Here is a 53004-nt window from a genome sequence, read left to right on the forward strand (position 1 = left end):
GTCCTCGAACGCCGTGAACTCCGACGAATCCGAACCCTCCGACAGCACCTTCGTGATCGCCGCCGTCAACGTGGTCTTGCCATGGTCGATGTGACCCATCGTGCCGATGTTGGCGTGCGGCTTGTTCCGCTCGAACTTGGCCTTGGACATCGCGAGTTGCTCCTTGAACCTGTCTGCTGTGGGTGCTGAAGAGTGGTGGCGGCGGTCGGACTCGAACCGACGACCCCTCGATTATGAGCCGAGTGCTCTTACCGACTGAGCTACGCCGCCCGGGTGGGGCGCTTGCGTGGACCGGGGTCCGGTCCACGTCCTGCGAGCCCCCTGCCAGAATCGAACTGGCGACACCAGCCTTACCATGGCTGTGCTCTACCGACTGAGCTAAGGGGGCGTCGCCCCCAGCCGGGGCCGGAGGACAGCGGACCAGCCTACCCGCATCGGCCACGCTCCCTCCAACCCGGTTCGGCGGGGGACCGGGCGGGACGTGCCGGAGCGGAGCGCAGGCGCAACACAAGCGAACCCGATGCCGGAGGCGTGCCGACGAAGGGCGACGTGCCGGAGCGGAGCGCAGGCGCAACACGGGCGAACCCGATGCCGGAGGCGTGCCGACGAAGGAGGCACATGGCAAAGGGTCGTACGGCATGGGCCGTACGACCCAGAATCGGTCCTAACGTCCGGGCGGATCGCTGCCGATGCGGAAGTGTGCACTACGAGCGACTGGTGATCGAGGCCGGCGACAACACCTTCACGCTCGACCTGCATCCCCGCCTGACCGTGGTCGCCGGGGTGGGCCGACTCGAGCGCGAGGGGCTCGTCAGCGAGCTCGTCGGCGCCCTCAGCAGCAGCCGGCCCGGCGTGCACCTCGAGCTCGAGGAGGACTCCGGACGCCATCTGGCGGTGTTCCGCCCGCACGGCGGCCGGCACCGCGTGGTCGACGTCGAGCAGGGACTCGACATCTCGAGTCACTTCGCCACCGCGGACGGCTCCATCGACCTGCTCACCCGCGCCGGGCTCGACCCCCGGTCGGCCAAGCGCTACCTGCGCATGAACGCGTCGGACCTCACCACGAGCAGCCAGAGCGACCAGCTCATCCGGGACCTCGCCGCCGTCGACCAGGCCGCGCTCTGGGCCGCGGCCGACCACGTCACCATCTGCGACGACCAGCTCCAGGCCGAGGCGGCGGCGACCGGCTCCACCCCCGAGGACGCCGCGGTCGTCGAGGAGATCGAGTCCCGCCACGCCGCGTTCCTGCGGGCCCAGGAGGACCACGACCGGGTCCGGCGGCTCTCGTTCTTCACCGCCGCGTTCGCCACCCTGGGCGCCATCCCCCTCTCCATCCTCGAGGGCCCGGAGACGGCGCTGCCCTTCGTGCTCTTCGCCGCCGTGGCGACCGGGATCTCGATGCTCTACTGGCGCCGGATGGAGAACGCCCGGGCCAAGGAGAACGACGTGCTCGAGCAGGCGGGCGCCAGCTCCTACCTCGGCTTCCACCTCCAGCGGGTGAACGGGCTGCTCGCGACCGACCAGAACCGCCGGCGCCTCATGGAGGCCGCCGAGGCCTACCGCGAGGCGCTCGCGGGCTGGGAGCAGGTCGCCGGCCCGGTGCAGGTGCAGTTCGCCATCGACCACCACGAGGAGATCATGGCCGCGGCCCGCATGCGGCGAGAGGTGGGCTCGACCGCGTTGGCCGCGCCCGCCATCGACAACGACCTCACCTCGGGCATGGCCCACGCGCTCATCGGGCGCCTCGCGCAGCTGCGCTCGGTGGGTCCCCGCCACGAGAGCTTCCCGCTCATCCTCGACGACCCGTTCATCGAGCTCGACTCGTCGGTGAAGCCCTCGCTGCTCGAACTGCTCGGACGCGCCGCCGGCCACCAGCAGATCGTGTTCCTCACCGAGGACGACGACGTCGCCTCCTGGGCCAAGATCGAGGCGCTCACGGGCGACCTCGCCATCCTCGAGCCCTCGGCCGTCGAGCCGCCGCCGCTGCCCAGTCGGCGCTCCCGCGCGACCCACTGACCGGGACGCAGGGTCGCCACCCCGCAGGTGCCCACCGCCGGCGCGCCCCGGTAGCGTCGCCGCCGTGAGCTTCGTGGTGCGGTCGGCGACGGTGGCGGATGCCGAGGCCATTCGCGCCATCTACAACGTCGAGGTCACCACCTCGACGGTCACCTTCGACCTGGTCCCGCGCACCCTCGAGGAGCAGCAGGCGTGGCTGGTGGACCGCAACGGCGCCCACGCCGTGCTGGTGGCGGAGGGCGACGACGGCCACGTGTGGGGCTTCGCGTCGCTCTCGCCGTTCCGCGAACGGCCGGCCTACAGCACCACGGTCGAGGACTCGGTGTACGTGCACCGCGACCACCAAGGGGCGGGCGTGGGCAAGGCCCTGCTGGCCGCGCTCGTCGACACGGCCACCAACCACGGCTTCCACACCGTGATCGCCCGCATCGTCGGGGGCCATGACGCGTCCATCGCCCTGCACGGCGCGGTCGGCTTCGAGCACGTCGGCGTCGAGCGCGAGGTCGGCCGTAAGCACCGCAAGTGGCTCGACGTCGTCATCATGCAGCGCATGCTCGACACCGGCCCGTAGGGCAACGCTGCGCCGCTCGGGCCGCGCAGCCCGAGCGATCGCGAGCGGCTCAAACGCAGTCGCGGCAGCGCCCCACGAGGTCGAGGCGGTGGTGCTCGGCCCGGAAGCCCGTAGCCCCGGCCACGCCCTCGAAAGCGGCCTCGAGGGTGGCCTCCACCTCGGCCGACACGGTGAAGTCGGCCACGGTGCCGCACGACGAGCAGATCAGGTGGTGGTGGTGGCCGGCGAGGTCCTCCGCCAGCTCGTAGCGGGCGAAGTCGTCCGAGCTGTGCACCCGGTGCACGACGCCGGTCTCCTCGAGCACGGCGAGGTTGCGGTACAGCGAGCTCTGGGCGAGCCCCGACCGGTGCCCGAGGATCTCGGGGATGGTGAGGGGGCGGTCGCTCTCGTCGAGCACCTCGACCACGGCGCGCCGGTTGGCGGTGTAGCGCTGGTCGCTGCCGGCGAGTCGGTCCGCAACGGTGCTGTGCAGGTCCACGGCCCGAGGGTACCTCGTGAAGTGGGAATCAGTGAGAATCGGAGTCCGGCGGTGGGGCACCGCGGGACGTCACCCTGGAGGGGGTCGACGCTGCTCGTCGGCTCGGTGCTCGTGGCGGCCGTGATCGACCTCGTCGGCGGGGTCGGCCTCGTGATGGTGGTGGGCGCCGTCGTCCACCATGATCGAGCCGTCGGCCAGACGCAGCACCGCGCCCCGGTAGGCGGCGGCCAGGTGCTCCGCGGTGAGGACCTCCTCGGGCGTGCCGGCCGCCACCAGGCGACCGGCCAGCAGCACCAGGTGGTCGGCGGTGGCCGCCTCCCCCAGGTCGTGGGTGCTCGTCACCACCGTGACGCCCCGGTCGCGTTCTTGCGCGACGACGTCCAGGATGGCCTTCTGCGACGCCAGGTCGAGGCCGGCGAGGGGCTCGTCGAGGAGCAGCACCGACGCGTGTTGCACCAGTCCCTGCGCCACGAAGACCCGCTGGCGCTGCCCGCCGGAGAGCTCGTTGAGGTGGCGCTTGGCCAGCGGCAGCAGGTCGAGGCGGTCGAGGGCCTCGTCGACGAGACGACGGTCGTCCGCAGAGAAGCGGCGCAGGGGGCCGAGATGGGCGTAGCGGCCCATCGCCACCGCTTCCCGGGCCGTCACCGGGAGGTGGGCACCGGTTGTGGTCGCCTGCAGCACGTAGGCGATGTCGGCCCGGACCGCCTCGGGCCGCTCGCCCAGCACCTTCACCGACCCACGATCGGGCCGGTGCAGGCCCGCCAGCGCGTTGAGCAGGGTGGACTTCCCTGAGCCGTTGGGGCCGATCAGGCTGGTCGCCTGACCGGCGTGCAGCGACAGGTTCACGCCCTCGAGCGCGACGCGTCCGCCGTAGCGGACGACGAGGTCCTCGACGTTGACGGTCTGGGCGGGTGTGTTGCGCGGGGGCGTGGTCATCCGTAGGGTGCTCTATGTAAGAGTAGTTCTCATTCTAGTGGGGAAGATCCGCATGCTCCGCCGCCACCTTCGCACCTCCGCCCTCATCGCCGCCGCGTCCGCGCTCGCACTGGTCGCTGCGGCTTGCGGCTCCGACACGTCCGAGGACGCGTCCAGCGACTCGCCCACCGTCGTCGTCACCACGAGCATCCTCGGCGACGTGGTCGCCAACGTGGTCGGCGACGAGGCCACCGTCGAGGTGCTGATGCCGGCCGGCGTCGATCCCCACGAGTTCGAGCTGTCCGCGGCCGAGGCCGCGCAGCTCCAGGACGCCGACGTCATCGTGGCCAACGGGCTCGGGTTCGAAGCGGGCATGACCGACGCCCTCGACGCCGCAGAGGAGGCCGGCGTCCCGGTCATCGAGGTCGCTCCCGGCCTCGACCCGCTGCCCCTCGCCGAGGGCGCCCACGACCACGCGCACGAGGAGGAGGGCGCGCACGACGAGGAAGCCGCCCACAGCGAAGAGGAAGCCGCCCACAGCGAAGAAGAGGCCGCCCACGACGAGGAAGCCGCCCACAGCGAAGAAGAGGGCGAGGCCCTCGACCCCCACGTGTTCACCGATCCCGCTCGCATGGCCGACGGGGTCGAGCAGCTCGCCACGTCGCTCGGCGAGGAGGTCCCCGCCCTCGCCGGCGACGTGGTGGCCGAGCAGGCCGCCACCTACGCCGACGAGGTGCGCGCCGCCGACCAGGCCATCGAAGAGGAGCTGAGCGCCATCCCCGCCGACCAGCGCGTGCTCGTGACCAACCACGAGGTCTTCGCCTACTTCGCCGACCGGTACGATTTCGAGGTGATCGGCACCGTCATCCCGGGTGGGACCACGCTCGCCGAGACCAGCTCGCAAGAGCTCACCGACCTGGCCGCGGTCATCGAGGAGAACGAGGTGCCCGCGATCTTCGCCGACGCCTCCTCCCCCACCGAGCTCGCCGATGCGCTGGCCGAGGAGGGCGGCCTCGACGTCGAGGTGGTCGCGCTGTACAGCGAGTCGCTCGGCGAGCCCGGCTCGGACGCCGAGACCTACCTGGACATGATCACGAGCAACAGCGCGGCCATCACCGCCGCGCTGTCCGGGACGTCGTGATGGCGGGGTCGCCGTGATCGCCTGGTTCGTCGACCCCTTCCAGTACGAATTCATGCAGCGGTCCCTGCTCGGCGGGGCGCTGGCCGCCACCATCTGCGCCGTGGTCGGCACCTGGGTGGTGCTGCGGGGGCTGGCCTTCATGGGCGACGCCCTCGCCCATGGTGTGCTGCCCGGCATCGCCCTCGCGTTCCTCTGGGGCCTCGACCTCACCGTCGGGGCACTGGTGAGCGCGGCGGTGATGGTCGCCGGCATCAACCTGGTGAACCGGCGGGGCAACCTCCGCGAGGACACCGGGATCGGCCTGCTCTTCGTCGGGATGTTGGCGCTCGGCGTGATCATCATCTCGCGCGCCAGCACGTTCACCACCGACCTCACCGGCTTCCTGTTCGGCAACGTGCTCGGCGTGACATCAGCCGATCTGCGCACCCAGGCCGTCGCCGCTGTGCTCACCATCGCCGCCTGCACCCTCCTCTACCGGCCCTTCCTGGCCCTCGCCTTCAACCAGGACAAGGCCGCGCTGCTCGGCCTGCGGCCACGCCTGGCCAACGTGGTGCTGCTCGGCCTCATCGCCATCGCGGTGGTGTCGTCGTTCCGGGCGGTGGGCACCCTCCTCGTCTTCGGGTTGCTGATCGCCCCGCCCGCCACGGCCTCGCTGCTCGTGCGCCGCGTCCCGACGATGATGATCACGGCGGCGGCCATCGGCGTGGCCAGCGTCGCGCTCGGCCTGGTCCTCAGCTTCCACTACGACACCGCCGCCGGCGCCACCATGGCGGGCACGGCGGTCCTGGTGTTCTTCCTCGTGCTCGCCGGCACCGAGCTCGCTCGGACGCTCCGTCGCCCCACCGCCGTCGCGTGAGCCGGCGGTCGCCCACCCGTACCCGATCGCGGGTCATCGGCACCGCCGAGGTGCTGGGTGGGGCCCTCGTCCTTCTGGCGCTGCTGCAACGGCCGCTGGCGCCCTTGTTCGACAACCCGCGCTTCCAGACCTGGTCGACCATCTTCGTGTCGATCACCGTCCAGGCCCTTCCCTTCCTGGTCCTCGGCGTGCTCATCAGCGCGGCGATCGCGGCCTGGGTGTCCCCTGCCGCACTGCGCCGCGCCCTGCCCCGCCAGCAGGTCCTGGCCGTGCCGGTCGCCGGGCTGGCCGGGGCCGCGCTCCCCGGCTGCGAGTGCGGGTCGGTCCCGGTGGCCGGACGCCTGGTCGCCCGCGACGTCCCGCCGGCGGCGGCGGTCACCTTCCTGCTCGCCGCGCCGGCCATCAACCCGGTCGTCATCATCTCGACGCTGGTGGCGTTCCCCGGCGCGCCCGAGATGGCGCTGGCCCGGTTCGTGGCGTCGCTGCTCGCCGCCGTGGTCGTCGGATGGATCTGGATCCGCCAGGGCAACGACGACTGGACCGAGAAGGCCCGCCGCACCGTCGGCCACGACGACGACCCACCCCTCGAGCGCTTCCGGGCCACCGCGGTGCACGACCTCCTCCACGCCGGCGGCTACCTGGTGGTGGGCGCCTTCGTGGCGGCCACCCTGCAGGTCACCGTCGGCCGTTCGGCCCTCGACACCATCGCCGACCACGGCCTCCTGGCGGTGCTGTCCCTGGCCCTCCTCGCCGTCGTGCTGTGCATGTGCTCCGAGGCCGATGCCTTCGTGGCCGCCAGCCTCAACGAGTTCTCCCTGACGGCCCGCCTCGCCTTCCTCGTGGTGGGGCCGATGGTCGACCTGAAGCTGATCGCCCTCCAGGTCGGCTTCTTCGGGCGACCTTTCGCCGTCCGCTTCGCCCCCCTCACCTTCACGGTGGCGGTCCTGGCGTCGATCCTCGTGGGCGAGGTGCTGCTGTGAACCGCAAGACCCAGGGCGTCCTGTTGCTCGTGGCCGGGCTCGTGGCGCTCCGCCTCGTGGTCACCCGCACCTTCGACAGCTACGTCAAGCTCTCGATGTACTGGCCCCTCCTGCTCGCCGGCGGCGTGCTGGTCGCGCTGGGCTTCGCCACCTCGTTCCGGGGGGCAACCGAGGAGGACCTCGCCGCGAGCGATGCGCACGACAGCGACGCCGGCCACCTCGGCGATCACGAGGGTCCCGGGGCCGATGCCGGCCAGGAAGGTCAGGACGAGCACGCCGACCACCACCACAGCCGAGGCCCGACCATCGGCTGGCTGCTGGTGCTGCCCCTCGTGGTGCTGCTCCTGGTGGCGCCCGCGCCCCTCGGCGCCGACGCCGCCCGCCGTCAGGAGGCGCGCGCACCCGTGTACCTCGGCACGGAGTTCCCCCCGCTGCCTGCCACCGCCGACGGTGTCGCCGAACTGCGCATCACCGAGACGATCGACCGCGCCCTGTGGGACTCGGCCGACTCGCTGGACGACACCCCGGTGCGCCTCGAGGGCCTCGTCGTGCACAGCGACGAGGTCCCCGACGGGTTCCTGCTGACCCGCTTCGTCCTGTCGTGCTGCGCGGCCGACGCCATCCCGGTGCAGGTCGGGGTCGTCGGCGGTGGGCGCCCCGCCGAGGACGCCTGGGTCGAGGTGGAGGGGACGGTCGTCCCGGCGCCGGCCGTGGCGCCCGACACCGTCGACCTGCCCCGGGTCGACCTGGAGGCCACCTCGGTCCGCGAGGTGCCCCGCCCCGGCGACACGTACGAGTAGACGGCCCGGTCCTCCGGGGCGCGTCGGCGGTGCGGCGAGCGGGGAATAGCCTGGCGAGGTGCTGGACACGCCCGGCGTCGGGGCAGAGGTCGACGTCGATGACGCCGACGAGCAGCGGGCCACCCGCATCGGCCTCGCCGGCCTCGTGTGGGCCTACATCCCCGTGGTGCTCATCGCCCGGGGGTCGTTCGGCTACCTCTTCGAGGGCCAGGCCCTGCGCAACTGGTCCACGATCTTCGTCTCCCTGACCCTCCAGGCCATCCCCTTCCTGGTGCTCGGCACGGTCATCAGCGCCGCCATCTCGGCGCTCGTGCCCTCGAGCTGGATCGCCAACGCCGTCCCCAAGCGCACCGTCCTCGCCGTCCCCGCGGCGGGCGCCGCCGGCGCGTTGCTTCCGGGCTGTGAGTGCAGCTCGGTCCCCGTGGCCGGGCGCCTGGTGTCCCGCGGCATCCCCGAGGGCGCCGCGCTCACGTTCCTCTTGGCGGCGCCGGCCATCAACCCGATCGTGATGGTGTCCACCGCGGTGGCCTTCCCGGGACGGCCCGAGATGGTGGCCGCCCGCTTCCTCGCGTCGCTGGTCACGGCACTGATCGTGGGCTTCTTCTGGTCGGGCCTGGCCCGACCGGACTGGCTCACCTCGAAGATGAAGGTGCACGACCACGGCAACCGCTTCGACAACTTCGTGTCGACCGCCGCCGGCGACTTCCTCCAGGCCGGCGGCTTCCTCGTGGCCGGCGCCGGCCTGGTCGCGGCCATGCAGACCCTGGTGCCCCCCAGCGTGTTCGACCGCATCGGCGGGTCCGGGGTGGTGGCCATCCTGGTGATGGCCGGCCTCGCCATCTTGTTGTCCGTGTGCTCCGAGGCCGACGCCTTCGTGGCCGCGGGGATGACGCAGTTCTCCCTCACCTCCCGGCTCGTCTTCCTCACCGTCGGGCCCATGGTCGACCTCAAGCTGATCGCCCTCCAGGCGGGCGCCTTCGGGAAGGGCTTCTCGCTGCGCTTCACCCCGCTGGTGCTGACCGTGGCCATCCTGACCGCCTCGATCGTGGGGTCGGTGCTGCTGTGAGGCGCACCGACGCCGGGGCCATGGTGACCCTCATCGGCGGCTTCTCCCTCTGGATGGGCCTCACCCCCACCCACCTCCTGTACATCAAGCCCTCGATGACCCGGTGGCTGGTGCTCTCGGGCGCCATCCTCGTCGCGGTCGGCCTCGCCGTGGTCGTGCTGGGCCGGCGCGAGGCAGGGGCGGGGGCGGAGGCGGACGCCCAAGGCGGCGGGCACCGCGGCCACCACCACGCCACGCGGGTCGGGTGGCTGCTCGCCCTGCCGCTGTGCGTCGCCGTCGCGGTCGGCTCGAACCCGCTCGGCTCCTACGCCGCCGGCCGGCAGAACTCGCAGCGCGTCCTCCCGCCGGGCGAGTTCGACCTGGCGCAGTACCTCAACGCCAACTCCTTCGGTGGTCAGGCACCGGCGCTGCGCAACATCGACTTCGTGCGGGCCACCCAGGACGCCGATCAACGCCAGTTGCTGGCCGAGCAGCCCGTCACCCTGACCGGCTTCGTGGTCGCCGACCCCGACGGCGGCGGGCGCAGCTTCCTGCTCACCCGCTTCATGATCGGGTGCTGCGCCGCCGACGCCCTCGCGGTGCAGGTGAAGGTACCCGTCGAACCCGGTGACCTCCCCGACGAGGAGTCGTGGGTGCACGTCGAGGGCACCCTGGACCTCGACCGGTCGCCTCCCCCCGGCGAGTCCCTCGACCCGCCCGTCCTGGCCGATGTCACCATCCGCGCCGCGGACGAGCCCGACGAGATCTACGAATACCCGTGACCCGTCCCGGGAACCACTGGGCCCGCCCGGACGACCAACAGACCGAGGTCCCCCTGTGCCCTCCCCCTCCCCGATGACCCCCGCTCCCCCCGCCGACCGATGAGCACCGACGCCGTCGCGCTCCTGCTCGCGCTCTTGACCGTGGCCAGTTGGGTGGCCTCCGTGGTGCTGATCGCCGCCCACGTGTCCCCCGGCCTGCGCGCCCGCACCCACGACGCGCTCGCCGGGCAGATCCTCCCCCTCGCCCTCCTCGTCGCCGCCGTGTCCATGGCAGGAAGCCTCTATCTCTCCGAGGTGGCCGACTTCATCCCCTGCAACCTCTGCTGGTACCAGCGCATCGCCATGTACCCCCAGGTGCTGCTGCTCGCCATCGCCTGGTACCGACGCGACGAGGGCATCCGCACCTATGTGCTGCCCATGGCGGTGATCGGCGCATGCATCAGCACCTTCCACGTGCTCGTCGAGCGCTTCCCCTGGATCGAGGGCTCCGGCGGCGTGTGCGACCCCGCCAACCCGTGCACCATCAAGTGGATCGAGGAGCTGGGGTTCATCACCATCCCCACCATGGCCCTCAGCGCCTTCGTGCTGATCGCGCTCCTGATGACCCATCTGTCCCCTGACGCCGAGCAGCAGGACGAGCACGCCGAGCCCGACGCCACCCTTCCCGAACCATCTCCTCCCGAACCATCTCCGTCCGACCCCACCCCGAGCGAGGCATCGTGAGCAACCGTCCCAATCCGAAGGCCAAGGCCCCCGCCCGCGCCGTCCAGCAGGCGCAGGGAAAGAGCAAGCGCCCGTCGCTCGCCCTCTGGGTGCTCGTCGGCATCCTCGGCCTCGGCATCGTCGCGGTCGTGGTGGCCGCCCTGTCCCAGGACGACGAGGCCACCGCCGGCCAGGAGGCACCGGTCACCGTGGAGGGCACCGCCCTCGCCGAGTTCCCCGAGGGCGGCGAGGACCCCGCCGTCGGCGCCACCGCCCCCACGCTCGAGGGTTCGACCTTCGCCGGTGAGCCGATCACCATCGGCGGCCCGAGCGACCAGCCCACGCTCGTCGTGTTCGTCGCCCACTGGTGCCCCCACTGCCAGGCCGAGGTGCCCCGCCTCGTCGAGTGGAAGGCCGACGGCACCATCCCCGAGGACATCCGACTGGTCGCCGTGGCCACGAGCACCGAGGCCGCCCAGCCCAACTACCCGCCGCAGGACTGGTTGGAGGGCGAGGACTGGCCCGGCGACGTGATGGCCGACTCCGAGGACGACACCGCCGCCGGCGCCTACGGCGTGAGCGGCTTCCCGTTCTTCGTGGCGCTGAACGCCGACGGCACCGTGGCCGAGCGGGGTTCCGGCGAGCTCGACCAGGCCGGCATCGAGTCGCTGGTCGCCAGCCTCGAGCAGCCCTCCTAGCCCCTGCGAGCCCGGGGGGCGGACCGACTCAGCGACCCCGGACGTCCACGGTGTCCTGGGCGGTCGCCTCGGTGAACTCGTCCACCAGCGCCTGCACGTCGATGGTCCACTCACCCGGCAGGGGGATCTCGACGTCGTAGGCCGAGAAGTGCCCTGGCCCGGCCCGCTCGAGGGGAACCTCGAGCGGGCCGATGTCGCGTGACGGGAGGCTGAGCGAGAGCGTGAGCTCCTCGACCTCGGCCACGGCTCCGGTCGTGGTCAGGGTGTACACGTGGATCTCCGTCGGCCCGGCCTTGGCCGGATCGATGGTGAGATCGATGAGGAGATCGTCGGCCACGAGCTCAGCGGCGTAGGCCTGGGCCAGCGCGGAGCGCGCCGGCTGGGCGTTCACCAGCAGCGCGGTGACCGCGAGGACGGCGACGCCGAGGACGGTCTCGACCCGGATGGAGCGGCGATAGCCGGCCACGACCGTGGCCTCGTCGATGACGCTGTCTCCCTGGTCCCCTGCGTCCTCTCCGGCGGCTGCCCGGTACCCCCGCTGGACCCAGCGGCGGCCGAGGTAGCCGAACCCCACCATGACCATGAAGAGGGCCAGCTTGACCAGCAGGAGCGTGCCGTAGGTCGTGTCGGTGAGGGCCTCGAGGCTGCCCACCTGGCGCCAGGACTGGATCACGCCGGTCACGACGAGCGCCGCCACCGAGGCGAAGGCGATGCTGGAGAAGCGGGGCACCACGCGCCGGAGCTCGTCCACGCGATGTCGGGGCAGCGCCACCGCGAGGACCACCACCAGGCCTCCGAGCCACAGGCCCGCCGCACCCACGTGCACGAGGTCGGTGGCGAGCGCCAACGGCACGAGGTTCCCGGCGGCGGCATGGCCGCTCAGCCCGAGGGTGAGCAACAGGCCGACGCCGAGCACCCCGAGGGCGACACGGACACCCACGGACGGGCCCTCACCGGTCTCGTGCGAGTGGTCCGCCCCCTCGGCGTCCTCCCGCGCCGGTCGCAGCGATGAGGCCACGAGCGCGAGACCGGCAACGACGAGCAGCACCACCCGGCCGAGGGCGACCCTCCCGTACCGGCTGTCGAACACGGAGGACACCACGTCGACGTCGACCACGTCGCCCAACGGCAGGGCGCCCACATAGGCACCTTGGGTGCCGACGCTCACCACGGTGGCGGCCAACGCCACCCCCCACGCCCACCAGAGCAGGTGGCGGACCCGGTCGAGGCCCAGTCCCTCGGGCCAGGCCAGCAGGCAGAACGCGGCGGCACCGACGAGCAGCACCACCGCGGCGAAGACGAGGAAGCGCACGACCGCGAACAGCACGCCCACGGCCTCGCTCCCCCCGTCGGCGGCGAGGAGGCGACGGGCGAGCGCGTCGGTGTCGCCCGTGGCGACATCGCCCACCTGGAAGGTGAAGGCGCCGTGGATGGGGTGACCGTCGGCGGACACCACCCGCCAGGTGACGACGTACGAGCCGTCGGCGAGACTGCTCAGCGGTTGCACCACGGTGTCGCCGCCGTCGTGGCGGACCCCGCCCTCGTCGACCCGTTCGGCATTGGAGTCGTAGACCCGGACGGCGCCGAGCGACACCTCGACCGGCTCGCTGTAGGTGAGGGCCACCTGCTCGGGCGCCTCGGCCAGCACCGCACCGGCGCTCGGACTGGTGGACTCGAGGGAGGCGTGGGCCGCGGCCGGCCCCGCCCCGGCCACCAGCGCCCCGAACGCCACCGCCACGATGGCGGCGCCAGCGAGGATCCTCTTCACGAAGGGGCGAGGTTAGGACCAGGGAGGGGTCGACGGTACGCGTGAGCCAGCGCCCAGAGCATCACGAGGCCCACGAGGTGGGTCAGGTGGAGGGTCTCGCCGGTGAAGCTCGCACGGCCCTCGGCGATGTCCACCCCGCTGGTGACCGCGAGGCAGCCCGCGAGGACGGCAACGAGGGGCACCATGCCCCAGGCTCGAGCCGGCCGCCACGCGGCGACCAGGAAGCCCACAGCGAGGGCGACGTCGAACGAGCCCATCTCGCGGGCTGCGTGGACGCCGGCACCCGCCTCCTGGCCGGCCACCAGTGCCGGAACGGCGAGGAGCAGCTCCACGACGCCGAGCGCGACGAGCCCGACCCGCCAGGGCAGCAACGAGTCGTCGCGGGCCTCCTGCTCCTCGGCAGCGAGGTCGGCGGCGAGCGCCGCGAGGATGGCGGACGATCGGTCCGGAACCGGATCGGCGACGTGGAGGTCGAGCCGGTGGGCGAGCGCGACGGCGTCGGCACGCCAGGCCTGGCACGCGAGGCACGTCGCCAGGTGCTCGTCGACCTCCGGACCCTCGTCGTCGTGGCCGTCCAGGCGGGCGGAGATGGCCTCGCGGCAGCGTTCGCAGTCCATGTGAGAAAGGGTCGTTGGTCCTCGACGAAAAGTTCCTCGACGCGCCGTCGGAGCCGTACGGTGGCTCCGATGAACTCGGATGCGCTCACCGAGCTGGCGGTTCGTGCCCAGGCCGGCGACAGGGTCGCGCTCTCCGACTTCGTGCGGGCCACCCAGGACGACGTCTGGCGGGTGTGCGCCCACCTCACCTCGCCGGCCCAGGCCGACGACGTCACCCAAGAGGTGTACCTGCGGGCCCTGCGGGCCCTTCCCCGCTTCCGCGGGGACTCGAGCGCCCGCACCTGGCTGCTGGCGATCGCCCGCCACACCGCCATCGACTCGGTGCGCTCGGCCGTGCGCCGACGACGCCTCCTGGCCCGCACCCCCGTCACCGAGGACACGCCCGACACCGCCGGGGGCACCGACCTCGACGCCCTCGTCGCCACGCTCGACCCCGACCGCCGCACCGCCTTCGTGCTCACCCAGGTGGTCGGCTGCTCCTACGAGGAGGCCGCCGAGATCTGCTCGTGTCCGGTGGGCACCATCCGATCCCGTGTGGCGCGCGCCCGCGCCGACCTCGTCGAGGCGTTGCGCCGGGCGGACGCCACGTGAGGACGCTGCGCCGCGGCCTCGCGGCGCTGTCACTCGCCGGTGCCGTCCTCGTCGCCGGTGCCGCGCCGGCCGCCGCCCACAACGTCTCCGGGGTCAGCTCCACCAACTACCTCACGACCCTCGAGGGGCTCTCCCCCGAGACGCCCGGCATCGAGGTCGAGGTGGTGGAGAAGGGCAGCCGCATCGCCGTCACCAACACCAACGAGGACGACGTGATCGTCCTCGGCTACGAGGACGAGCCCTACCTGCGCATCGGGCCCGACGGCGTGTTCGAGAACCAGCGCTCGCCGGCCACCTACCTCAACCGTGACCGCACCGGCTCCGATGCCGGCGGCGAGAACGCCGACGCCGACGCCGAGCCCGAGTGGGAGCAGATCTCGTCCGGGCAGACGGCCCGCTGGCACGACCACCGGATCCACTGGATGGGCTCCGACGTCGACCGCCCCGACGAGCGCTTCGTGGTCGAGGACCGATGGGTCATCCCGCTTCGGTACCAGGGTGACGAGCTCGAGATCTCCGGGCAGCTGCTCTGGATCCCCGGGCCCAGCCCGCTGCCCTGGTACCTGCTGACCGCCGGCCTCATCGGCCTGGGAGCGTTCGTGGGGCTCCGGACATGGTGGGGCCGGGGCATCGCCGCCCTCCTCGGCGCGTTGATCCTCACCGACGTGTTCCACCTCGTGGGCATCCTCGGGGCGCGCGCCGGCGGTCCCGACCTGGCCAGCCTCGGCTCCAACCTCCTGTACTCGGTCGTGGCCTGGTCGGTCGGCATCGCGGGCATCACCATGCTCCTCAAGGCCAAGCGGGACGGACTCTTCGCTGCGATCTTCTCCGGCGTGCTGCTCGCCGTGTTCGGTGGCCTCCAGGACCTCGGCGTGCTCAGCCACTCCCAGGTGCCCTTCGCGTGGGGGGAGGCCAGCGCCAGGGTGTTCGTCACCCTGAGCATCGGCCTGGGCGTGGGGGTGACCGTCGGGTCGGTCCTGGCCCTCTGGAAGCTGGGGGCCTTCGCCGGCCTCACCGGCTCGGGTCGCACCTCCCCCGCCGACCCCACCGCATAGGGGCGCGCCACACCGCCGGCGGGGGCGCCGGTAGCCTCCCGCCCCATGAGGCTGCTCCGTCGCGGCAGGCACCGCGGGCCCGTCGTGGCGGCCCTCCTGGGCGCGCTGGTCGCCGCCGGCGCGCCTTTCGCCACCCTCGCGTCCGCGGGAGCGTCACTCGCCCATGGTGGCGGCGGTCAGATCACCTTGCTTCGGGCCGAGTCCACCGGGCCCGACACGGTCGCGGTCGAGGTGTGCGTGACCTTCGTGCTCGACCGGGACCAGGCCGACACCGCCCGCGTGACCCTCGGCGCCACCGGGCCCGGGGACCTGGAGGTCCGGCCCGTCACCATGGCCGTGGGCGACCAGCCCGGGCTGCGCACCGGTGAGCTGACGTTCCCCGAGGATGGCTCGTGGACGATGCAGGTGACCTCGACCTTCCCCCCGGCGCAGCTCGCCGTCCCCGTGACGGTGGACGGCGACCGCGCCGCGGCCGGGTCGACCCCCGGCCCGGTGGGTGGGGCCGTCGCCGCGACCTGCGAGGCCGAGGGTGGCCCCGGGCTGCCTGCGTGGCTCGTCGCCGGCCTGGGCACCGCGGCGGCGGTGGCGGTGTTCGGCGGGCTGCTCCTGCTCCTGCGCCGGGCGACCGCCGGCGACGAGGCCGGGGAGCCCGAGCCGACGGCGGACGCGGCGTCGCTCCGCCCCCACGGAGAGGGGCCTCCGCCCCGGCCCCAGGGGGAACGAGCGCCGCCCCGCTGAGCGGCCGCGGCCTCAGGGCTGCGCGCGCCTCGCCCGCACGAGCATGACGCCGCCGAAGCCGATGGCGGCGAGCACCAGGACGACGAGGGCGATGCCCACCGACTCGTCGTCCTCGGTCCCGGCGGGCGACTCGGCCGACGTCGGCTCGAGCGCCGGGTCGTCCCCACCGTCGGCGGCCGCGGCATCCGTGTGGTGATCGTCGTCGCCCTCGTCGGCGGCCCCGTCCGTGTGGTGCCCGTCCTCGTCCTCGTCGGCCGCGCCGTCGGTGTGGTGGCCATCGTCGTCCGCCGTGGCGCCGTCCGAGTCGCCGTGATCACCGTCGTCGACGACGGCGCCGTCGCCCGAGTGGTCGCCCGAGTGGTCGTCGGAGCCGTCCTCCGGGTCCTGCCCGCCGCCGTGATCGTCCTCACCCGGGTCGGCGCCGGCGGGGAGCACGGTGAGGGTCGGGGCGGGATGCTCGGGCTCCTCCCCCTCACCGTCCCACACCTCGATCCACCGGAGCGTGCCCGTCTCGCAGGTCTGCACGGTCTTCAGCGGGAGCGTCCGGCCCTCGGTCCCCGGGTCAGGCGTGACCAGGAGCTCGAAGACCCCCGTCTCGTCGGCGGGGAGCTCGTTGCCCGGCTGCGCGGACCACGTGACCACGCCGGCGGTGTTGTCGAGCGACCAACCCGACCTGACCATGGCCGCCGCGTCGAGCCCATCGGGCAGGCGGACCTTCACCTCCGTGGTGGGCGAGTCGTCGCATCCGTGCTCGACGGCGAGGCCCACCTCCGTGTCCTCGCCCTCGGGGACCTCGGCGGGGTCGGGGTGGAGATGAGCCGAGGCGGGCAGGGCCGTCAGGAGCAGGAAGAGTGCGGCGGCGCCGACCGCCACGAGGGGGCGTCGGAGGGTGAGCGGTGACATGGGGGCTCCTTGCGATCTCGTCGGATGGTCGCATGCGCGGCGCGCTTGGTGCAGAGGTCGTCCGGCCGGCTGCGTTGGTTCCCGGGGATCGCCGAGCGGGCGTGCGTCCGGGGCCGGAGGAGAGGACGTTCGGCCCTCAGCAGCACGACCGCCCACCGGTACCCTCAGAGCATGGAGACGAGCGCCGCCGAACCGGCGGTCGACGAGCCCACGGACCCCTCCGAAGGCGAGGCCAACGGCGCGGACGAGGGCGGGGACGGCCCCCGACGGGGGCTCTCCACCGCCAAGGTCGTGATCCTCGTGCTCGCCTGCGCCTTCCTGGCCGGCGCCGCCGGCTACCTGATCGGCGACCGCACGTCCGGCCCGCCCGACAGCGCGGTCGACACCGGCTTCCTGCACGACATGCTCGACCACCACGAGCAGGCCGTGACCATGGCCAGCGTCACGACGGCGAGCGCCTCCGACCCCGTCGTGCGCGACTTCGCCCGCGAGGTCCTGATCGAGCAGCGCTACGAGATCGGGCTGATGGACGCCTACCTCCAGGCGCGCGACGAGCAGCGGGGCGACCCCGACCGCGACGCCATGGCGTGGATGGGCCTGGGGATGCCGGTGGCCGAGATGCCGGGGTACGCCTCGGAGGAGGAGCTCGCGGCCCTCCAGTCGGCCGACCCTGACGAGCAGAACGAGCTCTTCCTCGAGCTGATGATCGCCCACCACCGCGGCGGCGTGGCCATGGCCGAGTACGCCGCCCGCCACGCCGAGGACCCCCGGGTGCGCCGTCTCGCCGAGGTGATGGCCGACGTGCAGGCCAAGGAGATCATCGAGTACGAGCTGAAGCTGTCGGAGCTGCAGGGCGCCTGAGCCTCAGCCGCAACCCGACGCGACGAGGTCCCTCCTGCGGGGCGTCGCAACGCCTCGGAGGAGGGACCTCGTGGTGGGCCGGGGAGGATTTGAACCTCCGTAGGCTATGCCGACGGGTTTACAGCCCGTTCCCTTTGGCCACTCGGGCACCGACCCTTGGAGCCATGCAGACTACCGCCTGTAGGGTCGCGTCATGCCAACGTTCGACGTCGTCTCCGAGGTGGACGCACAAGAGGTGCGCAACGCGGTCGACCAGGCCAGCCGCGAGCTGGGCCAGCGGTACGACTTCAAGGGCACCAACTCGTCCATCGAGCTGGGTGACAACGAGATCACCCTGCACACCGCCAGCGAGGACCGCCTCACCGCCCTCAAGCAGCTCCTCGAGGAGAAGCTGGTCAAGCGCAAGGTCAGCCTGAAGGCCCTCGACTACGGCAAGGTCGAGGAGGCGTCCGGCAGCACGGTCCGCCAGGTCGTCACCCTCGCCGCCGGCATCTCGTCCGACAAGGCCCGCGAGCTCAACAAGTTCATCAAGGGTCTCGGCCTCAAGGGCGTCCAGTCCCAGACCCAGGCCGACCAGCTGCGGGTGAGCGGCAAGAAGCGCGACGACCTCCAGGCCGTCATCGCCGCCCTGCGGGAAGAGGACTTCGGCATCCCCCTGTCCTTCAGCAACTTCCGCGACTAGCTGTACTCGGCCGGGACCAGCACGTCCGGCCGCGCATGTTGATCAGCGGGCGAACAGCTCGGCGACGTCGAGGGTGAGGCCCGGGAGGAGCGGCGTCGACAGCGCTTCGCCGGGGGCCACCTCGATGGTGACGTCGAAGCTGGGCGACTCCGGCTGCGACCGCCGGTGGACGATGACCCGGTCCCGTGCGGTGTCGACCAGCCAGAGCTCGGGGAGGCCAGCGGCCTCGTAGCCGTCCTTCTTCGTCCCGATGTCGAAGCGCCACGTGCTGGGCGAGCGGATCTCGACGGCCAGGTCGGGCATGCCGTCGAACCTCAGCGGCCCGGGCACGCGCTCGGGCGTCGACCACCAGAGGTCCGGGAGGTACACGTTGAACTCGCCCACGGGCACGTCCATCTCCAGGCCGGGCTCACCGAGTCCAGGGTGCGCTCGGCGGAAGGTCTCGAGCTCGTACGCCAGCCAGAGGAGGATCCGCTGGTGCCTCATGCTGGGTGCGTTCACCACGATCTCCCCGTCGATCAGTTGCGTGTGCCTCTGTTCGCCAGGGAGGGCGAAGAACTCATCCACCGTGAGGCGCGGGTGCGGCTGCGCGGTCACGGCCATGAGGCGACCGTACCGACGCCGGTCACCACTGACAAGGGGTGGTGCACCCAGGGTCGCCTGGTAAGGGTCCCAGAGCGTCCAGCAATGGGTACTCAGGGGATGGCGACGACGTCGCAGGACAGGGTGACGTCGAAGCCGTCGCTGCGGCACTCGTCGAAGCCGGGGCCGCCGACGAAGTCGTCCGTGCCGCGTCCGCCGGTCAGCAGGTCGTCCCCGGGACCGCCGGAGAGGCGGTCGGGGCCGGCGCCGCCGCTGAGCGCGACGACGTGGTCGCCGCCGCGCAGGTCGTCGGCGTGGGGCCCGCCGGAGAGGCGATCCCGACCCGCGCCCCCGACCGCGAGGTCACGGCCGGCACCGCCACGGAAGGTGTCGGCCCCACCGACGCCGCAGAAGGTGTCGTCCCCGCCGAGGCCACGTGGACCCACCACCGACGTCTAGCGTTGCCGACGATCGAACGCATGCCTGTCTACCCGCGAGCCGGTCCGGGGGCTGGACGAAGGGACACGCGCCAGCCCGGGCGGACGGTCAAGGGATGCCGATCCTCGTCTCGCAGCGGACGCCGGTGTCGGCGCCGGCCTGACCGTGACAGGTGTCGCCACCCTTCCCCCCGTCCAAGGCATCGTTGCCGTCGCCGCCCTTCACGACGTCGGAGCCGGCGCTACCGAGGAGCACGTCGGCGCCGGCGTCACCCTTGAGCAGGTCGGCGTGCTCGCCGCCGACGAGGTCGTCACGCCCGAGGCCGCCGAGCAGGGTGTCCCGTCCGGGACCTCCCCGGGCCCGGTCACGACCCGCGCCGCCGTCGAAGGCGTCGTCGCCGTCGAACCCGCAGAACAGGTCATCGCCGCCGAGGCCCTCGACGTCGTCGTCACCGGGCGTGCCCGCGATCACGTCGTCCCCCTCGGTGGGTGACTGGCCCTGCCCGAGGTCGACGGTGACATCCTGGCCGTTGCACTGGGTGACGGGTGCGGTGTAGGTGATCTCCACCCGCCCGTCGCCGGCCCGGTCCGCGGCGATCAGGCCTCCTCCGCCGGCCGATCCGCCGCCACCACCGCCGCCGCCGCCAAGACTCGGGGCACTCCCGCCCCCGCCACCGCCGAAGAGGCCGCCCCCACCGCCACCGCCGCTCTGGCAGCTCACGAAGGTCGTGGGTGCCGTGGTGCCTCCGGATCCGATGCCACCGTCGCCGTAGCCGCCGCCGTTGTTCGGTTGGCTTCCCGCACCGCCGCCGAACTGTGTCCCGCCGGCGCCACCGTTGCCCTCACCGGCGCCGCCCTCGAACGACCCACCGGTGCCGCCGTCGAACGCCGCGACGGCGGAGTTCGGGGCCCCGATCGCGGCCGACACCGCGCTGCCGCCTGCCCCGCCGCCGCCAGGGGCGACGACGACTCGCTCATCGAGGGTCGAGCCCGCTTGGCGGACGTCCGAGGCACCACCGCCGCCACCGCCGCCGGCCCCGCAGTTCCGGTCGGCCTCGAACACGTCCAACTGGGAGGGCGCTCCGTTCGCTCCACCGTTGAAGCCACCGCTTCCTGCGGTGGCCGAGGGGGAATTGGTGGCCGAGCCGTCCCCCCCCTGACCACCGACGTAGACCTCGAGCACCTCGCCGGGGTTGACGGCGACATCCCCTCGGACGTGGGCACCGAGTCCGCCGGCGGAGGTCCCGTTGACCAGGCCGGCTACCGCGGCACCATCGCCACCCTGGGCGCCGTAGGCGTCGATGGACACGAGCGCGACCCCGTCGGGCACGGTGAAGGTCTGCGCGACGCCCGTGAACTCGAAGACCGACGTGGCCTCACGAGGGCCGGCGCTCTCGGGGGTGGCGACCCGGGCCGCTACCGGCGTCGTCCCCGCCAAGACCAGGAACACTGCCCCGGCCGTCGCTACGAACACCCATCCTCGAGTCATGATCCGCTCCGTTCGACGACTCCCCGGATCGTAGACCGCGCGGTCGGCGAGGCCGGAGCGTCAGCGGGCGAGGGGACTCGTGGGGAGGATCCGCTGGTGCCCCACCTCGCTACGAGTCGTAGTAGCCGGAGTGGATGTAGACGCAGGGGATGTCGTTGGCGTGGAACATGTCGACGTTGCGCCGGTCGTCCTCGAAGGCGAGGCGGAGGTCGAAGCCGTAGTCGCGCAGTTCGGCGACGGTGCGGTCCTTGAAATGGCGGGACGCCATGTAGTCGGCGTGCTCGCGCATGATGAGGAGATCCCAGCGCAGCCCGTAGCGGTCGAGCCACCCCAGGGTCTGGGGCTGCACCCGGATGGGGCGGGCCGTGAGCAGGATCACCGAGAGGTCCTGGTCGAGCAGGGAGAGGAGACGCGCCACCTCGTCGATGAGGGGGTCGTCACCGCAGGCCCGGAAGAACGACTCCCAGTCGCGCCGTGGGTATTCGAGGTAGTGCTGGCGACCGGCGGCGTCGGAGAGCACCCCATCCATGTCGAACACGACCGCGGGGCCGGGTTCGACCCGACCTTCACGCCAGTACCAGTTGTACCAATCGCCCGCGACGGCACCCGGCACCCGGGCTCAGTCCTCCTGGGGCGAGTCGGCCGCCCGGTTCCGGATCTCGTCCACCACTGACGGGTCGGCCAGGGTGGTGGTGTCGCCCAGGACGTGACCATCGGCCACGTCCCGCAGCAAGCGCCGCATGATCTTGCCGCTGCGGGTCTTGGGCAGGTCGGGGACGAAGATCACCGTCTTGGGGCGGGCCGTGGGGCCGATCTTCTTGGCCACGTGGCCGCGCAGCTCCTCGCCCAGCTCGGGGCTGGCGGTCTGGTCGCCCTTCAAGATGACGTAGGCCATGATGGCCTGACCGGTGGTCGGGTCGTTGGCCCCGACGACGGCGGACTCGGCCACCGACGGGTGGTCGACCAGGGCGGACTCGACCTCAGTGGTGGACACCCGGTGGCCCGAGACGTTCATCACGTCGTCCACCCGACCCAGCAGCCACAGGTAGCCGTCGTCGTCGATCTTGGCACCGTCACCGGCGAAGTACCGGCCCGGGTACCTGCTCCAGTAGGTGTCGTGGTAGCGCTCGGGGTCGCCGTAGATGCCGCGCAGCATCCCTGGCCAGGGGCGGGTGAGGGTGAGGTAGCCGCCGCCGCGCTCGATGGGGTTCCCGGCGTCGTCCACCACCTCGACGCCGATGCCGGGCAGCGGGAAGGTGGCCGAGCCGGGCTTGGTGGTCGTCACGCCCGGCAGCGGGGTGATCATGTGGCCGCCGGTCTCGGTCTGCCACCAGGTGTCCACGATCGGGCAGCGCTCGCCGCCGATGTGCTCGTGGTACCACATCCACGCCTCGGGGTTGATGGGCTCGCCCACCGTCCCGAGCACCCGCAGGCTCGACAGGTCGTGCTTCTGGGGCTCCTGCGTGCCCCACTTCATGAAGGTGCGGATGGCCGTCGGCGCCGTGTACAGCTGGGTGACGCCGTAGGTCTCGACGATCTGCCAGAGGCGGTCCTTGCCCGGCGTGTCGGGCGTGCCCTCGTAGATGACCGAGGTGGCCCCGTTGGTGAGGGGCCCGTAGACGATGTAGCTGTGGCCCGTCACCCAGCCGATGTCGGCCGCACACCAGTAGGTGTCCTCGTCGGGCTTGAGGTCGAAGACGTACTTGTGGCTGAAGGCGACGTGGGTGAGGTAACCGCCGGTGGTGTGCATGATGCCCTTGGGCTTGGCGGTGGTGCCCGAGGTGTAGAGCAGGAAGAGCAGGTCCTCGGAGCCCATGGGCTCGGCCGGGCAGTCCGTGGAGGCCGTCTCCATGAGCTCGTGGTACCAGTGATCTCGGCCCTCGGCCATCTCGACGTCCTGGCCGGTCCGTTCGACCACGACGACCGAGCGCACCGACGGGGTCGAGCCCACGGCGGCATCCACGTTGACCTTCAGGCCCGAGGCCGCGCCCCGGCGGTACCCGCCGTCGGCGGTGATGACCACCCCGCACTCGGCGTCGTTGATGCGGTCGATGAGCGAGTCGGGCGAGAACCCCCCGAACACGACCGAGTGGGCGGCGCCGATGCGGGCGCAGGCCAACATGGCCACCGGCAGCTCGGGGATCATCGGCATGTAGATCGCCACCCGGTCGCCCTTGGCCACCCCGAGTCCCTTCAGGACGTTGGCGAACCTCCGGACCTCGTCGTAGAGGTCCGAGTAGGTGATGGTGCGGGTGTCCCCCGGCTCGCCCTCCCAGTGGTAGGCGACCTTGTCCCCTCGGCCGGCCTCGACGTGGCGGTCGAGGCAGTTGTACGAGACGTTGAGCTCACCGCCGAGGAACCACTTCGCGTCCGGGAGGTCCCACTCGAGCACCGTGTCGAAGTCACGGCTCCAGCTGACCAGCTCGCGGGCCTGGCGGGCCCAGAAGGCCTCGAAATCGGCGTCGGCCTCGTCGTAGAGCGACCGGTCGTTGGCGAGCGCGCTCGCGGCGAACTCGGCCGGCGGCGGGAAGGTGCGGTCCTCGCTGAAGTAGTTCTCGATCGTCGGTTCGGACATCGGTGGATCTCCTGGCTGGCCGGGTCGGGGCCCCCGTCGGGCCGCGGGCTGCTCGAACCGATCCTACTGACGCGCCGAGAACACGGGGTCCGCCGGATCGAGGTGCCTTCGACTGCCAGGAGCTGGTGGTCGGCCTCTGACGCGTGCCGCTCCCACCACCCACCGAGGTCAGCGCAGCGGTCTGCAGCACGCCGGGGCCCGGCGCCGATCAGTGCGACCGATTGCGGTCTCGGCGCCTGAACCGCCGGTACGTGCCCGAATGAGGGATCCCCTCCCCTCGGCCGCAAGGGGGCCACCTAATGTGAACCCCGAACCCATGGCCACCGACGGACCGCTCGACCCCTGGGCCATCGCCCGGACCAAGCTGCGGCGTCCCGCGCCCAGCCGCCGCGTGGTGGGACGAGACCGCATCACCGAGCACCTCGACGGCCTCGTCGTCGACCACGCGTTCACGCTGATCTCGGCGCCGGCGGGCTGGGGCAAGACGACCGCCGCAGCGGCATGGTTCGCCGACGCCGATGCCACCGGCGCGAGTGACGGGATCGGTGCCTGGCTCACCCTCGACGCCGGTGACGACGACGTCGATGCGTTCTGGGCGGCGGTCGCCGCCGCCCTCGTCGAGGCCGGCTTCTCCCCGTCGACGTTGCTCACCGCCCTGCGGACGGTCCGGAGCCCCACCACCGAGTGGCGTCGGTTCGCGGCGGCACTCGTCAACGACCTGGCCGAGGTCGGGGGCGACGTGGTCCTGGTGCTCGACGACCTCCAGACCGTTTCCGACGAGGTGACCCTGCAGTCGCTGGCCGCCTTCGTCGACGTGCTGCCCGCTCGGGCGCGGATCGTCGCCACTACCCGGAACGACCCCGACCTGCCGCTCGCGCTGTTGCGCGTCCGGGGGCGCCTCGGCGAGCTCCGGGCCGACATCCTGCGCTTCGAGCCGGACGAGGTCGACCGCCTGCTCAACGACGTCCACCATCTGGGTCTCGACCCCGAGTCGTTGCGCCGTCTGACCGAACGTACGGAGGGATGGCCCGCGGTGCTCGTGCTGGCTGGGTCCTCGCTGGAGGGTCTGCCACCTGAGCGGGACCGCGACGCCGCCGTCCGCGATGCGGTGGCCACCCGGGACATCCACCAGTTCCTCTCGGCCGAACTGCTCGACACCTGCCCCGAGGCCGAGCGTCAGTTCCTGCTCAAGACCTCCATCCTGCCCCTGATCGATGCCGGTCGAGCCCGGGCGATAACCGGCGTGGACAACGCATCCACGATCCTCGAGCACTTCGTCGACATCAACCTCGCGGGACGGCTCGATGCCGGCTCGGGCCCGCCGGTGTACCGCTACAACAAGCTGTTCGCCGAGTTCCTGCGGGCCGAGTTGGCTCGCACCAGCAGCGACGACCTGGTCGTCGACCTGCACGGCCGGGCCGCAGCGGCCGCGGGCACCGATGAGGAGGCGATCGGGTACCTGTTGGCGGCCCGGCGCTGGGACGAGGCTGCCGATCGAATCGAGGCGGTGGGCCGCGCGCAACAGGTGCTCACGCTGGTCCGCCTGCCGTCACCGCTGCTCGACGCGCTCCCGGCCGAGACCCAGGCGGCACGGCCCTGGATACGCCTGCTGCGGTCAGCGATCGATGTGCGCCACGGCGACATGGTCGAGGCCCACCGGGTGCTGGCCGGAGTGGTCGACGAGTTGCGGGACACGGGCGACGACGGTCTCTCCCGTGCGCTCAGTGCCTTCAGCGAAGCGGCGGCCGCGGTCGGCGACTGGGAGGGCGCGGGCGGCGCTGCAGCCGAGCTGTTGGAGCTGCCCCTCCAACCGAGCCAGCGCGTGCCGGCCCTGGCCACCGCGGTGTGGCTCAGCTACTACGACGGTGACACCGAAGGCGTGGTCGCGGGCATCGAGGAGGTCATCGATCTCGATCCCTCCGACCCCCAGGTGTGCGAGGGGTGGCTGCTGGCCCTCGACTTCAAGTTGCTGGGTGCGCCCATCGATCCGGCCGTCGTCGAGGCCCATTGCCTTCGCCTGCAGCGGCGGGCCCCCGAGAGCGCGGTGCTCGACGCCACCGCGTCGGGGCTCCGAGCGGGACTGGCCTTTCTCCGAGGCGATGTCACCGCGGCGCTGGCATTGGTCGACAGCGGGCGCCTGGCCGGCGATCGGGCCGGGGGCCTGGGGTGGCTGGCGCACGAGTTCGACCTGGTGGAGCTCATGGCCGCGCTCGCCCGGTCACGCCACGAGGAGGTCGAGCGGCTAGCCGTGCCACGGTTGCGCGACGACGACCCGATCGCCCTGCTCAACCGGCCGCAGAACGCCCACGCCCTGGCGCGGTCGCGGTGGATCCGGGGCGACCGCCCGGGCCTCGAGTCCGTGTACGCCGACCACCTCGAGCACGCCCGCCCCGAGGACGGCTACGAGATGGCCCTGGCCCAGGCCAGCGTCGCTCACATGATCGAGCGGTCGGCCGGCAACCACCAGCTCGCCGCCGACCGCCTGGCGGCCACCCTCGAGGCGGTCCCGAGCGCCGCCGCCTTCGCCATCAGCCAGGGCCATCTGGCCCTCGACCTGGCCGCGGCGCTGCTCGCCACCGGCGCCGAGCACGAGGCGCTCAACCGAGCGCGGGGTCCGCTGGGTGACCTCGAGGCTCGGGGACTCGCGGGCATCGTCGCCCAGCTCGGTGAACCCGTCGTCCCCCTGCTGCACGCGGCCCGCGATCGTGGCGTCCACGCCGAGTTCGTCGGGCGGGCGCTGGCGATGATGACCATCGCACCCGCCACCGGCTTCGACGTCCCGACCACGGGCGAGCACCTCAGCCCGCGTGAGCTCGAGGTGCTGCGCCTGGTGGCGGCCGGCGCCGGAAACCGCGACATCGCCGATCAGCTCTTCATCGCCGAACGCACCGTGAAGTCCCACATGACCGCAATCCTGCGGAAGCTCGGGGTGACCTCGCGCACCCAGGCGGCCGGTGAGGCCCGGCGCCTGGGCCTGGTCTGACCCCGCCGGGCTCTTCTGCTCACACCCGACCCGGCTCGCACCCACCCCGCCTGGTACCCATCGGGTCGTACCCCTCGGAATGCCCATTCGTACCTTGGGCCGATTCCCGGACACCCCCGGTTCGCGCATCGTGTCCCTCAGCCCACCCGACCGCAAGCTCCTGCGGGACCGGCGGCGCCATTCCCGGCGGTGGGCCCATCACCACGGAGGAACACCATGGAACGGACCATCCACAACCCCTGGACCTGGCAGGAGCAGTTCGGCTTCGTGCAGGGCAACGAGGTGCGAGACACGTCCCGCACGCTCTACTGCTCGGGCCAGACCGCGGTCGACGCCGACGGCGCCCCCCAGTTCGAGGACGACATGGCCGAGCAGATCACCCTGGCCATCGACAACCTCGAGGCCGTTCTCGGCTCGGCAGGGATGGCGCTCGCCGACGTCGTGCAGCTCAACATCTACGTGACCGACATGGACGCCTTCTTCGAGCACTACGGCGTGAGCGCCGAGCGTCTCGCCATCGGCGGTTGCCGCTACGCCGGCTCGCTGTTCGAGGTGTCCCGCCTGGCCATGCCCGGTGTCATGATCGAGCTCGACGCGATCGCGGCGTCATGAGTTCCGACACAGCAGGCCACGGCCCAGAAAGCCTGGCGAAGAACGCGCCACGAGCAACAAGCACGAGCGCTGACACCCCCGCGGGCGAGAACCCACCGACCGTCGCCGCATGGCGGCGCCTCGCCACCCTCGGGCTGTTCGCGCTTCCCGTCGTCTTCGTTCTGAGCCAGGTGGTAAACGAGGTCGTGATCCCCCCGCTGATCGTCTTCTCGGTCCTGGCCGTCGGCCTGGGGGCTGCGCTCGTGGCCGGCAAGGGGCGCCGGGTGCTCTACGCGGCCGTGGCGCTCGGCGTCATCTCGGTCCTCGCCAGCGCCCCGTTCCTGGTGGCCGACCTGTCCCACCCCGAGACCGGTGCCGGCTTCCTGGTCGCCTACGCAGCCCTCGTCCTGGGCCTCGGCACCGCCGGCGCGGCCCTGGCCGCGACCCGGGCCAACCCGCCGGACCGCGCCAGGGTGACCGGCCTCGCCCTCGGTGGCGTCCTGGTGCTCGGGGCGGTCGGTTCGCTGGTCGCCACGGCAAGCGTCGAAGACGACCAGCGCCAGGATGGTGACATCGTCGTGGTCGCACGCGACACCGCTTTCCCCGCGACACTGGAGGCGCCGGCCGGGACGGTGGGCTTCTTCGTCCAGAACGAAGACCTCTACCGCCATACGCTGCTCATCGAGGGCACCGACGTGAAGGTCGAGCTCCCGGGATCGACCGATCGCCGCTTCGAGGCCGACCTCGACGCCGGGGAGTACCGCTACTTCTGCGACGTCCCCGGCCACGAGTCGATGGAGGCCACCCTGGTCGTCCGCTGACGCTCCGCCCGCCCGGCGCCGCTGCCCTAGTACCTCCATCGGTGCGGGGGGCAGCGGCGTCGGACACGTAGACGTCGACCGCTTCGTCGGCCCAGTAGGGTCGCTCCGACTCGACGAGGGCCGGAGCGTGGGACATGGGAGAACGGTGGACGAGGCGGACCACTGCGACGGTCGCCGCCCTTGCGGCGACCCTGACGTTGGCCAGCGCCTGCTCGGACGCCGGCAGTAGCGACGAGACAGCGACGGACGACCTGACAACGACGTCCGCGACGGCCCAGCCCACGACGGCCGCGAGCGGGCCCGAGGACGACTTCGCCGAGCAGGCCGATGCCGCGTGCACCGAACTGAACGACCAGCTCGCTGGCGGGGTCGAGGCGGCGCTGCTGTCCACCCGCGACCTGGCCAACTCGGTCCAGACCACGGATCCGGCGGCACTCGAGCCCGTCTTCTCCTCCATCGAGGCGAGCTTCGGCGACGCCGCCGACCTCGTCGCCGGGCTCCAGGCCGACTTCGCCGCGATCGATGGGCCGAGCGAGGCCGAGGCGCCGCTGGCCGACGCCGACGAGGCGCTGACCGACGTCGAGCAGCGGCTGCGCTCGGTCGAGCAGGCCGGTGCCGACCAGGATCTCGCCGGTGTGGGGCAGGCCCTCGATGCCGTCAACAGCTATGACGCGGCGCCGTTGACCGGTGCGCTCGACGCCCTTGCGGCGCTCGGGGCGACCGCCTGCCAGACCGTCGACTGACCGGCACCGGCGGGCGACCGCCGGCGAGGATCAGCCGACCATCCACTCGAGCACCCGGAAGGCGCCGAGGCCGGCGGGGTCAGTGAGCGCGTCAGCCTCGGTGGCGCGGCTCCGGGCCCGGATGGCGGCGAGGTCGCCGAGGTGGGCCCGCTCCTCCCAGAGGCGTCGGCCCTCGTCGACGAGCTCGTCGAGCCCGTGGGCGGCGAGGAACTCGGCCTGCGAACGGTCGTGGTCGGGTGGGCGCACGGCGGCCAGTTGGTCGACGGCGACCTCGACGGTGATGTCCTGGCTGCCCGGCGAGTCGAGGGGGTCGCCGCCCCGCCCGTGCGAACGGTACGTGCGCAGCCACTCCTGGTGCGGCCGGGCGGCCATCGACGGGGTGCTGTCGGCGTAGTCGACGACGACGACCCTGCCCCGCTCGACGAGCGCCAGGGCCTCGCGCAGCCACGTGGCCGCCTGCTCCTGCACCGGGATCCGCGCGCCCATCGGGACCTCGTCGTGGGCGGTCGCCCCCTCGGGCACGTCGACATCGTCGAGGCGCACGAGCGCCTCGACGCCACCTTCCACCCAGATCTCGGCCCACCCGTCGGCGGTGCGCTCGAGGAGGCGGAAGGGCAGGTTGTCGAGCAGCTCGTTGGCCAGCATCACGCCGGTGACCGGACCGTCGGGCAGCTCGGGTAGCGCCTCGATCCCACCAGGATGCTGGGCCCGTTGCGCCGCCGAGCGCTCGACGGTCACGTAGTGCAGCGCCGCCGCGCACTCGGGGGCGGCGAGGGCGACCGTGCGGGCGAGGGTGCCGGGGCCGGCGCCGGCCTCCACCACGGTGAAGGGGTCGGGATCACCCAGTTCGTGCCACCAGGTGTCGAGTGCCCGGGCCAGCACCGCGCCGAACAGCGGCCCGACCTCCGGGCTGGTCAGGAAGTCGCCCCGGCGCCCGGCCTGGCCCCCGGCGGCGTAGAAGCCGCGCACTGGGTGGTAGAGCGCCCGTTCCACATAGCCGTCGAACCGCTCAGCGCTCATCTCGACGCAATGACTATCGGGTTCCGACAGCTATTGCGTCGAGTTCGTGGGTGTGTGCTGTCAGCCGCCGGCGAGGTGGACGGCCTCGCCGAAGTGGGTGAGGGCGCCGGGCACGACGCCCCAGACGACGGTGGCGACCACGGTGATGGCGATGGCCGCCACCAGCGAGACCGGCACCTTGATGGGCGACCGGTCGTCGCCGGGCACGGGCTGCATCCACATCTCCCGGGCGACGTTGGCGTAGTAGTAGAGCGCGATCACCGAGTTCACGGCGATGAACACCGCCAGCACGATGCCGAGGGTGGTGGTGCCCTCGAGCACGGCCCGGAAGATCAGGAACTTGCCCACCCAGCCCGCGAGGGGCGGGATGCCGGCGAGGGAGAACAGGAACACCGTCATGGTGACGGCCAGGCCCGGGGCGTACTCGAACAGGCCGGCGAACGAGGAGATCTCGGCCGAGCGGGTCTTGCGGGCCACGGCGATGACCACCGCGAACGCCCCGAGGTTCATGGCCGCGTAGATGACCAGATAGACGACGATCGAGGTGAGGGCGGCGACCGGGTCGCCCGTCCTGGCCAGCGGGGCGAGCATGTAGCCCGCCTGGGCGATGCCCGAGTAGGCCAGCATGCGCACGGCGTTGGTCTGGCGCAGGGCGATCAGGTTGCCCACCGTCATGGTGAGGATGGACAGGGCGGCGAAGAACCACTGGGTGACGTCGTCACGCCCGCCGAAGCCGACGAAGACCAGGATCATCAGGGCGACGAACCCGGCCGCCTTCGAGGCCACGGCCAGGAAGCCGGTGATGGGGGTGGGTGCGCCCTCGTAGGTGTCGGGCGCCCACGTGTGGAAGGGCACGGCCGACACCTTGAACGCGAACCCGATCAGGGTGAGCACGATGGCCAGGGTGACGATGGGGGCGCTGCTGGCCGCCTCGCCGATCTGGCCACCGATCTCCGCGATCATCGTGGTGCCGGTGAGGCCGTACAGCAGCGACATGCCGTAGAGCATCACCGCCGAGGCGAACACGCCCATCAGGTAGTACTTGATGCTGGCCTCGTTGCCCTTGAGGTCGCGCTTGCGCCAACCCGCCAGCAGGTAGGCCGGGATGGAGAGCAGCTCGAGGGCCACGAACATGGTGATGAGGTCACGGGCCGAGGCCATGACCACCATGCCGATCAGCGACGACAGCAGCAGGAAGTAGTACTCGCCCTCGTGGTAGTCGCCTTCGGCCACGTAGTTGGTGGACAGCAACACGACGAGGTAGCCGCTCACCGCGAAGAGGGCGGTGAAGACCAGGGCGAAGTCGTCGACCACGTAGGCACCGCCGAACATGGCGCGGTCCTGGCCGTCGACGGCGAGGGTGATGACCGGGACGAGCGTGGCCAGCAGGCCGATGCCGGTGAGCGACGCCAGGGCCCACTTGCCGTCCTCCTCGGTGAAGAGGTCGACCAGCAGCACCACCACCAGCGTCCCCGTCAGCACGAGGACGGGCGCGAGCGCGTGGTAGTCGAGGTGCGGCGTGGTGAACCCGGTCACCTGGGCGAGCACGGCGGGAGCCACGGTGTCAGCCACCCGCCCCGAAGGCGCTCAGGGCTCGGCCGACGGCCCCGTCGGTCACCTCGAACACGAGGTTGGGGTACACACCGAGCACGATCATGAGGATGATCATCGGGGTCCAGGCCACGAGCTCGTAGGCGTTGGCGTCGGGGATGTCGTGGCCCTCCCACTCGGCCTTCGGCGTGCCGAAGGCGACCCGCTGGTAGAGCCAGAGCAGGTAGCCGGCGGCGAGCACCGTGCCGATGGCGGCGATGACCATGTAGACCCGGAAGACGGTGACGTCCATGCCGGCGCCCGGCTGGTACGCCGAGAGGATGGCGGGGAACTCACCCCAGAACCCGGCCAGGCCGGGCAGGCCCAGCGAGGCCATGACGCTGAGGCCCAGGATCCAGGCCATGTGGGGTGCCTGGGTGAGCAGGCCGCCGAGGCGCTTGATCTCGAGGGTGTGGAAGCGGTCCTTGGTCGAGCCGGCGATGAAGAAGAGCATGCCGGTGATGAGGCCGTGGGCGACCATGCCGAAGATGGCGGCGTTGAAGCCGAAGTCGGTCAGGGTGGCGATGCCCAGCATCACGAAGCCCATGTGGGCCACTGAGGAGAAGGCGATGAGGCGCTTCATGTCGGTCTGGGCGAGACAGCACAGGGCGCCGTAGATGATGCCGATGACCGCCAGCAGGGCGATCCAGGGGGCCCACTCGGAGGCTGCGTCGGGCAGCACCGGGATGGCGATGCGGATGAAGCCGTAGGTGCCGAGCTTCAGGAGCACCGCGGCCAGGATGACCGAGCCGACGGTGGGGGCCTCGGTGTGGGCGTCGGGCAGCCAGGTGTGGAACGGGAACATCGGGACCTTGATGCCGAAGCCCAGGAACATGCCGCCGAAGATCAACAGGCCGGTGGTGCGGGCCATGCCGGCGCCGCCCATCTCGGCCAGGACGGGGATCTGGAAGGTGCCCTGGAGGAAGTACAGGGCCAGGAACGACACCAGCATCAGGGCCGAGCCGAACAGGGTGAAGAGGAAGAACTTGATGGAGGCGTACTGGCGGTTCGGGCCACCCCAGACGCCGATCATGAAGTACATCGGGAGCAGGACGACCTCGAAGAAGACGAAGAAGAGGATGAGGTCCTGGGCGAGGAAGGTGCCCACCATGCCCGTCTCCAGGATCATGATGAGGATGAGGAAGGCCTTCGGGTTGTGCGGCTCCGGGAAGTGCTTCCAGGAGTAGATGATGCACAGGGGCACGACCAGCAGGGTCAGGGCCAGCAGCGGCAGGGAGATGCCGTCGAGGGCCACGTGGTACCGGGCGTCGATGAGCGGGATCCAGCTCTCGTCCACCTGGTACTGGAGGACCGCGCTGTTGTCGTAGTCGAAGTTCGCCAGCAGCAACACGCCGACCGCCGCGGTGGCCAGGGACGCGACCAGGGCGATCAGCTTGTGCGTCTCCTCCTGCGCCCGCGGCACGAGCAGCATCAGGGCTGCACCCACCAGGGGCAGGAAGATGGCGAGGCTCAGGCCCCAGCTATCGAGGAAGTCGGTCATGAGTCGAATGCTCCTAGACGATGATCACGAAGATGCCGGCGATCAGGACCACGCCCCCGAAGAGCAGAGCGGCGTAGTTGGAGATCTTCCCGGTCTGGATGCCACGGAGCAGCTGCCCCGACCCCTCGGCCGCATGGCCCGAGGCGTTGACGGTGCCGTCGATGGCGCCCTGGTCGACGAAGCGGTACAGGAACCGCGCGGTGCCCCGGGCACCGGTGGCGACGCCGTTGACGACGGCGTCGAGGACGTGCTGGTTGAACCAGTACATGGCCCGGGCGATGGGGCCCTTGGTGCCGGCCACGATGACGTTCTCGTAGAGCGCGTCCAGGTAGTACTTGTTCTCGAGGAAGGTGTACCCGGCGTGGGCCGCCTTGTTGCGCTCGGTGAGGCCGTGCGGGCCCTTGTTCTTCACGAAGTAGAGGTACGCCAGGCCGATGCCGAGGGAGGCCAGCAGCACGGAGGCGATGGCCACCGGCAGTGAGAACACCGGGTGGATGACCTCGGGGAAGGCGAACGTCGGCTCGATGTAGTGCTCGAACTGGAGCTCGATGCTGTCGGGGGCGATGGCCGCCGGGAGGTTGACGAAGCCGATGAAGGCGGCGAAGCCGGCCAGGATGCGCAGCGGCCAGAGCATGACCGCCGGCGACTCGTGCGGCGTGCCGTGCCCGCGGTACTCGCCGAAGAAGGTGAGCCAGATCACCCGCGTCATGTAGGCCGCGGTGAGCAGGGCCGAGATGGCCCCGAACACCAGGATGAGGGTGTAGCCCTGCTCCTGGCCCTGGGAGGCGCCGGCCAGGATCTCGTCCTTGGACCAGAACCCGGCGAGCGGCGGGATGCCCGCCAGGGCCAGCGACGAGAGGGCGAAGGTCCAGAAGGTGGTGGGCATGTACTTCTTCAGCCCGCCCATCTTCGTCATGTCGAAGGTGTGGTGGGCGGCGTGGCTGACCGAGCCGGCGCCGAGGAAGAGGCAGGCCTTGAAGAAGGCGTGGGTGAAGAGGTGGAAGATGGCGGCGGTCCAGGCGCCGACGCCGAGGGCCGCCACCATGTAGCCCAACTGGCTGATGGTCGAATAGGCCAGCACCTTCTTGATGTCCTTCTGGACGAAGGCGAGGCACGCTCCCATCAGGGCGGTGAAGCCACCGATGAAGGCCATGTAGTTGAGGCCGCTGGTGCCGATCGACAGGCCCTCGTAGAACACCGGGTAGAGGCGGGCGATCATGAAGACGCCGGCCACGACCATGGTGGCGGCGTGGATGAGGGCCGAGACCGGGGTGGGGCCGGCCATGGCGTCGGGCAGCCAGGTGTGGAGGGGGAACTGCCCCGACTTCGAGCTGACCGCGGCCATCAGGCACAGGGCGGCGGCGAGCATCACGCCGTGGCTCATGGTGCCGTCGAGGGCGGCGAGGTTGGTGTCGATGATGCCGAAGGTGCCGGCGCCGAAGAACAAGATGATGACGCCGATGATGAGGCCGACGTCGCCGACGCGGTTGGTGAGGAAGGCCTTGAGGGCGGCGTTGCTGTTGGCCTGCTCCTCCCACCAGTGGCCGATGAGCACGAACGAGCTGACGCCGACGAGCTCCCAGCTGAGCAGCAGCTGGAGGGTGCTCTGACTGATCACCAGCAGCAGCATCGAGGCGCTGAAGAACGAGAGGAAGGCGAAGTAGTGGGTGAAGCGGCGGTCGCCCTTCACGTACTCGGTGGAGTAGATGTGCACGAGCAGCGAGATGCTCGTGACGGTGAACAACATGATGGCGGCGAGGCCGTCGACCATGGTGCCGGCGGTGAAGTCGAGGCCGCCGGACTGCCACCAGGTGAACGAGCGCACCACGGGCTCGACCGAGGAGTGACCCTCGCCCTCGGCGACCATCGCGCCGAGGAAGGCCCCGAGCGCGTGTTCGCCACCCTCGCCGGCCTCGTTGACCCGCTGGATCCACTGGGCGAGGGTGGCCACGGCCAGCAGCCACGCCGCGGAGAGCGCGGCGATGCCGACCCGAGACCCGCCCTTCGGCATGCGCTTGCCGAAGAACAAGATGATGAGGAACGAGGCCAGGGGGACGGCCGGGATGAGCCAGGCGTTCTCGAGGAAGAACCCGGCGTGCGTCTCGTGGGCGGCTTCCGCGGCCAGCGTCAGCGTGGACATCGTCAGCCCTTCATGGCGTCGAGCTCTTCGAGGTCGACGCTCGTGCGGTTGCGGTAGATGAGCAGGATGATGGCGAGGCCGACGCCCACCTCGGCGGCGGCCACGGCGATGACGAACAGGGCGAACACCTGCCCGCTGATGTCACCGTTCATGGCGGCGAACGCCACCAGGTTGATGTTGACCGCGTTGAGGATGAGCTCGATGGACATGAGCACCATCACCGCGTTGCGGCGGGCCAGCACGCCGTACACGCCGATGCAGAAGAGCACCGCGGCCAGCAACAGGAACTGGTTGAGCAACATGGCGCCTAGTCCCTTCTCGCCACGACGATGGCACCGACGAGCGCCGCCAGCAGCAGCACCGAGATCACCTCGAACGGAACCAGGTAGGTGCTGAAGATGGCGTCGCTGACCTGGGCCGTGGTGGTGACCGTGTCGGCGGGCAGCTCGCTGTCCTCGAAGCGGTCGATGAGCGTGTAACCGATCACCGCCAGCAGCAGCACGGAGATGAGCCCGCCGATCCAGCGCTGGTCGTGGTCGAGGTCCGACTCCCCGCCGATGGGGGCGCGGGTGAGCATGATGCCGAACAGGAACAGCACGATGATGGCCCCGATGTAGACGAGGATCTGCGTGGTGCCCACGAACTCGGCGCCGAGGATGAAGTAGAGGCCACCCACGCCGGCGAGCACGAGCACCAGGTAGAGGGCGGCGTGCACCACGTTGTTGGTGGTGACCACCCGCAGGGCGGCCGCGATGATCACCACGGCGATGATGGCGAACGCGATGTTCTGGGCGACGTTGAGGTCGGCCGCGAGGAGCAGGGTCGCGATCATGCTCTCCGCTCCTGGCTCGTTCCTCGCCGGGCCGCTCGGGCCACGTCCTCGTTCCTCGGACTCATCGGGGGATCTTCTTCACTTTCTGCTCCGACCCGGCCTCGTAGGCCTCGTTGTCCGGGACGGTGAGCATCCACTCGCCCAGGCGCTCCTTGTCGTGGAGCAGGTCGGCGAGCCGGAACTCGGAGTACTCGTACTCGGGACTCCAGAACAGGGCGTCGAAGGGGCACACCTCGACGCAGATCCCGCAGTACATGCACAGCGAGAAGTCGATGTCGAAGCGGTCGAGGGCGTTCTTCTGGCGGGGGGCGCCGCCTTCGCGCCGCGGCGGGGCGAGGTACTTGTGGCCCTCGATGTAGATGCACCAGTCGGGGCACTCACGGGCGCAGAGCATGCAGACCGTGCAGTTGTCCTCCTTGAGGGCGATGACGCCGCGGGCCCGGGGGGCGGGCGTCTCCTTCTCGTGGGGGTACTGCACGGTGACCGCGGGCTTCAGCATCGTGCGCAGCGTGACGCCGAGGCCCTTGACCAGACCGGGAAGTTCAGGCATCAGAACGCCACCTTCAAGATGCCGGTCGCCGCGATGTTGAGCAGGGCGAGGGGGATGAGGAACTTCCACGCGAACTTCTGGAGCTGGTCCTCACGGAAGCGGGGATAGGTGAAGCGGAACCAGAAGATGAAGAACGCCACGAGCATCACCTTGGCGAACAGCACCAGGGGGCCGAGGACGTTGAGGAAGTTGCTGTCGAGGTCGAAGCCCGGCAGCCACCAGCCGCCGAGGAAGAGCGTGGCGGCGATGGCGGCGAAGGCGAACGCGGTGCCGAACTCGCCGATGAAGAAGAACAGGAAGCGGAAGCCCGTGTACTCGACCTGGTAGCCGCCGACGATCTCGGACTCGGCCACCGGCATGTCGAACGGGGTCTGGGTGAGCTCGGCCTGCACGGCGATGAGGAAGATGGCGAACCCGATGAACTGGGTGATGATGAACGGGTTGCCGAGGAAGTCGAACCCGAACATCGACCCGTTGGCCTGGGCGGCCACGATGCCCTGGAGGTTGAGGGTGCCGGCCTGGATGACCACGCCGACGACGGCGAGGACCAGGGGCAGCTCGTAGGCGATGAGCTGGCCGGCGGCCCGCAGGCCACCCATGAGGGAGTACTTGTTGGCCGATGCCCAGCCCGCCATCAAGATGCCGACCACCGACAGCGACGAGACCGCCAGGGCGAAGAAGATGCCGGTGTCGAGGCTCTCGACGTAGATGTCGGGGCCGGCGGGCACGACGACGAAGAGCAGGAAGGTGGACAGCACCACCACCAGCGGGGCGATGGCGAAGACGAACCGGTCGGCCTTGTCCGGGAAGATGTCTTCCTTCTGGATGAACTTCACGCCGTCGGCCACGAGCTGCAGGACGCCGTGGGGGCCGGCCTCCATCGGGCCGAGCCGGCTCTGCATGTGGCTCATCATCTTCAGCAGGAACACGTAGCCGAGGATCAGCGCCGAGAGCGGGATGAACGACAGGACGATGATCACCTTGATGGTGGTGACCTGCCAGTAGGCCAGATCGATGGCCAGCAGCGAAGAGCTCATCTGTCGATATCCCCAAGGATGAAGTACAGGCTGGCCAGGATGGTGATGACGTCGGGGACGTAGACGCCCTTCATGACCCAGGGCACGATCGAGATGTTGTTGAACGAGGCCGAGCGGATCTTGACCCGGAAGGGCACCAGGTCGCCCTTCGAGACCACGTAGTAACCCATCTGGCCGAGGGGGTTCTCGGTGGCCACGTAGGCCTCGCCCGCGGGCACCTTGATGATGCGGGGCACCTTGGCCATGATCGGCCCGGCGGGGATGCCGTCGAGGAGCTGGTCCACGATGCGGCTGGCCTCGCGGGTCTCCTGGAGGCGCACCCAGTAGCGGGCGAACGAGTCGCCGTCGGGGTGGGTCCAGACCTTCCAGTCGACCTCGTCCCACGCCAGGCCGACGGGCCGATCGCGGCGCAGGTCCCAGTCGACGCCGCTGGCGCGCAGGTTGGCGCCGGACATGCCGTACGACAGGGCGACATCGGCGGGGATCACGCCGATGCCGCGGGTGCGGGCCTCGAAGATCTCGTTGCCCATGATGAGGTCTTCCATCTCGTCACAGAAGGTGCGGACCTTCTCCATGACGGCCTTGGTGTCCTCGATCCAGCCCTTGGGCAGGTCGTCCTTCAGGCCACCGATGCGGTCGAAGTTGGGGTGGAAGCGCCCGCCGGTGACCGACTCGATCTGGTTGAGGACGTGCTCGCGGTCGCGGAAGGCGAAGAAGACCGGGGTGAGGGCGCCGAGCTGCACGCCCATGTCGCCGAGGAACAGCATCACGTTCGAGATGCGGCTCAGCTCGAACAGCACCGTGCGGATCCACTGGGCGCGGGGCGGAGCCTCGACCTCCATCAGCTTCTCGGCGGCGAGGATGAAGGGGACCTCGTTGGCGAAGCTGCCGAGCCAGTCGATGCGGTTGATGAGCGTGGTGACCTGCGGGTAGCTGCGGACCTCGGTGAGCTTCTCGTAGCCGCGGTGCATGTAGCCCATGATCGGAGCGGCCTCGATGACCTGCTCGCCGTCGAGCTTGGCCACGATGCGCAAGGTGCCGTGGGTGGCCGGGTGCTGCGGGCCCATGTTGAGGGTCATGCCCTCGGTCTCGATCTCGACGTTCACCCGGGCGTCGGCGGCCTGGCCGGCGATGTACGCCAGCTGCTGGCGATCGGTGATGGCCGTCACGATGCGTCCTCCGCGGGTGCGTCCTCGGCGGCGGCGTCCTCGCCCGGCATGGGCTCGACGTCGACGATGCCCGGCCAGGGCTTCACCCGGCGGGCCAGGAGGGGGAAGTCCTTGCGCAGCGGGTGGCCCTCGAAGTCACCGGGCAGGTAGAGCTTGCGCAGGTTGGGGTGGCCCACGAACGAGATGCCGTACATCTCGAAGGCCTCACGCTCGTGCCAGTCGGCGCCGGCGTACACGGGGATCCAGGTGTCGGCGGTGGGAGCGGCGTCGTCGAGGTCGGCCTTGAAGGTGATGCCGTAGCCCTCGGTGGGCGACTCGACCCGGGCGAGCAGCTGGAAGCGGCTGGTGCCCCCGGCCACGCCCCATTCGATGCCAGCGGGATCGGTGGACCCGGTGGCAGTGGGGTCGGCGCCCGCGGTGACGAGGTCTTCCTGGCTGTCCATGTCCCGACCGAACGGCGAGGGCAGCCAGTCGATGGCGGAGAGGAAGTCGAAGTAGGTGCAGCCGAGGTCGTGCTTGGCGACGGCGGCCGCCTCGCGCCACGACGACAGGGCCACGCGGACCCAGAGGTCGTCGCCCGGGGAGAGGTGGGACTCGAGCAGGCCGTCGCCGAGCTCGGCCGCGAGGCGCTCGAGCACGCCTTCACGCAGCGGGTCGGGCTCGGCCGGCGGTGCGGCGTCCTCGGCCGGCGCCTCCGCGGCGGGGGCCGCGTCGGTCGGCTCGGCCGCCGTGGGCTCCTCGGTGGGGGTGTCGCTCATCGCGGTTCACCGCCGCCGACGACGATGGGCTCGCCCCGCCAGCGGGCGGCCATGTCCTCGGTCTTGATGCGCTCCTGGAGCAGCACGACGCCCTCGAGCAGGGCCTCCGGCCGCGGCGGGCAGCCGGGCACGAACACGTCGACGGGGATCATCTGGTCGACGCCCTTGGTGACCGAGTACGAGTCCCAGTACGGGCCGCCGCAGTTGGCGCACGAGCCCATGGAGATGACGTACTTCGGGTCGGGCATCTGCTCGTAGAGGCGCTTGATGGCCGGCGCCATCTTGTCGGTGACCGTGCCGGAGATGACGACGAGGTCGGCCTGGCGGGGGCTGGCCGGGAAGGGGATGACCCCGAGGCGCATCACGTCGTAGCGGGGCGAGCCGAAGGCCGAGCCCATCTCGATGGCGCAGCACGCCAGGCCCCACTGGAACACCCAGAGGGAGTACGTGCGGCTGAGGTTGAGGAGATAGGTGAGGGGCTTCGGCAGCTTGCCGCTCTCGACTAGACCCACCGGAGCACTCCCTTTCGCCAGGCGTAGAGCAGACCCAGCGCCAGGATCACGATGAACACGAGCATCTCGACGAGGCCGAACAGGCCGTAGACCTCGAGCTGCGTGGCCCACGGGAAGATGAACACGGCCTCGACGTCGAACATGACGAAGAGCAGGGCGAAGATGTAGTAGCGGATCTGGCTCTGCGACCAGCCCGAGCCGACGGCGTCGACCCCGCTCTCGTAGGTGACGTACTTCGACGGTTGCGGCCGGGTCGGGTGCAGGAGCTTGGACACGCCGAGCATCGCCGCCACCATGACCACGGCGGCCCCGGCGAAGATCGCCACGGTGAGGTAGCTCCGCAGGTAGTCGGACACGGTTCGGCAGCGTAGTGAACGCCTTCACATGGGGCCAAAGAGGGCGGGCCTCCGAGGGGCTCGGGGAGGCGCCGCCGGACGGCCATCTCGCCGACATATTGCATTTCAGTACATCTCGCGCGACACTCCGAGGACCTCCCCTCAGGACCCACCGCAAGCAAGGAGGGTGCCCATGCGCACCACCTGTCCCCCGGGGAGCGCGCCGCGAGCCATCGCGCCCGGCCCCTACGTCGCCCCCGCCTTCGTCGCCGGGCGGGGCCCGTCGCCGGCCCTCGAGGAGTCGCCGGTCGCCACCTTCGTGGCCACCGTCGTCGTGATCCTCGCGTTCTTCACGAGCACGGCGGCCTGGTGCTGGTTCGTGTGCCGCCGCAACGGCGGCGTCCGCTCCTGCAACGTCGGCTGGTACACGGCCAAGGCCCGCTGCCGGCGCTGAGCCGACGGCTCCTCCCCCGGCCGTCCCATCCGGCCGCCCGTCCCGACCCCTCCCGGTGCACCGGTCCGCCCGAGCGCGGCCCGGTGCGCCGGGCCGCCGACCCCACGGAGGCCCCGTGCCGTTCTCCCTCGACGCGTCCGACCGCATCCGCCTGGACACCTGCGTGCTCGACCACGACACCCTCGTCGACCTCCTCACCGACGAGCGCTACCCGCTGACCTCGACCGCCGCCGCGCTGTTGGCGGGGTGCGACGGGCGGGTGACCGTGGGCGATCTGGCCACCGAGCACGCCCGCGCCTACGGCGTCGACCCGGGACGCCTGCTGGCCGACCTCGGCCCCTTCGTCACCGAGCTCGCGGGGGTGGGGCTGGTGCGCGTGCACCGCCGGTGGCGTCACCACGTGGCCGGCTTCCTCCTCGACCTCGCCCGCACGCCGCCGCCCGAGGCCCCCGCGGCCCGCCGCCGCTTCCCCGCCACGCCGCTGGGCTGCTCTCGCGCCGCCTTCCACAGCGGGCGACTCGTGGCCCTGTTCGCCCTGGCGTGGTCCGCCGTGCTCGCGCTGGCGGTGCACGTCCTCGCCCCCGGCACCCCGCTGGTCGTCGCGGTCGCACCCGCTGCGGTGGCCGTCGGCGCGGTCGCGAGCGTGGCCGCCCATGAGATCGGCCACCTCGCCGCGGTGCGGGCGGTGCGCGGCCAACCCCGGTTCGCGGCGGCGGGTCCCAGTCAGGTCGGCCTGCTCCACGACGTGCGCGACGTCGGCCGTCGGCGCTGGGTGGCCCTCGCCGGACCGGTGGCGGGAGCGACCGTCGCCCTCGCGTTGGCACCGATGGCCCTCGCGCTGCCGCCGCCGGCCGACGGCCTCGCCCTGCCACTGGCCGGACTGCTCGCCGCTGGCCACCTCGCCGGACTGCTGCCGTTCTTCAAGGACGGCCGCCACCTCTGGGCGGTCGGCCCGTGATCCCGGTGCGGGGCGTGCCCGCCGTCCACGTCGGCGGCGCCACCGCGGCCGCCGGCGGGTTCGCCCTCGGGCCGATCGATCTGGACGTGGCCCCGGGCTCGTTCCACGTCGTGCTCGGCACCAACGGTGCCGGCAAGACCACCCTGCTCGACCTCGTCGTCGGCCTGCGGGCGGCCGACGACGGCACCGTCGAGGTGGAGGGCCGGGTGCCCGACCCCGACGACGCCGCCCGCTACCGGCGCCTCGGGTTCGCCCCCGACGGCGACCACAACCTGCCCCTCGAGCTGACCGCCGGCGAGCTGTGGGACCTGTGTGCCCGCCTCCACGCCCGCATCGCCGGCGACCCGGCGGCGATGGGCGCGATGGCGGCCGAGGTCGCCGCCCGTCTCGACTTCTCGCCTCCCGTTCGCCCGATCCGGGGCTACAGCCACGGCATGCGCCGCAAGGCCCAGTTGGTGGCGGCGCTCCTGCACGACCCACCGGTGGTCGTGCTCGACGAGCCCACCAACGGCCTCGACCCGCTGGCGGCGCAGTCGCTCGGCCTCCTGCTCGTCGAACGGACCCGGTCGTCGGCGGGTGTCGCCGTGCTGGCCACCACCCACGACCTCCTCTGGGCCCTGCGCTTCGCCGACGTCCTCACCCTGCTCGCCGGCGGGCAGGTTAAGTTCTCGGGCCCCCCGTCCGACCTGCTCCCCGCCGACACCCTGGCCGCGGCCGCGGATGCCTTCGACGAGTTGGCCGACGGCCTCCGCTGATGCCCGCGAGCACTTCGCGCGCCCGGACCTCCTCCGTTCTGGCACCGGACTTCGGTGCCAGGGCACCGAAATCCGGTGCCAGTTCGTGGGTGCTGGGCGGGATGGTGGTGCGGCGGTGGGCGGTGGCCGTCGGTGTGACGCCCCGGGGCCTCGTCGCTGGCGGCGCGTTGGGGGCGGTGGTGCTGTCGGGTATCGGGGCGGTGCTGGCGGGCCGGGTGCCCGAGCGGCGCGACGACCTCCTCGCCCTGGGCCTGGTCGTGGCGGTGTGGGCGCTGGCGGCGGGATTCGGCATCCTCGTGGCCCACGCCACCGAGGTGCCGCCCTCGCTCGGGTTCCTGCGGACTCTGCCCGTCCGGCGACGATCGGTGGCAGCGGCGGCGGTGCTCCCGCTCGCCATCGCGGGCATCGCGGCGACGTTGGTCGTCGGCCCCCCGGCGCTCGACGCCGTCGTCGCCGCGTCGGCTCGGCCGGCCGGCTGCTCAGGCCTGGTCCTGATCCTCACGGTGATCGCCGGGGTCGCGGTCGGCATGACGCTCCACGGTCTCGCCGGGCGCCTCACCGCCGGGACCGCGGCGTCGCCCCTGCGCCTGACCCTCGCCGTGCTGGCGTGGTTCGGCCTCGTCGGAGTGGCGTTGGCCGCACCGCTCCCGCTGCTGGCCCGCTTCGGGGACGCCGGCGGCGCGTGGGCGCTCGCTCCGCTGGGTTGGTCACTTCCCTGGCTGGGTCTGGTCGAGCCTCGTGGGACCGCGACGGTGGGCGCGGCCGGAGTTGCCTTCGTCCTCGTCGCCGCCGCCTTCTTCACTCCTCCAGCGCCGGCGGCGACCGCCATCGACCTCCACGTGCGGCCACTGCGTCTGGACGGCCGCCTGCCCCTCGTGCGGGTGCAGGCCCTCCGGGTCGTCCGCCACCCCCGCACCCTCGAGGCGCTGGTGGTCGCCGGCGCCACCGCCGTCGCCCTCGTCGCCGGTGCGGCATGGGCCCGGAACCGGGTGCCCGGGGCCCTCGACCTGCAGGTCGTGGCCCTGCTCGGGGCCCAGGTCACGACCGCTCCCGCCGCGCTGGCCCGGGGTCTGTCCGATCACCGGCGCCCCGCCGAGGCGGCGCTCGGCATCGAGCCCCTGCCCCACCTCTCGGCCCTGACCACCGGCGCCCTCGTCGCCGTCGCGGTGACCGCAGCGCCCGGGGTCGCCCTTGCCGCGGCGCTGCTCTCCCCGGCGGTCGCCGCCGCATGGATCGTCGCCCTCGTCCCCCTCACCGCCACGGCGGTCACGGTTTCCGTGGCGCTCGGCCCAGAGCTGGGCAACGGATCGGCGGAAGCGGGTGCCGTGCTGGCCGCCGCCGCGCTCACCACCGCGCTGCTGGCACTCGCCGGTGCGCTCCCCGGCCCGGTCCTCCCCGCCGCAGGCCCTGCCCTGACCCTCGCCGCCCTCGCGGCGGCCGCCGCGCTCGAACGCTCCCACCGGAGGCCCACATGACCCGCCCCGCCCGCCTCGTCCTCCTCGCCGGCGTCATCGCCACGGGGGTGCTGGTCGTGCTCGCCACGGCCACCGGCACCGCCCGCGTCGGCCCCGTGGTCTTCTGGGCCGTCCACCGAGAGGAGCTCGCCGGCGGGTCCGAGGTGGCCCTCCGCCCCGGCCTCGGCCTGCTCGGCTTGTGGCTCTTCGTCCTCGCGGCCGTCGTCGTGATCTCCCGTCGGCGTGATGTGTAGGGATGTGTCCGGCGCGCCTCGTGGGCCGGACCAACATCGTGATCGACGACGAGCTGGTGGCCAACGCCAAGCAGCTCTACGGCTTCGAGACGACGCGGGAGGTCGTCGACTTCGCCCTGCGACGCTGCGTCACCAACTTCGACAACCTCCACACGCTGCGGCGAGCGGCCTTCCGCCAGCGCATCACCACCCTGCCGGCCCCCCGTATGGACCAGGCCTGCCAGACCCTGGCTCGCGCCGTCGGCTGCGTCTGAGCGACGCGCGACTGCCGAGAGGGAACGCCCGACCCGTTCGTGAGTGGCTCGGGCTGTCTTGCGATCATAAATGAAAGAATGCTTCCATTTATGCAGTTATCGGGGGTAGCATCGGCCATCGACTTCCGCCGACCGATCGAGGCCATCGTGCCCGGCGTGCAGGGACGGGTGCTCGCCGTCCTCGTCGAGACGACCGCCGAGCTGAACCTGCGCACGGTCGCCCAGCTCGCAGGCGTGAGCCAGGCCCAGGCGTCGCGGGTCTTACCTCGATTGGTGGAGCTCGGCGTCGTCGAGCGGCGGGACGTGCCCCCGGCGGCGATGTTCCTCCTGGTCCGTGACCACGTCGCCAGTCAGGCGCTGCTTGCGCTGACCCGATCCCACGATGCCGTACTTGACGCCATGGGGCGGTTCGCGGGGGAGCTCGTCGATCCACCGGTGAGCGTCATCGTCTTCGGCTCGTTCGCCCGCCGGGAGGCGACCGCCGAGAGCGACATCGATGTCGTCGTCGTCCGGCCCCGCGAGATCGACGAGGACGACGAAACCTGGGCCGAGTCACTCGAATCCTGGCGCCGCCAGGTGAGGCGCCTGACGGGGAACGCCGTCGAGGTGCTCGAGATGAGCCCCGACGAGGCCGCCGGGAGGGGGTCGGGCGACGACCCGCTCTGGGCCGACATCCGCCGAGACGGCCGGGTCGTGCACGGTCTCGGGTTCGACGCTCTCCGAGCGGCCCCGCGTGGCTAAGCCGCGGCGCACGAAGCCGGTGACGGCTGGGCAGGGCACCGTCGTGGCCAAGCGGGTCGCCGCTACGACCAGGTAGCGCTCCTCAGGGTGCAGGGGGGCCGAACCCTGGAGCGGTGCCGCCGCCGAGCGGTAAGGTACCCCCGCTTCCCCGGCAACCACCCACCCGACCACGGAGTCGAGCGAATGGCACTGTCGGCCCAGCACCGAAGCATCCTGTACACCGAGTTCGTCGATCGCCTTGGACCCGACGTGACCGAAGCCTTCCTCGCCGAGTTCCCCGCCCGAGAGGGGGATGAGCCCATCACCCGGGACTTCCTGCGAGCCGAGCTCTCGGTGACCCGCGGCGAGCTACGCGGGGAGATGGGTGACCTCCGCGGCGACCTCACCGGCCAGATGGCCGACCTCCGCGGCGACCTCACCGGCCAGATGGCCGACCTCCGCAACGACCTCACCGGCCAGATGGCCGACCTCCGCAACGACCTCACCGGCCGCATGGCCGGTCTGGCGAGCACCCTCCGAGGAGAGATGACCGATCTGAGCAGCGACCTACGGACCGATCTCGGCGGGCAGGTGATGCAGCTCCAGCTGGCCGTGGCGGCATTGGAGGCGCGGATCGCCCAGTCCGAGGCGGCGTTCCAGAAGGAGTCGAAGCGTCAGCTGGCCATCATCGTCACCGCCATCCTCGGCACCGGCACGGCGGTCCTGGCCGGCATGGCCGTCTCGGTGGCGATCATCGTCAGCCGGATGGGCTGAACACCGACCCGCCCGAGCGGCTCAGGGCAGAGCGCCCTCGGCCATGACGGCCAGCGCCGGCCCGTAGAGGTCCTGCTTGAGCTGGCCGATGGACGACCGGCCGCGGGCGGCCTGGGTCACGGCCAGGGCCATGGCGTCGCGCAGCACCTCGTCCTCGGGGGCCACGGCGTCGACGATGGCCTTGGCTTGCGCCTCGTCGGCGGGGAAACGCCGGCCGGTCAGCACGGCCTCGTGGGCCACCTGCGGGGTGAGGCGGGCCTGGATGATGGCGGTCATGCCGGGGGCGAGGGGCATGCCGAGGTCCACCTCGGGCAGGCACCAGAAGCCCCGGTCGGTGCGCATCACCCGGGCGTCGTGGGCGAGGGTGAGCATGGCGCCGCCGGCGAAGGCGTGGCCGTTGATCGCGGCCACGGTGTACATCGGGAAGCTGAGCAACCGGCCCAGCAGGCGGATGGTGTCGGTGATCATCTGCCCCGACTGCGCGCGCTCTTCGTCGGGCAGTGACCCCATCCAGTCGAGGTCGAGGCCGTTCGAATAGAACTTGTCCGTCCCGGTGGTGACGAGGGCGGCGAGGGACTCGTCGGCTTCCACCTCGTCGAGGGCGGCGTTCCAGGCGGTGACCGACGTCGGGTTGAAGCGGTTGTCGCCGGCGGTCAGCGTGATCAGCGCCACCTCGTCCCGCCGCTCGAGGGTGAGCGCGCCGAAGTCCGTCATCGTGCACCCGCCTCCCGGCCGCACACTGCTCGTTCTGCCAGCACCACCCTGTTCTGCACGACAGGCTCGTGCTGGCAGAACGGGGGGCGGGACATCAGGGGGCGGAGGCGACGAGGACGGGGATGGCCTCGTTGGCGAGGTCGAGCAGGTGCTGGGGGAAGAAGCCCACGAACACCGTCACAGCGAGGCAGATGGCGAGGGCCAGGCCCGCCGCCGCCGGCACCTTGACCTCGGGGCCCTCGAGCTCGGGCAGGGGGTCGTCGCCGTCGGCCGCGCCCATGTACATCGAGACGATGATGCGCAGGTACAGGAAGGCCGAGACGACCGCGGTGAGCATGGCGATCAGCGCCAGCCAGTAGTAGCTGGACTCGACCGCGGCCTCGAGGACGTAGAACTTGGCGAAGAAGCCCGAGGTGAGGGGCACGCCGGCCTGGGCCAGCAGGAAGATGGTGAAGACCAGGGCGAGCACGGGGCGGCTGCCGCCGAGGCCCTTGAAGTCGTCGAGCTTGGTGAGCTCGTCGCCCTTGCGGCTGACCACGGTGATGACCCCGAAGGTGCCCACCACCATGAAGGTGTAGGCGGCCAGGTAGAACAGCGACGCCGACGTGCCCTGGGCGGAAGCGGCCACCACGCCGAGCAGGATGAAGCCGGCGTGGTTGATCGACGAGTAGGCCAGCATGCGCTTGACGTCGGTCTGCACCACGGCCAGCACCGAGCCGACCACGAGGGTCAGCACCGCCAGCGCGTAGAGGATGGGCTGCCAGTCGGTGGCGTACGTGGCGAAGGTCAGCGAGAAGACCCGGATGAGCCCTGCGAAGCCCGCCACCTTGACGCCCGAGGCCATGTAGGCGACCACCGGCGTGGGCGAGCCCTCGTAGACGTCGGGGGTCCAGCTGTGGAACGGGACGGCGGCGATCTTGAAGCCGAAGCCCACGAGCAGGAAGGCGAAGCCGACCAGCAGGGTGGCGTCGCTGAGGGGCACCTCGGTGGCCAGGAAGGCCGAGATCTTCACCATGTTGGTGGAGCCGGTGGCGCCGTAGACCATGGCGATGCCGTAGAGGAAGAACGCCGACGAGAACGCCCCGAGGACGAAGTACTTGATGCCCGCTTCCTGCGAGGTGGCGCGCTTGCGGTGCATCGCGGCCAGTACGTAGACGCTGATGGACAGCACCTCGAGACCGAGGAACATGACGATGAGGTCGTTGGCCGACGCCATCACCACGCCGCCGGAGGCCGACAGCAGCATCAGGACGTAGAACTCGGGTCCGTCCATCCCCTCGCGGCGGAGGTAGCCGTCGGCCAGCAGCGCGGTGAGCACCACGGCGCTGGCGATGACGATGGTGAGGTAGACCGAGAAGCCGTCGACGCCGATGGCCTGGGCCACGGCGCTGAAGGGCCCGTCGCCGGTCTGCACCTCGTGCCACAGCGGGATGGCGGTGGCGATGGCGGCGAGGCCGGCGGCCACCGTGAACAGGGCGTAGAAGCCCTCGAAGAGCCAGCGCTTGGCCAGCGAGGCGATGGTGAGCAGCAGGATGCCGCCGAGGGCGAGGCAGATGCCCGGCCACAGGGCCGACCAGTCGATGGTCGGGGTGGCGATCTCGTTGAGCTCGGAGCCGGAGGCCTGGGCGAGGGTGACGAGGCTGGCGAGGGTGGTGGTCATTCGCCCTCCTCCCCGTGCTCGTCGCCCTGTTCCTCACCGTGTTCGCCTTCGCCGTGCTCGCCCTCAGCGGGCGGGTTGGCGGCGATCAGCTCGGCGCCGACGGCGGCGCCGGCGGTGGCCACGGTGGGCTCGCGGTAGTCGCTGTGCTCCTCGACGTGGGCGATCAGCTCGGACACCGAGGGGTCGATGCGGTCGAGGGCGGGCTTGGGGTACACGCCGAGGAAGACGATGAGGGCGATGAGCGGCACCATGATCAGCGCCTCCCAGCCCTTCAGGTCGCCCATGTCGCGGTTGGCGTCGTCGGTGGGGCCGTGGAACACCCGCTGGTAGGCCCAGAGCAGGTAGATGGCGGCGAGGATCACCCCGAGGGCGGCGGCGACCGTCCACCACCGGGCGGTGAGGAATGAGCCGGTGAGGATGAGGAACTCGCCCACGAAGCCGTTCAGGCCGGGCAGGCCGATGGAGGCGAACATGACCACGGTGAAGAACGCGGCCAGCACCGGGGCCGCGGTCTGGAGGCCCTTGAGCTCGGAGATCTGGCGGGTGTGGCGCCGCTCGTAGATGAAGCCCACGAGAAGGAAGAGCGCGCCGGTGGAGAGGCCGTGGTTGACCATCTGCATCACGCCGCCGGTGAGGCCCTGCTGGGTGAGGGCGAAGGTGCCGAGGACGATGAAGCCCAGGTGGGCCACCGACGAGTACGCCACCAGGCGCTTGAGGTCCTTCTGCATGGTGGCCACGACGGCGGCGTAGAGGATGCCGATGGTGCCGAGCGTGAGCAGCAGCGGGGCGAAGTACACCGTGGCCTCGGGGAAGAGGTAGAGCCCGAAGCGCAGGAAGCCGTAGGTGCCCAGCTTCAACATGACGCCGGCGAGGATCACCGAGCCCGCGGTGGGCGCCTCGGTGTGGGCGTCGGGCAGCCAGGTGTGCACCGGGAACAGCGGCGTCTTGATGGAGAAGGCGAGGGCGAAGGCCAGGAAGATCCACCGGGCCGTGACCGTGGCGATGGACTGGCTGTTGGCCAGCTCGATCAGGTCGAAGGTGATGGGGTTGCCCGTGGCCTTGGCGCTCAAGATGACGAGGCTCAGGATGCCCACGAGCATCAGCGCCGAGCCGAACATCGTGAACAGGAAGAACTTCAGCGCCGCGTAGACCCGGTTGCCGTGGCCCCAGCCGCCGATGAGGAAGTACATCGGGACCAGCACGATCTCGAAGAACACGAAGAACACGAACAGGTCGAGCGCCAGGAACACACCGAGGCAGCCGGCCTCGAGCACCAGCAGCCAGGCGTAGTAGGGCTTGGGGTCGTGGTGCGGGGCGGTGCCCAGCATGGCGATGGGGAACAGGATCCCCGTCAGCACCACGAGCAGCAGCGAGATGCCGTCGACGCCCAGGTGCCACGAGATCCCGAGGTCGGCGATCCACGTGTGCTGGGTGGTGAACTGGAAGCCCGCCCCGCCCGTCTCGAAGGCGGCCAGCAGCCAGAGGGTGAGGGCACCGGTGGCCGCGGCGAACAGCACGGCCGTGAGGCGGACGAGCTCGGGCCGGCGCCGCGGCAGCAGGGCGACGACGAGCGCGCCGAGGCCGGGCAGCAGCACCAGGGCGGTGAGCAGCGGGAACGACGGGCTGGCTTCGGTGGCGGCGGACGCCGCGGTCGCGAGCATCAGATCCCCGCCCTCGTGAGGAGCCAGGCGAGGAGGAGCACGGCGCCGATGGCCACCCCCAGCGCATAGTTGCGCAGGTAGCCGCTCTGGAGGCGGCGCAGGCCCATCGAGCTGCCCCGCACCACCGTGGCGACGCCGTTGACGGCGCCGTCGATGACGCGGGTGTCGAAGAAGACCATCGCGTTGAAGGCCCAGGTGCCGGGGCCGCTGACGACGGCGGCGTAGCCCTCGTCGATGTGCCAGGCCCGGGCGAGGATCTCCTTGTCGAAGACCTTGGCGTCGATCTTGTGGGCGAGGTAGGTGCGGTAGGCCACGAAGATGCCGATCAGGGCGGCGACGACCGAGATACCGGCCAAGAGGAACTGCTCGGCGCCCGACACGGTGAGGTGGGCCTCGGCGCCCTCGACCACCGGCTCGAGCCAGACCTCGAGGAACTTGAAGTTCGTCGAGAAGGGCAGGTTGAAGATGCCGGCGCCGGCCGAGAAGACCGCCAGGAGGAAAAGCGGGACCGTCATGGTGGGCGGCGACTCGTGCGGGTGCAGGTCGGGCTGGTCGGTGCCCTCGCCCCAGCGGGGCTTGCCGAAGAAGGTGAGGAACATCAGGCGGCTCATGTAGAAGGCGGTGAGCAGCGCGGTGAGCACGCCGACGGCCCAGAGCACCGGGCCGTGCTCCTGCCAGGCGAAGACCAGGATCTCGTCCTTCGACCAGAAGCCCGCGAACGGGGGGATGCCGGCGATGGCCAGCCAGCCGATCAGGAAGGTGATGAAGGTGATCGGCATCTTCTTGCGCAGCCCGCCCATCTTGCGCATGTCCTGCTCGTCGTGCATGCCGTGGATGACCGAGCCGGCGGCGAGGAACATGAGGCCCTTGAAGAAGGCGTGGGTGATCATGTGGAAGGCGGCGGCGATGTAGGCGCCCGACCCGATGGCCACGAACATGAAGCCGAGCTGGCTGACCGTGGAGTACGCCAGGACCTTCTTGATGTCGTTCTGGCCGATGGCGATGGTGGCGGCCAGGAGTGCGGTGGCCGCGCCGATCACCGCGATGCCGGTGGGCAGCCAGTCGGCCGACACCGCCAGCATCGGGTTGATGCGGATCATCAGGTAGACGCCGGCGGTGACCATGGTGGCGGCGTGGATGAGGGCCGAGACCGGGGTGGGGCCCGCCATGGCGTCGGGCAGCCAGACGTAGAGCGGGATCTGGGCGGACTTGCCCACGGCACCGATGAAGAGGAGGGCGGCGATGGCGGTGACCGTGGTCGTGGTCATCGAGCCGGCGGCGGGGAGGATCTCCTCGTAGGCCAGCGTGCCGACGGTCTGGAAGGTGAGGAAGATGGCGAGCATGAAGCCGAAGTCACCGATGCGGTTGGTGACGAAGGCCTTCTTGCCGGCGACCGCGTTGGCCTCCTCGGTGAACCAGAACGAGATCAGGAAGTACGAGCACAGGCCGACGCCCTCCCAGCCCACGAAGGTGAGCAGGAGGCTGTTGCCGAGCACCAGCACGAGCATCGAGAAGACGAACAGGTTCAGGTAGAGGAAGAAGCGCCCGAACTTGGCGTCGCCGTGCATGTACCCGATCGAGTACACGTGGATCAGGGCGGCGATGCCCGTGACGAACATGCACATGCTGATCGACAGGGGATCGGCCAGGGTGGCCACGTCCACGTGCAGGCCGCCGACGGGCAGCCAGGTGTAGAGCACGTCGACGACGGTGCGCTCGTCGACCGGCTGGCTCTGGAGGTCGAAGAAGACGGCGGCGGTGACGAGGAACGAGGCCCCGACCGTGATGGTGCCGATGATGCCGGGCCACGGCTCCTTGAGGCGCTGGCCTCCGAGGAGCAGCACCAGGAACCCGGCCAGCGGCAGCGCAGGGATCAACCAGACGTAGTCGAGCATCTGTTCGCCCTCAGCCCTTCAGCGCCGACAGGTCGTCCGCGGTGGCGCCGGGGCGCCTACGCAGGATGGCCACGATGAGCCCGAGGCCGACCACCACCTCGGCGGCGGCCACCACGAGCACGAAGAACACGACGACCTGGCCGCCGATGTCGCCCAGCAGCGTGCCGAAGGCCACGAAGGTGAGGTTCACCGCGTTCAGCATGAGCTCGACGCACATGAACATGACCAGGGGGTTGCGGCGCACCAGCAGGCCGAAGGCGCCGATGGCGAACAGCACGGCCCCGAGGGCCAGGTACCACTGCGGGGTCACCTCGATGGCGGCCAGCATCAGCCCACCTCCTCGCTGTCAGCAGCGTCGTCGTCGGCCCGACGCGACAGCGCCACGGCGCCGACCACGGCGATGGTCAACAGGATGGCGGTGATCTCGAAGGCCAGCACGTAGTCGGTGAAGAGCACCGTGCCGAGCTGGTTGATGTTGGCGACCGTGTCCGAGATGGCCTCGGTGGCGGCCTTGGCACCGGGGGCCGGGGTGTCGCCGACGAAGATGGCGACGAGAAGCAGGGCGGCACCGGCCACGCCGACGATGGCGGCCAGGGGCCGCTGGCCCACCAGCGGGTCGACGCTGAGGTCCTCGGCCTGGTCGACGCCGAGCAGCATGAGTACGAACAGGAACAACACGACGATGGCGCCGGCGTAGACGATCACCTGCACCGCGGCCAGGAACTGGGCGTCCTGGGCGATGAAGAGCACGGCGATGCCGAAGAGCGTGGCCACCAGCGAGAGGGCGGCGTGCACCGGGTTCTTCGAGGCGATCACCCCGAGCGCGCCGGCGAGCACGATGCCGGCGGCCACCACGAACACGAACACCTCCATCATCAGTGGTGCCCCCCGTCGTGGTCGCCGTGGTCGTGGTCGTCGTGGCCGTCCTCGGTCGTCTCGGCGGGCGGCTCGGGCAGGTCGGCCAACTGGCCCTGCTCGGGGGCGCGCACGCCGTAGCCCAGCTCGCCGGCCCAGGCCACGCGGCCCACGTAGTTGGCGTTGCCCGCCGGGGCGGTGGCACGCATCCAGGCCGACGTGTTGTCGTCGTCGCCCGGGCGCCAGTCCTCCCAGGGCAGCTTCTGGGGCTGACCTTCGTCGTCCACGAGCAGTTCGTCGCGGGTGTAGATGGCGTCCTGGCGGCTGGTGAACGAGAACTCGAACAGCTTCGACTCGGTGATGGCCTCGGTGGGGCAGGCCTCGACGCACAGGTCGCAGTGGATGCAGCGCAGGTAGTTGATCTCGTAGATGAAGCCGTAGCGCTCACCCGGCGAGGTCGGGTCGTCCGGGTCGTTGTCGCGGCCACGCACGTAGATGCAGCGCGCCGGGCACACGCCCGCGCAGAGCTCGCACCCGATGCACTTCTCCATGCCGTCGTCGTAGCGGTTGAGCACGTGACGACCGTGGAAGCGCTCGGGCTTCGGGCGGGTCTGCTCGGGGTACTGCAGCGTGACGCGTCGCCCGGAGTCGGTGCCCGGACCGAGCCACTTCTTGATCGTGACGCCGAATCCGTCGAGGTAGCCCATCAGCCCTGCTCCCCCGACTCGAGCG

Annotated in this window: 57 protein-coding genes and 3 tRNA genes; 27 read left to right on the forward strand and 33 right to left on the reverse strand. The window is 71.2% G+C overall.

Annotation, left to right across the window (positions count from 1 at the left end):
* The 3 genes from tuf to JNK12_17760 form a co-directional block, all read right to left on the reverse strand.
* Positions 1-150, reverse strand: a 150-nt coding sequence (gene tuf / locus JNK12_17750) for an elongation factor Tu (protein MBL8777791.1), incomplete at its 3' end; no start/stop codon positions are given.
* 43 nt (positions 151-193) lie between these two features.
* A tRNA-Met gene (locus JNK12_17755) sits at positions 194-270 on the reverse strand.
* A 45-nt stretch (positions 271-315) separates the two neighbouring features.
* Positions 316-388, reverse strand: a tRNA-Thr gene (locus JNK12_17760).
* Between the two features lie 311 nt (positions 389-699).
* Here JNK12_17760 and JNK12_17765 point away from each other — a divergent pair.
* A complete protein-coding gene (locus JNK12_17765; protein ID MBL8777792.1) occupies positions 700-2016 on the forward strand; it encodes a hypothetical protein in 1317 nt (438 codons plus the stop codon).
* A 64-nt stretch (positions 2017-2080) separates the two neighbouring features.
* A complete protein-coding gene (locus JNK12_17770; GenBank protein ID MBL8777793.1) occupies positions 2081-2587 on the forward strand; it encodes an N-acetyltransferase in 507 nt (168 codons plus the stop codon).
* Between the two features lie 49 nt (positions 2588-2636).
* Here the strand turns inward: JNK12_17770 and JNK12_17775 are convergent, their stop codons facing one another.
* Entirely contained in the window at positions 2637-3065 is a 429-nt protein-coding gene (locus JNK12_17775; protein MBL8777794.1) for a transcriptional repressor, read from the reverse strand.
* 69 nt (positions 3066-3134) lie between these two features.
* Complete coding sequence (locus JNK12_17780; protein ID MBL8777795.1) at positions 3135-4001, reverse strand: metal ABC transporter ATP-binding protein; 867 nt, start codon at positions 3999-4001, stop codon at positions 3135-3137.
* Positions 4002-4053: 52 nt separating this feature from the next.
* On the opposite strand from JNK12_17780, the gene JNK12_17785 reads away from it, so the two are divergent.
* The 8 genes from JNK12_17785 to JNK12_17820 all read left to right on the forward strand — a co-directional run bounded on the left by JNK12_17785 (position 4054) and on the right by JNK12_17820 (position 10984).
* A complete protein-coding gene (locus JNK12_17785) occupies positions 4054-5121 on the forward strand; it encodes a zinc ABC transporter substrate-binding protein (protein MBL8777796.1) in 1068 nt (355 codons plus the stop codon).
* A 52-nt stretch (positions 5122-5173) separates the two neighbouring features.
* Positions 5174-5977: a metal ABC transporter permease gene (locus tag JNK12_17790; protein ID MBL8777797.1), complete on the forward strand. Its 804-nt coding sequence runs from the start codon at positions 5174-5176 to the stop codon at positions 5975-5977.
* The gene (locus tag JNK12_17795) at positions 5974-6957 is read left to right on the forward strand and encodes a permease (protein MBL8777798.1); all 984 of its coding nucleotides are present in this window, start codon (positions 5974-5976) and stop codon (positions 6955-6957) included. The genes JNK12_17790 and JNK12_17795 overlap by 4 nt, the downstream gene beginning before the upstream one ends.
* Entirely contained in the window at positions 6954-7757 is an 804-nt protein-coding gene (locus tag JNK12_17800; protein MBL8777799.1) for a TIGR03943 family protein, read from the forward strand. The genes JNK12_17795 and JNK12_17800 overlap by 4 nt, the downstream gene beginning before the upstream one ends.
* 58 nt (positions 7758-7815) lie before the next feature.
* A complete protein-coding gene (locus JNK12_17805) occupies positions 7816-8823 on the forward strand; it encodes a permease (protein MBL8777800.1) in 1008 nt (335 codons plus the stop codon).
* Complete coding sequence (locus JNK12_17810) at positions 8820-9584, forward strand: TIGR03943 family protein (GenBank protein MBL8777801.1); 765 nt, start codon at positions 8820-8822, stop codon at positions 9582-9584. Before JNK12_17805 ends, JNK12_17810 begins: the two co-directional genes overlap by 4 nt.
* Before the next feature lie 99 nt (positions 9585-9683).
* On the forward strand, positions 9684-10307 hold the full coding sequence (locus JNK12_17815; GenBank protein ID MBL8777802.1) for a disulfide bond formation protein B: 624 nt from the start codon (positions 9684-9686) through the stop codon (positions 10305-10307).
* The gene (locus JNK12_17820) at positions 10304-10984 is read left to right on the forward strand and encodes a TlpA family protein disulfide reductase (protein MBL8777803.1); all 681 of its coding nucleotides are present in this window, start codon (positions 10304-10306) and stop codon (positions 10982-10984) included. The genes JNK12_17815 and JNK12_17820 overlap by 4 nt, the downstream gene beginning before the upstream one ends.
* Before the next feature lie 28 nt (positions 10985-11012).
* Here JNK12_17820 and JNK12_17825 read toward each other — a convergent pair whose 3' ends face one another.
* Together JNK12_17825 and JNK12_17830 are read right to left on the reverse strand one after the other, a co-directional pair.
* On the reverse strand, positions 11013-12752 hold the full coding sequence (locus tag JNK12_17825) for a copper resistance protein CopC (protein ID MBL8777804.1): 1740 nt from the start codon (positions 12750-12752) through the stop codon (positions 11013-11015).
* Positions 12749-13369, reverse strand: coding sequence for a hypothetical protein (locus tag JNK12_17830; protein MBL8777805.1), 621 nt, complete (start codon positions 13367-13369; stop codon positions 12749-12751). The genes JNK12_17825 and JNK12_17830 overlap by 4 nt, the downstream gene beginning before the upstream one ends.
* 69 nt (positions 13370-13438) lie before the next feature.
* On the opposite strand from JNK12_17830, the gene JNK12_17835 reads away from it, so the two are divergent.
* The 3 genes from JNK12_17835 to JNK12_17845 are packed head-to-tail and all read left to right on the forward strand — an operon-like array spanning position 13439 to position 15753.
* On the forward strand, positions 13439-13960 hold the full coding sequence (locus JNK12_17835) for a sigma-70 family RNA polymerase sigma factor (protein ID MBL8777806.1): 522 nt from the start codon (positions 13439-13441) through the stop codon (positions 13958-13960).
* Positions 13957-15015, forward strand: a complete 1059-nt coding sequence (locus JNK12_17840) for a hypothetical protein (GenBank protein ID MBL8777807.1) — start codon at positions 13957-13959, stop codon at positions 15013-15015. Before JNK12_17835 ends, JNK12_17840 begins: the two co-directional genes overlap by 4 nt.
* Positions 15016-15060: 45 nt before the next feature.
* Positions 15061-15753, forward strand: coding sequence for a hypothetical protein (locus tag JNK12_17845; GenBank protein MBL8777808.1), 693 nt, complete (start codon positions 15061-15063; stop codon positions 15751-15753).
* Positions 15754-15765: 12 nt separating this feature from the next.
* Here the strand turns inward: JNK12_17845 and JNK12_17850 are convergent, their stop codons facing one another.
* Positions 15766-16656, reverse strand: a complete 891-nt coding sequence (locus JNK12_17850; GenBank protein ID MBL8777809.1) for a DUF1775 domain-containing protein — start codon at positions 16654-16656, stop codon at positions 15766-15768.
* 171 nt (positions 16657-16827) lie between these two features.
* Here JNK12_17850 and JNK12_17855 point away from each other — a divergent pair, with 171 nt between their 5' ends.
* Positions 16828-17517: a DUF305 domain-containing protein gene (locus tag JNK12_17855; GenBank protein ID MBL8777810.1), complete on the forward strand. Its 690-nt coding sequence runs from the start codon at positions 16828-16830 to the stop codon at positions 17515-17517.
* 71 nt (positions 17518-17588) lie between these two features.
* On the opposite strand, the gene JNK12_17860 is transcribed toward JNK12_17855, so the two are convergent.
* A tRNA-Tyr gene (locus JNK12_17860) sits at positions 17589-17673 on the reverse strand.
* Between the two features lie 37 nt (positions 17674-17710).
* Between JNK12_17860 and JNK12_17865 the strand changes: the two genes are divergently transcribed.
* On the forward strand, positions 17711-18199 hold the full coding sequence (locus tag JNK12_17865; protein ID MBL8777811.1) for a YajQ family cyclic di-GMP-binding protein: 489 nt from the start codon (positions 17711-17713) through the stop codon (positions 18197-18199).
* Positions 18200-18241: 42 nt separating this feature from the next.
* Here the strand turns inward: JNK12_17865 and JNK12_17870 are convergent, their stop codons facing one another.
* From JNK12_17870 to acs, 5 genes are all read right to left on the reverse strand, one after another.
* A complete protein-coding gene (locus JNK12_17870) occupies positions 18242-18802 on the reverse strand; it encodes a Uma2 family endonuclease (GenBank protein ID MBL8777812.1) in 561 nt (186 codons plus the stop codon).
* A 92-nt stretch (positions 18803-18894) separates the two neighbouring features.
* Positions 18895-19227 carry a hypothetical protein gene (locus JNK12_17875; protein MBL8777813.1) on the reverse strand — a complete coding sequence of 111 codons (333 nt, stop codon included), beginning with the start codon at positions 19225-19227 and terminating at the stop codon, positions 18895-18897.
* A gap of 100 nt (positions 19228-19327) precedes the next feature.
* Positions 19328-20692 carry a hypothetical protein gene (locus tag JNK12_17880; GenBank protein MBL8777814.1) on the reverse strand — a complete coding sequence of 455 codons (1365 nt, stop codon included), beginning with the start codon at positions 20690-20692 and terminating at the stop codon, positions 19328-19330.
* Positions 20693-20816: 124 nt separating this feature from the next.
* The gene (locus tag JNK12_17885) at positions 20817-21320 is read right to left on the reverse strand and encodes a hypothetical protein (GenBank protein MBL8777815.1); all 504 of its coding nucleotides are present in this window, start codon (positions 21318-21320) and stop codon (positions 20817-20819) included.
* A gap of 6 nt (positions 21321-21326) precedes the next feature.
* Positions 21327-23282 (reverse strand): acetate--CoA ligase, encoded by a 1956-nt coding sequence (gene acs, locus JNK12_17890; protein ID MBL8777816.1) that lies wholly within the window; start codon positions 23280-23282, stop codon positions 21327-21329.
* A gap of 316 nt (positions 23283-23598) precedes the next feature.
* Between acs and JNK12_17895 the strand changes: the two genes are divergently transcribed.
* From JNK12_17895 to JNK12_17910, 4 genes are all read left to right on the forward strand, one after another.
* Entirely contained in the window at positions 23599-26265 is a 2667-nt protein-coding gene (locus tag JNK12_17895) for an AAA family ATPase (protein ID MBL8777817.1), read from the forward strand.
* A 216-nt stretch (positions 26266-26481) separates the two neighbouring features.
* Positions 26482-26877, forward strand: a complete 396-nt coding sequence (locus JNK12_17900) for a RidA family protein (protein MBL8777818.1) — start codon at positions 26482-26484, stop codon at positions 26875-26877.
* Positions 26874-27677, forward strand: a complete 804-nt coding sequence (locus JNK12_17905) for a cupredoxin domain-containing protein (protein ID MBL8777819.1) — start codon at positions 26874-26876, stop codon at positions 27675-27677. Before JNK12_17900 ends, JNK12_17905 begins: the two co-directional genes overlap by 4 nt.
* A 134-nt stretch (positions 27678-27811) precedes the next feature.
* Entirely contained in the window at positions 27812-28420 is a 609-nt protein-coding gene (locus JNK12_17910; GenBank protein MBL8777820.1) for a hypothetical protein, read from the forward strand.
* A 30-nt stretch (positions 28421-28450) separates the two neighbouring features.
* Here JNK12_17910 and JNK12_17915 read toward each other — a convergent pair whose 3' ends face one another.
* From JNK12_17915 to JNK12_17970, 12 genes are all read right to left on the reverse strand, one after another.
* Positions 28451-29440, reverse strand: coding sequence for an SAM-dependent methyltransferase (locus JNK12_17915; protein ID MBL8777821.1), 990 nt, complete (start codon positions 29438-29440; stop codon positions 28451-28453).
* Positions 29441-29500: 60 nt separating this feature from the next.
* Complete coding sequence (locus tag JNK12_17920) at positions 29501-31000, reverse strand: NADH-quinone oxidoreductase subunit N (GenBank protein ID MBL8777822.1); 1500 nt, start codon at positions 30998-31000, stop codon at positions 29501-29503.
* 4 nt (positions 31001-31004) lie between these two features.
* Complete coding sequence (locus tag JNK12_17925) at positions 31005-32531, reverse strand: NADH-quinone oxidoreductase subunit M (protein ID MBL8777823.1); 1527 nt, start codon at positions 32529-32531, stop codon at positions 31005-31007.
* A 13-nt stretch (positions 32532-32544) separates the two neighbouring features.
* Positions 32545-34671, reverse strand: coding sequence for an NADH-quinone oxidoreductase subunit L (gene nuoL / locus JNK12_17930; GenBank protein ID MBL8777824.1), 2127 nt, complete (start codon positions 34669-34671; stop codon positions 32545-32547).
* Between the two features lie 2 nt (positions 34672-34673).
* Entirely contained in the window at positions 34674-34973 is a 300-nt protein-coding gene (nuoK, locus tag JNK12_17935; protein MBL8777825.1) for an NADH-quinone oxidoreductase subunit NuoK, read from the reverse strand.
* Between the two features lie 5 nt (positions 34974-34978).
* Complete coding sequence (locus tag JNK12_17940) at positions 34979-35503, reverse strand: NADH-quinone oxidoreductase subunit J (GenBank protein ID MBL8777826.1); 525 nt, start codon at positions 35501-35503, stop codon at positions 34979-34981.
* Between the two features lie 61 nt (positions 35504-35564).
* Positions 35565-36053, reverse strand: coding sequence for an NADH-quinone oxidoreductase subunit I (locus JNK12_17945; protein MBL8777827.1), 489 nt, complete (start codon positions 36051-36053; stop codon positions 35565-35567).
* The gene (nuoH, locus tag JNK12_17950) at positions 36053-37090 is read right to left on the reverse strand and encodes an NADH-quinone oxidoreductase subunit NuoH (protein MBL8777828.1); all 1038 of its coding nucleotides are present in this window, start codon (positions 37088-37090) and stop codon (positions 36053-36055) included. The genes JNK12_17945 and nuoH overlap by 1 nt, the downstream gene beginning before the upstream one ends.
* Complete coding sequence (locus JNK12_17955; protein MBL8777829.1) at positions 37087-38262, reverse strand: NADH-quinone oxidoreductase subunit D; 1176 nt, start codon at positions 38260-38262, stop codon at positions 37087-37089. Before JNK12_17955 ends, nuoH begins: the two co-directional genes overlap by 4 nt.
* Positions 38256-39017, reverse strand: coding sequence for an NADH-quinone oxidoreductase subunit C (locus JNK12_17960; protein ID MBL8777830.1), 762 nt, complete (start codon positions 39015-39017; stop codon positions 38256-38258). Before JNK12_17960 ends, JNK12_17955 begins: the two co-directional genes overlap by 7 nt.
* Entirely contained in the window at positions 39014-39529 is a 516-nt protein-coding gene (gene nuoB / locus JNK12_17965; GenBank protein ID MBL8777831.1) for an NADH-quinone oxidoreductase subunit NuoB, read from the reverse strand. Before nuoB ends, JNK12_17960 begins: the two co-directional genes overlap by 4 nt.
* Entirely contained in the window at positions 39520-39825 is a 306-nt protein-coding gene (locus JNK12_17970; GenBank protein MBL8777832.1) for an NADH-quinone oxidoreductase subunit A, read from the reverse strand. Before JNK12_17970 ends, nuoB begins: the two co-directional genes overlap by 10 nt.
* Positions 39826-40057: 232 nt before the next feature.
* Here JNK12_17970 and JNK12_17975 point away from each other — a divergent pair, with 232 nt between their 5' ends.
* The 8 genes from JNK12_17975 (at position 40058) to JNK12_18010 (ending at position 45487) form a co-directional block, all read left to right on the forward strand.
* Complete coding sequence (locus JNK12_17975; GenBank protein MBL8777833.1) at positions 40058-40318, forward strand: hypothetical protein; 261 nt, start codon at positions 40058-40060, stop codon at positions 40316-40318.
* A gap of 115 nt (positions 40319-40433) precedes the next feature.
* Positions 40434-41276: a PqqD family protein gene (locus JNK12_17980; protein ID MBL8777834.1), complete on the forward strand. Its 843-nt coding sequence runs from the start codon at positions 40434-40436 to the stop codon at positions 41274-41276.
* Positions 41273-42031 (forward strand): ABC transporter ATP-binding protein, encoded by a 759-nt coding sequence (locus tag JNK12_17985; protein MBL8777835.1) that lies wholly within the window; start codon positions 41273-41275, stop codon positions 42029-42031. Before JNK12_17980 ends, JNK12_17985 begins: the two co-directional genes overlap by 4 nt.
* Before the next feature lie 89 nt (positions 42032-42120).
* Entirely contained in the window at positions 42121-43506 is a 1386-nt protein-coding gene (locus JNK12_17990) for a hypothetical protein (protein MBL8777836.1), read from the forward strand.
* A complete protein-coding gene (locus JNK12_17995) occupies positions 43503-43739 on the forward strand; it encodes a hypothetical protein (protein ID MBL8777837.1) in 237 nt (78 codons plus the stop codon). The genes JNK12_17990 and JNK12_17995 overlap by 4 nt, the downstream gene beginning before the upstream one ends.
* A 2-nt stretch (positions 43740-43741) precedes the next feature.
* Positions 43742-43993: a type II toxin-antitoxin system VapB family antitoxin gene (locus JNK12_18000; protein ID MBL8777838.1), complete on the forward strand. Its 252-nt coding sequence runs from the start codon at positions 43742-43744 to the stop codon at positions 43991-43993.
* A gap of 90 nt (positions 43994-44083) precedes the next feature.
* A complete protein-coding gene (locus JNK12_18005) occupies positions 44084-44734 on the forward strand; it encodes a nucleotidyltransferase domain-containing protein (protein MBL8777839.1) in 651 nt (216 codons plus the stop codon).
* 249 nt (positions 44735-44983) lie between these two features.
* Positions 44984-45487: a hypothetical protein gene (locus tag JNK12_18010; protein MBL8777840.1), complete on the forward strand. Its 504-nt coding sequence runs from the start codon at positions 44984-44986 to the stop codon at positions 45485-45487.
* Between the two features lie 21 nt (positions 45488-45508).
* Here the strand turns inward: JNK12_18010 and JNK12_18015 are convergent, their stop codons facing one another.
* The 7 genes from JNK12_18015 to nuoI form a co-directional block, all read right to left on the reverse strand.
* Complete coding sequence (locus tag JNK12_18015) at positions 45509-46201, reverse strand: enoyl-CoA hydratase/isomerase family protein (GenBank protein MBL8777841.1); 693 nt, start codon at positions 46199-46201, stop codon at positions 45509-45511.
* Positions 46202-46295: 94 nt separating this feature from the next.
* Entirely contained in the window at positions 46296-47861 is a 1566-nt protein-coding gene (locus tag JNK12_18020) for an NADH-quinone oxidoreductase subunit N (GenBank protein ID MBL8777842.1), read from the reverse strand.
* A complete protein-coding gene (locus JNK12_18025) occupies positions 47858-49522 on the reverse strand; it encodes an NADH-quinone oxidoreductase subunit M (protein ID MBL8777843.1) in 1665 nt (554 codons plus the stop codon). The genes JNK12_18020 and JNK12_18025 overlap by 4 nt, the downstream gene beginning before the upstream one ends.
* On the reverse strand, positions 49522-51417 hold the full coding sequence (gene nuoL, locus JNK12_18030) for an NADH-quinone oxidoreductase subunit L (GenBank protein MBL8777844.1): 1896 nt from the start codon (positions 51415-51417) through the stop codon (positions 49522-49524). Before nuoL (JNK12_18030) ends, JNK12_18025 begins: the two co-directional genes overlap by 1 nt.
* A gap of 10 nt (positions 51418-51427) precedes the next feature.
* On the reverse strand, positions 51428-51727 hold the full coding sequence (gene nuoK / locus JNK12_18035) for an NADH-quinone oxidoreductase subunit NuoK (GenBank protein ID MBL8777845.1): 300 nt from the start codon (positions 51725-51727) through the stop codon (positions 51428-51430).
* Positions 51728-51744: 17 nt separating this feature from the next.
* A complete protein-coding gene (locus tag JNK12_18040; GenBank protein ID MBL8777846.1) occupies positions 51745-52293 on the reverse strand; it encodes an NADH-quinone oxidoreductase subunit J in 549 nt (182 codons plus the stop codon).
* A complete protein-coding gene (gene nuoI / locus JNK12_18045; GenBank protein MBL8777847.1) occupies positions 52293-52979 on the reverse strand; it encodes an NADH-quinone oxidoreductase subunit NuoI in 687 nt (228 codons plus the stop codon). Before nuoI ends, JNK12_18040 begins: the two co-directional genes overlap by 1 nt.
* Positions 52980-53004 lie beyond the last annotated feature (25 nt).

This window comes from Acidimicrobiales bacterium, from assembly GCA_016794585.1.
Taxonomy (GTDB): domain Bacteria; phylum Actinomycetota; class Acidimicrobiia; order Acidimicrobiales; family DATDAH01; genus JAEUJM01.

Excerpts from the sequence above, each read along its gene's own strand:
- JNK12_17975 (MBL8777833.1), top strand. The coding sequence starts at position 40,058 with ATGCGCACCACCTGTCCCCCGGGGAGCGCGCCGCGAGCCATCGCGCCC.
- JNK12_17910 (MBL8777820.1), top strand. The coding sequence starts at position 27,812 with ATGGGAGAACGGTGGACGAGGCGGACCACTGCGACGGTCGCCGCCCTT.
- JNK12_17895 (MBL8777817.1), top strand. The coding sequence starts at position 23,599 with ATGGCCACCGACGGACCGCTCGACCCCTGGGCCATCGCCCGGACCAAG.
- JNK12_17835 (MBL8777806.1), top strand. The coding sequence starts at position 13,439 with ATGAACTCGGATGCGCTCACCGAGCTGGCGGTTCGTGCCCAGGCCGGC.
- JNK12_17925 (MBL8777823.1), bottom strand. The coding sequence starts at position 32,531 with ATGACCGACTTCCTCGATAGCTGGGGCCTGAGCCTCGCCATCTTCCTG.
- nuoI (MBL8777847.1), bottom strand. The coding sequence starts at position 52,979 with ATGGGCTACCTCGACGGATTCGGCGTCACGATCAAGAAGTGGCTCGGT.
- JNK12_18020 (MBL8777842.1), bottom strand. The coding sequence starts at position 47,861 with ATGACCACCACCCTCGCCAGCCTCGTCACCCTCGCCCAGGCCTCCGGC.
- JNK12_17915 (MBL8777821.1), bottom strand. The coding sequence starts at position 29,440 with ATGAGCGCTGAGCGGTTCGACGGCTATGTGGAACGGGCGCTCTACCAC.
- JNK12_18015 (MBL8777841.1), bottom strand. The coding sequence starts at position 46,201 with ATGACGGACTTCGGCGCGCTCACCCTCGAGCGGCGGGACGAGGTGGCG.
- JNK12_17865 (MBL8777811.1), top strand. The coding sequence starts at position 17,711 with ATGCCAACGTTCGACGTCGTCTCCGAGGTGGACGCACAAGAGGTGCGC.
- JNK12_17785 (MBL8777796.1), top strand. The coding sequence starts at position 4,054 with ATGCTCCGCCGCCACCTTCGCACCTCCGCCCTCATCGCCGCCGCGTCC.
- nuoL (MBL8777844.1), bottom strand. The coding sequence starts at position 51,417 with ATGCTCGACTACGTCTGGTTGATCCCTGCGCTGCCGCTGGCCGGGTTC.
- nuoH (MBL8777828.1), bottom strand. The coding sequence starts at position 37,090 with ATGAGCTCTTCGCTGCTGGCCATCGATCTGGCCTACTGGCAGGTCACC.
- nuoL (MBL8777824.1), bottom strand. The coding sequence starts at position 34,671 with ATGTCCACGCTGACGCTGGCCGCGGAAGCCGCCCACGAGACGCACGCC.
- JNK12_17995 (MBL8777837.1), top strand. The coding sequence starts at position 43,503 with ATGACCCGCCCCGCCCGCCTCGTCCTCCTCGCCGGCGTCATCGCCACG.
- JNK12_17970 (MBL8777832.1), bottom strand. The coding sequence starts at position 39,825 with ATGGTGGCGGCGATGCTCGGCGTGTCCAAGCTCCTGCACCCGACCCGG.
- nuoK (MBL8777825.1), bottom strand. The coding sequence starts at position 34,973 with ATGTTGCTCAACCAGTTCCTGTTGCTGGCCGCGGTGCTCTTCTGCATC.
- JNK12_18000 (MBL8777838.1), top strand. The coding sequence starts at position 43,742 with ATGTGTCCGGCGCGCCTCGTGGGCCGGACCAACATCGTGATCGACGAC.
- JNK12_17945 (MBL8777827.1), bottom strand. The coding sequence starts at position 36,053 with ATGCCTGAACTTCCCGGTCTGGTCAAGGGCCTCGGCGTCACGCTGCGC.
- JNK12_17845 (MBL8777808.1), top strand. The coding sequence starts at position 15,061 with ATGAGGCTGCTCCGTCGCGGCAGGCACCGCGGGCCCGTCGTGGCGGCC.
- JNK12_17830 (MBL8777805.1), bottom strand. The coding sequence starts at position 13,369 with ATGGACTGCGAACGCTGCCGCGAGGCCATCTCCGCCCGCCTGGACGGC.
- JNK12_18040 (MBL8777846.1), bottom strand. The coding sequence starts at position 52,293 with ATGATGGAGGTGTTCGTGTTCGTGGTGGCCGCCGGCATCGTGCTCGCC.
- JNK12_17870 (MBL8777812.1), bottom strand. The coding sequence starts at position 18,802 with ATGGCCGTGACCGCGCAGCCGCACCCGCGCCTCACGGTGGATGAGTTC.
- acs (MBL8777816.1), bottom strand. The coding sequence starts at position 23,282 with ATGTCCGAACCGACGATCGAGAACTACTTCAGCGAGGACCGCACCTTC.
- JNK12_17790 (MBL8777797.1), top strand. The coding sequence starts at position 5,174 with ATGCAGCGGTCCCTGCTCGGCGGGGCGCTGGCCGCCACCATCTGCGCC.
- JNK12_18025 (MBL8777843.1), bottom strand. The coding sequence starts at position 49,522 with ATGCTCGCGACCGCGGCGTCCGCCGCCACCGAAGCCAGCCCGTCGTTC.
- JNK12_17960 (MBL8777830.1), bottom strand. The coding sequence starts at position 39,017 with ATGAGCGACACCCCCACCGAGGAGCCCACGGCGGCCGAGCCGACCGAC.
- JNK12_17905 (MBL8777819.1), top strand. The coding sequence starts at position 26,874 with ATGAGTTCCGACACAGCAGGCCACGGCCCAGAAAGCCTGGCGAAGAAC.
- JNK12_18005 (MBL8777839.1), top strand. The coding sequence starts at position 44,084 with ATGCAGTTATCGGGGGTAGCATCGGCCATCGACTTCCGCCGACCGATC.
- JNK12_17780 (MBL8777795.1), bottom strand. The coding sequence starts at position 4,001 with ATGACCACGCCCCCGCGCAACACACCCGCCCAGACCGTCAACGTCGAG.
- JNK12_17850 (MBL8777809.1), bottom strand. The coding sequence starts at position 16,656 with ATGTCACCGCTCACCCTCCGACGCCCCCTCGTGGCGGTCGGCGCCGCC.
- JNK12_17900 (MBL8777818.1), top strand. The coding sequence starts at position 26,482 with ATGGAACGGACCATCCACAACCCCTGGACCTGGCAGGAGCAGTTCGGC.
- JNK12_17940 (MBL8777826.1), bottom strand. The coding sequence starts at position 35,503 with ATGATCGCGACCCTGCTCCTCGCGGCCGACCTCAACGTCGCCCAGAAC.
- JNK12_17815 (MBL8777802.1), top strand. The coding sequence starts at position 9,684 with ATGAGCACCGACGCCGTCGCGCTCCTGCTCGCGCTCTTGACCGTGGCC.
- JNK12_17855 (MBL8777810.1), top strand. The coding sequence starts at position 16,828 with ATGGAGACGAGCGCCGCCGAACCGGCGGTCGACGAGCCCACGGACCCC.